This window comes from Actinophytocola sp. (genome assembly GCF_049647105.1).
In the GTDB taxonomy this organism is placed as follows: Bacteria; Actinomycetota; Actinomycetes; order Mycobacteriales; family Pseudonocardiaceae; genus Actinophytocola.
Window position 1 is genome coordinate 1 of the sequence record NZ_JBARWZ010000145.1, and the last position, 57,172, is coordinate 57,172.

A 57,172-nucleotide genomic window follows, 5' to 3' on the forward strand; every position below is an offset into this window, starting at 1 on the left:
CGGGTAAGCAGCCGGGTTCGGCGTCGTTCTCACGGACCCTCGTTGATGATCCTGATGAACGGTTGGAGATCCATCCGGATCACTGCGGGTCCTGTGACGCCTCCCTGCGCGGGGCCGAAGAACACAGCCGTCAGCGGCGTCAGATCGTTGATATCCAGCCGGCGCCGCCACCGAAAGTCACCGAGTATCAACGGATCTCGAAGATGTGTCCGTGTTGCGGGACGGTCACCGTGCCGGGCTGGGACGACAAGGCGGTTCCTGTCGAGCACGCGGATATCGTGGCTGCGCACGGTTCGCCGGTGCGGATCGGTCCGGAAACCCTGGCCCGGGCCGCGTTGTTGACGTGCGCGCACTACCTCCCGATCGGTCGGGCCCGGGAGTTGTTGGAGAAGCTGTGCGCGATCGACGTCTCCACCGGGTTCCTCGCCGGGATCCGTGGCCGCGCCGCGCGCAGGCTGGAGAAGAACTTCCTCGCCCACATGCAAACCCTGCTCGCCGGTGCACCGGTGCTGCACGCCGATGAGACCACCGGACGCGCCGCCGGATCGCTGGCATATGTGCACGTCGCGTGCACCGAGTACCTGACCCTGATGCACGTCGGTGGACGCACCAAAGACGATATCGACGCCGGTGGTGTCCTGCCCGCGTTCTCCGGGGTCCTGGTGCGGGACGGCTATGCCGGCTACGAACATCTGACCCAGGCACTGCACGCCTGGTGCGCAGCCCACCTCCTGCGCGATCTACGCGCGTTGTCCGACGCCGACCCCGACGGGCAACTATGGGCGACAGCGATGGCCAACACCCTGCTCGAGGCCCATCACGCGGCACAACAGGCCCGCGAACACGGCGCGACCACGCTGGACACGGCCGTCCTGACCGCGATCCGCAACCACTACCGCGGCGCCCTGGCCCGAGGCCGAGACGACAACCGTGGGAAGCGTGGAACGCTCGCGACCGACGCGAGAACGTTGATCCGCCGCTTCCACCGCTTCGAGGACATGATCCTGCGCTTCGCGGTTGATCTCACCGTGCCGTTCACCAACAACGTCGCGGAACGAGCGGTCCGACCAGTCAAGATCCAACAACGCACCTCCGGCGGCGCCTGGCGCACCCTCGCCGGCCTTATCGACTTCGCGATCGTGCAGTCCTACCTGGACACCGCCACCAAATGGGGCCTGGACAAACTCGACGCCCTCCACCAACTCTTCACCACCGGCGCATGGCTACCACCAGCACTCACCCCAGCTGAATAGGTACCATCTGGACTCTGGGTACGATGGCCAACCCAGCCGAGACGTCCTCGCCGCTCACGAGATGGTCGGCGAGATCGCCAAGAAAGGCATTCCCAGCCCCATTCAGATCGGGAAACGCTGGGTGGTAGAGCGGACGAACTCATGGACGAACAACTACGGCAAACTCCGACGCTGCACCGACCGCGACGGCGCCATCGTCGACTTCTACCTCCACCTCGCCGCAGCCTTCGTCACCGTCCGCTGCCTCATCCAAGCCGCCCGCCACACCCACCGCTGGGACACCCGCCCCACCGTCCGCCGCCTCAAGTAACCCCTATTGCCGGAGCCTCTTACGCCCGGATTTGTCATCGGTCCTTTTTGTACGCGACGCTGCCAGCGGAGATACCCGGTAATTCATTCCGTCGAGTCTTGTGATCATGGTCGCGTACCACGTTGGAGTGGCATGTACCGGGTTTGTCACCCGCGTTGGAAGGGTGAGTGGAAAGCGGTCACCCTGCGTTCGCGGTTCTTACCGAACCGGGACATTGCCGCGACTTCACCGGGAGGTCCGGCCCGCGACGGAACTGTGGTGATCGTTGGTGCGTCGAACACGTCCGTGCTTACCGGCGTCGAGACTGGAAGGGGCACTCTCTGGTGGACACCGAGCAGCAGAAGCGGCCATCGCGGATGTGGGAGGTGAGCGTGTGGGGGTCCATCGGACTGGCGGCGCTCGCCGTGGTGACCTTCCTCGTGGTCAGGGAGTACAACGAGGACGGAGCCGTCGAGGCGGTGGAGGACTATCTCTCCCTGATCACCGCGGGCGACGCCTCCGGGGCGAATGCCGTTGTCGCCCCCGGCGCGGGCGGTCCCTCCCTGTTGACGGACGAGGCGCTGAGTTCGGCGACCGCGCCCCTTCAGGTGGACCAGGTAACCCTCGGCTCGGATGAGGACCAGTCGGGCGACAAGATGTCGGTCGTCACGGTCCATTACACCGTTGGTGACGAGAGCGGCACGGCCGACCTGGACGTGTGGCGCGACGATTCGTTCCTTTTCGACAGCTGGCACATCGTGGAACCTCTGGCGGTCGGCGTCGTGCTCGGGCCGGACGTGTCCGAGTCCGGCCTCGTCCGGGTGGGCGGAACCACGCTGTCCGACAGCGGCGCGTATGTGACTTTCCCGGGTGTGTACGAACTGGACGTTGTCGATCACCCATATCTCACACTTTCGGCACAGGAGCTCACGGTCGTCCATACGTCGAATCCGGCGGCATTGATCGAAAGCCCGATCGAGCTCGTGCCAACGGAAGCCCTGCTGTCCGAAACCCGGAAACAGGTCGACGCGCAGGTGAGCGCCTGCGCCGCCGCCGCACCCACGATGCCGGCCGACTGCCCTGAGGAGAGATGGGAAGGCCCCGATGACGCCGGCCCCCTGGTCGTCCTCGAACCCACGTCCGTCGCCTTCGACGACGGCGCGGCGGTCACGACCCGGCGTGCGAAGGACGGCGGCGTGACATCGAGGATCTCCTTCTCCGGCAGTGGCACGTACTCGTATGCGGACGGGCGTCCTGGTGCCCGGCCGTTCACGGTGAGCGGCACAGCCGAGTTCACCCGCGAGACCGTGACAGTCACCTACGACGGCGTCGCCGCGTCGCGCTGAGTGTGATGCCCGGAAATACACGTTCGGGTCATTGGGGCGTCCCGAAAGCGTAGTTCCGGACATAATGCGGGCCGTGCCGGACGCGGAATCGGCGCGCGGCTCGTACGGTACGGCCCCATGGTGCCCATCAACTCCGAGAAGCCGCCGACCGGCAGGACGACCCGGCTGCGCTTCGTCGTACTCGCGGTCGCGGTCGTCGCCACCGCGGTCAAGCTGCTCATCGCCGCGCGGACCTTCGGCACCAACGACGTGCGTTCGTGGCTGTCCTTCAGCGAGGGTGTGCGCACGTGGGGCCCGGTCGACATGTACGGGCACGCCTTCAGTTCGCTGTACAACCACCCGCCGCTGTCCGGCCGGATGCTGGTGGCGATCAACTGGATGGTCGACCACGACCTCGGCACGTTCACCTTCCTGATCAAGGTGCCCGCGGTGCTCGCCGACCTGGTCATGGCGCTGCTGGTGTTCGAGCTGGTGCGGCTGCGGTGCTCCGCCGGCCAGGCGGCGGCCGCCGGTGTGCTGGTGGTGTGCAGTCCGGCGCTGGCCGTCGTGTCCGGGTTCCACGGCAACACCGACCCCCTGTTCGTGATGCTGGCTGTGCTCAGCGTGTACCTGCTGGTCGTGCCGAGGTGGGCGGCCGCGGCGGGGGTCGCGTTCGCGCTGTCCCTGAGCGTGAAGCTGACGCCGGTCGTCCTGGCACCGCTGCTGCTGGTGCTGGCCCTGCGGCTCGGATGGCGCCGCCTGCTGACCTTCGCGGGCGGCGGCGCGGTCGTGTTCGGGCTGCTCTGGCTGCCGGTGGTGCTGCGTCGCTGGCCCGAGTTCAGCCGCGACGTGCTCGGTTACCAGGGCATCTGGCCGCGGGAGTGGGGGCTGAGCCAGCTCGCGAAGTGGGTGCACGCGTCGACGGGGGTCACCGAGTGGTTCGCCGGACCGGGCCGGTTCGTCGTGCTGCTCATCGCCGGCCTGCTGCCCGCGGTCATCGCGTGGCGGCGCCCCGCCACCTTCGCGCCTGCGGCGGCGGGGCTGGCGATGGCGATGTTCCTGCTGCTCAGCCCGGCATTCGGCATGCAGTACCTGGTGTGGCCGCTGGCCGCGGCGTACTTCGTCAGCTTCTGGGCCGCCACCGCCTACAACGCCGCGGTCAGCGTGTGGGTCCTTTCCGCCTACAGCTACTGGAACGACGACGTGCCGCCGTGGGACTGGTTCGAGGGCAAGGGACGAGTGTTCCGGCCGGAGGACACGGTCCTGATGGTGATCTCCTGGGTCGCGCTCGCCGCCGTCGTCGCGGTCGGCCTGTCGATGTTGCGCGGGCACGACGAGTTCCTGCCCTCGGGCGCCCCTCGCGCCCCGGCAGAGCCCGGGAAGGAGGACAATTCCGAGCACGCAGGTCCCTCGTTGTCCAGGAAATAATGTACTCGAACGTGTATTCATCATTGTTTGGTGAAGCGCGGCCTATTTTCGTTGGCTAGTCTCCCCGGCGTGGTTGATACACCTCGCATCGGAATCATGGTCGTGGCATACAACGCCGCGTCCACCCTGTCGGCGACTCTCGACCGGATACCGGAGGATTTCCGGCACAAGATCGCCGAGGTGATGGTTCTCGATGACGCCAGCGACGACGACACGTTCTCGTTCGGACAGAGCTGGGCCGAACGCGCGGACACGCCGAGGACGATGGTCGTCCGGCACACGAAGAACCTCGGCTACGGCGGCAACCAGAAAGCCGGTTACGCCATGGCGATGGAGCGCGGCTGGGACATCGCGGTCCTGCTGCACGCGGACGGGCAGTACGCGCCGGAGCTCCTCCCGCAGATGGTGGCCCCGCTGGTCGCGGGCGAGGCCGACGCCGTGTTCGGCTCACGGATGATGAACAAGCAGGACGCGCTGCGGGGCGGCATGCCGTTCTACAAGTGGGTCGGAAACCAGTTGCTCACCCGGTTCGAAAATCGGATGCTCGGCACCCGGCTGACCGAGTTCCATTCCGGCTATCGCGCGTACCGCCTCGACGCGCTGCGGGAAATCCCGCTGCGGTACGACTCCGACGATTTCGACTTCGACACGCAGATCATCATCCAACTCGTCAACGCCGAAAAGAAGATCGTCGAGATTCCGATCCCGACCTACTACGGCGACGAGATCTGCTACGTCGACGGCGTCCGCTACGCCAAGGACATCGTCAAGGACGTGGTGGAGTCCCGCCTGGCGCGAATGGGCTTCGGCACGTCGGACTGGATGCCGACGCCGGAGGAGTACGGGTTCAAGGAGGGCGACGGCTCCTCGCACTCGGTGATTCTCGAGATGCTGAGGAACCGGCCGTCCGCGAAGGTGCTGGACCTCGGCTGCTCCGGTGGCCTGCTGTCCGAACGGATCCGTGCCGAGGGCCACTACGTGACCGGGGTCGACTACCTGGAGATCCCCGGCGTGCGTGCGCGCACCGACGACTTCTTCCAGGCCGACCTGGCCAACGGGATCCCGATCGGCGTCGGCACCGGCTACGACGCGGTCATCGCGGGCGACGTCATCGAACACCTGCCCCGGCCGAAGGAGACGCTGGCGGAGATCCTGCGGGTACTCCGGCCGGGGGGCGAGCTCCTGCTGTCCGTGCCGAACTTCGGGCACTGGTATCCGCGTGCCAGGGTCGTGCTCGGCCTGTTCGGGTACGACCGGCGCGGCATCCTCGACCAGACGCACCTGCGGTTCTTCTCGAGGGCGTCGCTGCTCCGGCTCGTGCGCCGCTGCGGCTTCGACGTCGTGGAGCAGACCTGCACCGGCCTGCCGCTCGGCGTCGTGTCGGAGTCAGAGAGCAGGAAGGTGCGCGCGCTGCGCGGGATCGACGCGTGGCTGGTCCGGCGCAGGCCGACGCTGTTCGGCTACCAGTTCATCCTACGGCTGACGCCGCACGCGGAGGACGTCCTTGTCGTCGAAGGAAACTGAGGTCGGTCCGCTGATCGCGGTCACGACAGGGCCATCGTCCACACCGGACGAGGCCAGCACCCCGACCAGGAGGTGGACGGTGACCCCGGCCAGCATGATGTTCCTGCTCTTCGCGGTGTTCTCCGCGGCGGCGGGACAGGTGCTTCTCAAACACGGCATGACGCTGGCGACGGGGAGCGCCAAGGCGACCGGCTCGTCGCTCGTCGTCAAGGCCATCACGTCGCCGTGGGTACTGCTCGGGCTGGTGGTGTTCGCGATCTCCGCGGCCGCGTGGCTGACCACGCTCAGCCGGGTGCCGCTGAGCATCGCCTACCCGTTCAACGCACTTGGCTACCTCGCCATCCTGACCACCAGCGCCGTCCTGCTCGACGAACGCACGAACCTCTGGACCTGGGTAGGCACCTCGTTCGTCGCGAGCGGCCTGTTGATCGTCGTGCTGACGAACCCCAGCCAGGCCTCGTGACCCTTTTTCCGGGGTGGCCGGTCCGGAGAAGTTCCCGGCACGGTTCGTCGCTCAGTCGCCGCGCATGTCCTGCGCGCGCCGCAGCGATGTGGCGGCCCGGCCGACTTCGAACAGCTGCGCCGCCCGCACGATTTTCTGGAGCGCGTCAGCCGGCGGCTGACGGGTCGAGTCCTCTTCGGCCAGGGCGGCGGCGAGTTCACTCACCCCGGCCAGCCGTCGCATGTCGCCGAGTTCGTAGTCCTCTGTGCGCGGTTCCGTGTGGACGACGAGCCCGCACACGACCCGCCCTCCTCCGGCCGCGGCTCCGTGCCACCGCGGGATCATGCCTGGTCAGTATGACGACGTTCCCCACGGACAGGGCGGCTGACCTCGGTTGATTCCGGTCGGCCGTTGTGGACGCTGGAACGCGGGAATAAGCGCCACCACCTGGCTTTCGGTCGCATATCCGCGGCTTCCGCGTAGCTCCTTGTCCTCGTGGTTTGATTCACATGCCTTCACCTGTTCCGTATTTCCGGTACAGTCGTGTATACAGTGCGCACATGCACGTATCGTGCGCTTTGGCTCACTGAAGGTAGGACAATGGCTCAACAAGTGCTGGTGCAATTGGTAGACGACCTGGACGGCGCAGCGTCCGAGGACGTGTCAACTGTTCTGTTCGGTTTGGACGGTGTCGAGTACGAGATCGACCTCAGTGCGCCGAACGCGGACAGCCTTCGCAAGGCGCTCGCAGAGCACATCGATGCGGCACGCCGGATCGGAGGCCGTCGACGGGTGGGCACCCCATCGGCTCGCAAGAGCGCGAGTTCGGGTGAAGCGGGAGCCGTCCGGGAGTGGGCGATCAAGAACGGGTACGAACTGTCTGGTCGCGGCCGTATTCCGAATCACGTCACAGCGGCTTATCACGAGGCCAAGGCGGCCGGTCCGGTCAAGGCGCCCGCGAAACGACGCACCGCCAAGAAGAGGTGACGTCGTTCCCTTGGGCCGCCTCTGACCGGGCGCGAGAACCGGGCGACAGCGCCTACCACCGGGTGAGGAAGCCCCGGCGTTCATGTGCCGTGCTCTTTTTCTGACCGATTCCCGCCCACACCACGGCGTGGTTCGGCTGGGCGAACGCGACGTGGTCGGCGGCGCTCCTCGCCTCGTCGCGATACCAGTCGGGAATCCACCCGACGCCAGGGCCCACCGGTCTGAAGTCGCCAAGGAGTGTGCGTACCGCGGCATGCGAGCGGCAATAGACGTGATTTCCGCTCGCGTGGTCGCACAACCGTTTCAGTTCAGTCAGCTTGGACTGCAGCTCCGGCGGCACGTCCTCGTTCGTGACGTGGGAGACGCCGAGGTAGGAACCGGGTGAGAGCAGTTCACGGTAGCGGGCTGTGAGCGGGTAGGCCGGATCCGCGCTGCCGTGGCCGCCGGGCTGCATCGTGTGCAGTACGCCGAACATCAGCAGGGCGACGGGTTCGTCCAGATCGAGGACGCCCGTCTGCCGCACCAGGTGCCACAGCTGGTCGGGGTATCGCAGGTCGGCGTTCACGGCCGCGTGCCGGTCGGGGTCGCCTTCTTCGTCGAGCACGATTTCCGCGTGTGCCACGGCGACCGCTTCGTTGTCCACGTACACGACCCGGGTCTCACGACAGACCTCGTCCGCCACCTGGTGCGTGTTTCCCTTGCTGAGCACCCCGGAACCGATGTCGACGAACTGCCGAACCCCCTCGCGGACGAGGTGGCGCACCACTCGGTTGACGAAGGACCTGTGTGCCCGGGCGATATCGCCGAACTCCCGGAAGTGGTCGAGTATCTGGTCCCCGAACGCGCGGTCGACCGCCCAGTTCGCCGAGCCGCCCAGGAGATAGTCATAGACCCGAGCGACACTGGGATGGCACAGGTCCACCAACGGCGTCGCGGTCAATTGCGTATCCGGCACGGCTGCGACCCTTCCCCAGGTGCCCGGCGGAGGACCGTTTCAGAGTACCCGCTCGGGGGTCGTTCTGTATATGACCAATTCATGTCAGTCATTCGCACGATCGTTCCCATGGGCCAGCTTGGACAGGAAGATCTCTGTGTCCGCCCGGCCGAGGGCCGCGTCGTGGAGTTCGGTCCAATGTGCACGGAAAGGCGTGATTTCCTTTTCTTTTCTGATCGTGCGGGCGCCGCCCGGATCCTCGACGTAGGTGTAGTCGGTCACATCGCCTTCCGGGAACTGAAGAATGACGAAATCCGTGTCCACGTAGCGGATCGGCGCGCCGAACGTGAGAATTCGCAGTTCGAGCCGGTTCGGATGCTCCGCGATGAGCCCGAGCAGGTGTTGTGCGACGTCGACCACGAGATCGGGTGAACCGTTCGGCATCCTCCGTAGCGACGACTCGCTCAGCACGGCGCGGTAGTACGGGCCGTCGTCGCCTCGGAAGATCTGGGTGCGTGCCCGCAGCGCGCTGAGGACGTCGGTGACCTCGGTCTGCGTGCTCGCGTCGCACAGCGCCAGCCGGTACTGCTCCGACTGAAGCGGCACGGGAATCCGCTCGCTGTGCCAGCAACGGATCTCGCGGGCTTCCAGCTCGTCGTTGCCCAGGTCCCCGTACGCCATCCACGTCGGCGGGAACCTGGGCCGCTTCGGCCGGATGTCCCGGTACCGCGCCGCGAGCAGGCGCAACTCGCTCGCCGTGTCGTCAGGGATCCCGTAGATCACGATCAGCTTGTCGAGATCGGCGTCGTCGATGTCGACGAGCGATCGCTCGATTTTGTTGATCTTGGCCTGCCGGCACCCGAGTTCCTTGGCGACGTCCTCCTGTATGTACTTCGCGCTGTTACGGGCCTGGCGCAGGAGGCGCCCCAGCCGTCGCCGGAGGATGGTCGGATCTTCGCTCACCCTTGTCCGCCGTTCACTCTCAAGAGTTCACCCCGAAGGCTGACAGTAACGACCGTACGTGGTGAGAGCACAACGATCAGGGCGCGACACTCCCCGGCGCGGGTGAGTCGCGGCGGATCAGCTCGGGAGCCGGCAGAAGTCCATGAACGCCCTCCACTGCGGCTCGGCGAGCGGGGGGAGCTCGGTCGCGCTCTTGGAGTCCCGGATGACCGTGTCGGCGTGCGCACGGCTGATGTCGACGCAGTTCCCCACCGGCGAGCACAGGCTCGACCTGCGCCAGGTTCGGGTCTGCTTCCTGCCCTGACCGTCGGCCGCCATGGCGGTCCCTCCCAACGACTCGGTGCTTCTGAGATTAATCCTGACGCGTGATTAATCTCAGGGCAAGCCCTCCGCAGGAGATCCGACGTGACAACTTCGGTGGGTTCTGGACAAATTGTTGACACGTCTTGGACACGTTCCGGGGCGCTGCGACGACTGGGGCACCGTGGGCGTCCTGCCCGCAGTGCGGCAGACCGATTAATCCGACTTCTCTCCGGGATTAATCGAGGGCGATCTTCGAGATTATTCCGAGAAAGCTCGGGAGCGGATTAATCGCAATTTCCGCCGACGCCGAAGAAACTTGCCGGACGGAATTACCTTGCGGCAGGATGGTGGTGATTGGAAACAACCCTCCCCTTGGAATCGGATTAATCCATGCGCGACGCTGACCAGAAACCCGACCCGGACCCGACCCCGGCCGCCGGGGGATGGTTATGGGTCGATCCAGAACGCCTCGAGAAGTTCGCGGACGGTGTCGAGGAGCTGATCCCCCGCCTGGAGGCGCTCCGCACCAGCCAGTCGGACGCGGCATGGTTCCGCGGCCCGAGCACCGATCCGGCCACCATGAACGCGAGCGCGCGGCTCGCGGAGGACGGGTACGACGTCGACGGCACGCCGGTGCGCGCCATCGCGAAGGTCATCAACGACCTGCGCCAGCAGGTCATCGCCGCGCGCCTCGCCGCACGTGACCACCGCGCGAACGAGCAGGCAGCTGTCGAGGCCGCGCACGCCGTTGCCGAGGCCATGGACGAACCAGGAGGGCAGGGCCCATGAGCGATGGCGAGCCGGTCCGGTGGGAGGCCAGGTCCCACGAGCAGATCTATGACGAGGTGCACCGGCCGGAGGAGCGGCGGAGGTCCCATTCGCTCGCCGAGTCCGCGTCGATGTACCGGGACTTCTCCGCCGATCTCCAGGAGATCCGCAGCCGGTACAGCTCGCTCGCTCGCAAGCTCATCGGTGAGAGCGCGGGTGACGGCGCCGAGGCGGCCAGCATCGCGGCGGGCATCGTGTTCCGCGGGCTGACCGACGCGCACGAGTTGACGAACCTCGCGGGGGCCAAGCGGAACAGGCTGAGCGAGCTGAACGAGTACCTGCGCAGGCAGATGCCCGAGCCGGTCGGCGCGCCCGAGAACAACGGGTTCACCGCGCACGGCCGCGCCTGGATGGACCCGCCGGACTTCGAGGCCGAGGACAACGTGCGGCACGGCAGGGGAGAGCGGGCACGCGACCTCATGCGCACCTACGAGCGGTCGATCACGGCGTTCGCGGGCGACGGGAAGACCGCACCGCCGACGTTCTCCGGCCCGCCCACCGCGGTGGACCGGCACCTCGACGGGCCGACCGTCCCGCTCTCGACGGCCAGGTACGGATCCAGGGTCTCGTCGTCCGGAGGGGTCGACGGGCAGCCCCCTCGGCCCCCGGACGGTGCCCGGCACTGGACCGCCGCGCAGCCGCAGGCGGGGCCCCCCGCGCAGGCCGGCTACCGGGACTTCGGCCCGTCGGGGCACCTCGACGCGGAGAACCCCGAGAGCCGGGCGGCGGGCGGCGCGATGGGCAGCCCGCCACCGCCCAGGGACCACGAGACGGAGCTGTCGTCGTCGCGGCGGGAGGACAACGACCTGTTCCCCAGCGGTGGCAAGGCGTCGCCACCCGTCATCGGACTGTGAACGGGAGGAGTGGCGGATGAGGTTCAACGGCCGGGAGGTCAGCGTGGCCGCCTTCGACGTGCTCTGGCAGGCGGCGGTGGGCGGCATCGGCAAGCCGTCGGTGTTGCAGTGTGGCTCACCGGGAGCCACCGACGCCGAACGGGCACGAGTGGAAGCCCGCGCCGCGGTCGAGTTGCGGGCCGCCGGGTACGCGGGGCCGCGCGGGCCGGGGGAGGACGTGCTGGCGGGACTGGCCCTGCTCGCGCAGCCGCCGCTCGCCGTGGACGTGCGGCTGTTCGAACGGGCGTCGGCCGTGCCGGGTGCGCTCCCCGCGCCCACCAAGCGCGGCACGCGTCTTGCCGTCGGTGGTTCGACCGGCGTGGCCGCCGTGCTCGGTCCCTCGGGTTTCAGGGCGTGGTCGTTCCCCAAGTCGTCACTGGTGAACGAGGTCATCGCGCTGTTCGGTCACCACGAGCCGCCCAATCGGATCCCGGGCGGCGTCGCCATCGACGTCGACCAGCTGTACGCGCCGGCCCGCAAGGGGAACGTGGAGGCCCTCCTCCGCCAGCTGGAGAAGCCGTTCCTCCGGCGCGCGCACGTCTGTGCGCTGGTCCGCGACCGGATCGTCGGCCGGACCGACGTCCTCGCCGACCTCACCCTGAACGACATCGACACCGGGCGGTACCTCGTGTTCACCGACCGGAACCAGATCGTCATCACGCCCGGCAACCGGGTCACGCTCGAACGCAAGCTCAAGGACGTGATCGGCTCCCGTCGTCAGTACTGAGGCGTCGTCCGGTCCGAGTTCGGAGGATTTCCATGGCGATCGTCACGATGTTCGTCGGCCTGCTCATGACAGTCGCGACGGTGCTCGGCACGTTCCGCTACGTCCGGCGCGATGACAGGCACCGCAACCAGGACATGGTCGTGTTGCTCGTCGCCATGACCGCGATCAGCGCCGTGCTGACGGTCATCGGCACGCAGCTGACGGTGGAACCGGCACAGAACATGAAGACCGTGCTCGCCACCGGCGCTATCGGGTCCGCGTTCGTCACGGCGATCTTCGGGATGTGGCTCAACCACCGCAGGTACCGCATCGAGCACGCTCGCCAGCAGCTGGAGGGCGAGAAGGCCGCGCTGGAGCAGAGCAGGCACCGGCTCGACCAGGAGAAGGTCGAGCTGGAGATCGCCAAGGACCGTCGCGAGCACGACAAGGCGGTCAGCGACATCCTGGTCAAGGCGGCCGAGCTGTTCGGCAGCGACGAGCCGCTGACCCGCGCGGCCACGATGCACGCGCTGGCCACCCTTGCGGCGCAGCGCCCGGACCGGATGCAGGAGATCGTCGACCTGCTCTGCCTGTACCTGCGGTGCCCACCCGGCGGCGACGACCAGGCCACCAGAGAGGCGCAGAAGGTCCTCACCAGGGTGGTCGCCCGTGCACGGGCGGCGAGCGGTGCCGCGCCGGAACTGGAAATCGACCTCGTCGGCGCCCACCTGCGCGACCTCGAGCTCAACGGCTTCGCGGTCCGCACGCTGAACCTGTCATCCGCCCGGCTGCACGGCACGACCTCGCTGATGCACCTGGGGGCCGGCACGGGTTCCCGCTGTGCGGTGAACCTGGACGGCGCGACGTCCGACGGCGACGTGCGGCTCCACGGCGTGCGCCTCGGCCGGTTCACCGCGGCGCGCGCGGTGTTCGGCGGCGACCTGTCGATGACGGGGGCGAGGGTCGAGCACGACATCGACCTCTCGGACACCCTGGTGACCGGCGACGCGAGCCTCAACAGCGCCGAGTTCGGCTCCCTGACCTGTGGCGCAACGCAGGTGTCCGGCGAGTTCAGTCTCCGCCGCACCAGGATCAACGGCCCAGCGCGTTTCGTGCAGGCGAGGTTCCAGCGCGCCGACCTGGACACGGTCACGTGCCGGCACCGCGTCGTGTTCGACGCGGCGCACTTCGCCGAGCCGCCCCGGCTGCACCACGCCGACCTGCCTGACGTGTCGTTGTGGCGCACCACCACCTGTGTGCCCGCCGACACGCCGACGGCAATGCCGGCAGGCTGGCAGCTGTCCCCTGGGCCTGACCGGCTGCACTATCTGGTGCGCACCTCCGGCGCCTGACGACACGACCGGATACCGGTGGCCGATTTCCGTCACGTTCCGCGCCCCAACGCGATTCACCCGTACGACCAGTTCGGTGAGAGGAACCGACATGCGCCGACCCGCTCTGCTCGTCGCGATCGTCGTGGCGCTGGTGGCGTGCGCGCCGGAGCCAGCACCACCGGCACCCGACGACCACGGACTCGCGAGCTACCTCGACGACCTGGTGGAGCTGCGTCAGTTCCGCGGCGTGGTCGAGGTCCGGCGTGGCGACGAGGTGTTGCTCAGCAAGGGTTTCGGCCAGGCGGACGTGGCGCGTGACGTGCCAAACGAGCCGGACACCCGGTTCCGGATCGCGTCGGTCACCAAGATGTTCACCGCGCTGGCCGTGCTGATGCTCCAGGAGGAGGGCAAACTCGCGGTCGGTGACCGGCTGTGCGCGCACCTGGCGAGCTGCCCGGCGGCGTGGCAGGCCATCACGATCGAACAGCTGCTCACCCACATCTCCGGCCTGTGGGACTACAACGAGCTGACCGAGGAGGATGGCGCGCGCTACCTCGCCGAGTTCGGCCAGCGCCCCACTCCGGCGCAACTGCTCCAGACCTTCGTCGACCGGCCGCTGCACTTCCCGCCGGGCACCAGGTGGCAGTACAACAACTGCGGCTACGACCTGCTCGGCATGCTCGTCGAACGGCACTCCGGCCAGACCTACGGCGAGTTCCTGCACGACCGGATCCTCGAACCGCTCGGCATGGCGGACTCGGCGTACGACCCGGCGCAACCCGGCTCAGAGCATGACGCCACCGGCTACCAGGACTGGACCACGCCCGCCGAGACGCTTTCCGACGCCGTGAACTTCGCGAATGGGGGCGTGTACTCGACCGGACCCGACCTCGCGCGCTGGAGCCGGTTCCTGCTCACCGGCAAGCCCGCGATCGTCGAACAGGACACCTTCGCCGAGCTGCTGCGCCCACGCGTCGACGCGGCCGTCGGGGTGCGCTACGGGTACGGCGTCGAAACCCGCGGCACCGGCGAGGGCACCACCATCGGGCACGGGGGCATCCTGCCCGGGTTCCGCTCGCAGGTGCTGGTCCAGCCGGCGTCAGGGCTGTCGGTCGTCGTGCTGAGCAACCTCGCGACCGTCGTCCCGAAGACGGTCGCCGACAACCTCGTCGCCCTCGCCAAAACCTGACACGCGCAACTCGACCCGGCCACACCCGCGGTGAACGGCACGAAGTGCGGCGGTTCTTGTCGGTGGCAAGGGCTACTCGGCGATCGTCGCTGTCGTCGTGGTGTTCTCGGGTGGCGGCCCGGTCTTTCGGCGTCGAGCCGCGCCGCGCAGTTGCTGGCGTGCGGCGTCGAGGGCGAGGAAGGTCAGCAGGGACACGCCGAACACGGGGAAGAACACGCCGAGTCCGATGGCCACCAGGCCGGTGACGCCGATCGCCGTGGCGCTCGGGCGTTGTGTGCCTGCCGGGGTGGTCGTGCCAGGGCGGGTCGGTCGGCGGTGCCACCACATCCGGTAGCCCCACAGGGTGATGGCGATGATCCCGACCGCCAGCACGATCAGCAGTAGCTGGTTGGCGATGCCGAACAGGATGCCCATGTGCAGGGAGATGCCCGCAGTGGCGGCCTGTGCCATGAGTGGCCAGTCGGCGAAGCGGACCGTGTCGAGTACCTCGCCGGTGGTCGGGTCGATGGCCATCGCGTCCTGCTTCAGCGGCAACGACCGCTTGACCTGTCCCACCCGCCAGGCCTGGCCGTCCTCTGTGGCCGGTGTGATCGACACGGGGTCGGTGAGTCCGGCCGCGCGTGCGGCGGCGAGCACCCGGTCGGCCGTCGCGCCGACCTCGGCCGGGTCGGTGATCGCGGTCGTTCCTGATCCGGTCGGCAGTTCCCGGTCGATCTGTGGTGTCGACCAGTTCAGTTCGGCACGGAACGTGGACACGTTGGCACCGGCGAAGTTCGACCACGTCAGCCCGGTCGCGGACAGCACGAGCATGCCAACCGCGAGCCAGAGTCCGGTCGAGCCGTGCCACGACCGGGTGCGGGCGCGGCCGGTCGCGGAGCGGTCCGGGAGCAGGGTCCGCCGGACCCTGGCGTGGCGCCGCCGCCGCGCGACCCAGATGGCGATGCCGGAGAGCGCGAGCACCCACAGCCAGCTCGCGGCCAGTTCCGAGTAGACCCGGCCGAAGTCCCCGAGGTGCAGGGTGCGGTGCAGCGCGTCGATCCACGCGCGCGTCGGGAGCCATTCGCCGAAGGTGTCGAGGACCGCGCGAACCTCGCCGGTGTAGGGATCGACGAAGGCGGTGCGGGCGTAGTCCTCGGCCACGCCGGGCGCGGCGAAGGTGACCCGGGTCGTCGAGTCCGACGCGATCGGCGGGCGGATCTCGGTGATCGTGCCGCCGGGGACCGCGGCCGTGGCGGCGGCCACCTGGTCACTCAGGTCGAGTTGCGTCGTCCCGACGGGGACGTGAAGTGCGTCCCGGTAGAGAATCTGGTCCAGCTGCGGGGTGATCGTGTACAGCAGGCCGGTCACCGCGGCCACCAGGATGAACGGGCCCACGAAGACACCGACGTAGAAGTGCAGGCGCAGGAAGAGGGGTCGCAGGTCCGACCACCATGAGCCGAGGGCGCGCACGGGCCGGGCGGGCTCATCGGGTTCGGCCCGCTCGATCGGCGGGTGCACTTGCTCAGACACGGGACCGTCCTCTCGGGTGGGACCGGGGTGCGTCGGCGGGGATGAACTCGAGTGCTCAGAGCATCGCGACGAGCATCCCGGCCATGCCGAGGCTCATCAGGCAGTGACACAGCGCTTCGAGGCGAGCGGAGACGCGGGCCGACGTAACGAGGTCGGTGCGGGTCGCCACGGTGCCGCCGGGTGCATCCGGCTCGGCGGCAGGCCCGCTCGCTCGCACGGCACCGGCCGCCCACGAGCAGCCGGTGATCGCGAACAGGACGGCGAACGCGATGGTCACCGCGACCACCCAGCCAGGGGCAGGCGGCACGGGAACGTCGACGCCGGGGACCGAGGCGGTGTCGCTGGGCGCGCCGTGGTGGCCCCCGTGCCCGGAGCCGCCAGCACCGGTGTGGCCCATCAGCACCGTCATGGTGGCGACCATCCAGGTCATGGCCGCGCCCATCGCCACGAGATGACCGGTCATGAGATGGCCGTGCGAGGCGGATCCGGCCGTGAAGCGGTAGGCGAACCAGAGCGTGAACGCGCAGAAGACGACGATCTGCAGGCGGCCGCTCGCCGTCTCCGGACCGCCGGTCCACGCCACGGCCATCCCGATCATCGCGAGGCTCATCACCAGGTGGAACAGTTCCGCGGGCCGGTCACCCGCCGCGTCGGCGTCGGCCAGCAGCCGGGAGAGGCGCGCAAGGGAGTACACCCCGGTCATGGTGAACACCAGCGTGAATACCGCGATCAGCGTGGTCGAGGCGAACACGGCGTCTCCTCACGTCCAGGGGCGACACCGGAGAAGTCGTTCACGACCAGGCATCAGTTCCCGAGACGGAGGAATTGCCGGAATATTCGGTGAACCGCACCGGCCAATGTGGACTCGTCAGCCCGCAGCGCGCAGCTGGTCGAACCAATCCGGTTCGTCGAGCAGGGCGCGCAGACGGGTGATGTGTTCGTGGCCGAACGTGTCGAGCGCGGCGACGGAGCTGTGGTCCGCGTGGGCTCCGTTGAGCAGCAGCAGACGGCCCACCTGGGTGTCGCAGCCCTTGGCGACGACATCGAGGCATGACGGGCAGTGGAAGGAGAATCTCATCCAGCCGGGGGAGTGCTGGTCCAACCGCACGTCGTCCGCCGATACGTCCACCCCGCCACAATCTGGGCACTGGACCCGCAGTTGGCGCATCGTTTCTCTCCCGGTGGTGTTCGCAGTTCCACTCCAGTGGTCGGGTTCTGCCGCGCGTTGGTTCCACGGGGGGCGTGATTTTTTCATGCGCAGCGGCCGATCAGACCCGTGATGGTCGCCGAACGGCCTAGTTTCCGGATTCCTCTTTCGATCTTCTGAAGGCCGGTCAGGCCGCGCGGTGGCGGCCGGCCGGACGCAGGTGAGGTCGGCCTGCCGGGCCTGCCGCGTCGTGGTCGACCGGCTCCAGGATGTCGTCTGCGCCGGCGTGACCGGGCGCGCCGGGTACCCGGGCGAGTTCGGGCGCTGGCGGGCGGTGGCGTCGGTTGACGATGATCATGAGAACCAGGCCGGCGACGAGCAGGCCGTGCCCGAGGACCCGGGACACGGGTGCCGCGCCGGTGGCGAGGTCGTGCGTCGAGTAGGCGAACAGCACGACCACGAACCCGGCGAGCACCGGCACCAGACCGGTCGTCGCTCTGGGCCGGAAGGCGGCCCAGAGCAAGCCGATGCCCAAGGCGAGGTTCCAGGCGGTGCTCTCGTTGAAGAGGTGGCCCGCGACGGTGGGCCCACCGCCGTGCTCGCTGTGCAATGTCGTTCTGCCCATGCCGACGAGCTGGCTCAGCCCCAGCGTGACCTGCGCGACCGCGACGCAGACGAGTGCGCCCCGGACACCCCACCCCTGCGCGGGCTGGATCACGGGTGCGTCGGCGAGGATCGCCTGGCTGAGGTCCGGCACCGGTGCGGCGCGCCGGACCCGCAACAGCCGGTTCTGCTCCTCGGCACGGCTCTGCCACGTACGGCAGGCCCCGCATTCCGCCAGGTGCGCATCGACGAGTTCGGCGGGTGAGGCCCCGGCTTCGCCGTCGAGCCTGGCCGACAGGGACTCACGACAGGTAACACAGTCCACAGTCTCATTGTCGTACCGTGCGGGACTGTAGTTCCCGGTGACTGTTCCATTACGCTCGGCGTTGTGGAGAATCCGCGAGATGCCGGCGACACACTGACGGAGCTGGCGATCGCCGCGGGCAAGGGTGACCGGTCCGCTCTCGAGCGGTTCGTCCGCATGTCACAGCGGGATGTGTGGCGGCTGGTCGCCCACTTGGCCGGTGTCGGGCTGGCCGACGACCTCACGCAGGAGACCTACCTACGCGCGCTGCCGAGCCTGCGGTCGTTCGCGGGCAGGTCGTCCGCGAGGACGTGGTTGATGTCCATCACGCGACGGGTCGTGGTGGACCACATCAGGATGGTCTCCGCGCGCCCCAGGACGACGGGTGCGGTGGACTGGACGCAGGCCGCCGACCGCAGGCAGGCCGACGCCCACGACAGCGCCGCGGGGTTCGAGGACATCGTCGAGGTCAACGTCCTGCTCGGCGGGCTCATGCCCGAGCGAAAAGAAGCGCTGGTACTGACCCAGGTGCTCGGGATGACCTACGACGAGGCGGCCGACGTCTGCGGGGTGCCGATCGGCACCATCCGTTCACGCGTGGCAAGGGGCAGGCAGGACCTGCTCGAGGCCGACGAGTCCAGGCAGCACGGCGCCGGCTGACCGTGCGCGGCACGTGCACGCAGAGATCACCCTCGAAGGACGAGGTGTGGTGATGGTGCGGTGACCTAGCGTTCGGTTAATCGGCCGAGCAGAGGTGACCGCACATGACACAGTTGAAGCCACGGCAGGCGCAGGAGCATCGGCTGCGTACCGCGCGCCGACGTGGGGTCGAGGCGGTCATCTGGGGCATCCCGGCAGTCAACTACGCGCTGATGTTCCAGGCGGCGGCACAGGAGCTGCACGCAGGCGTGAATCAGATCGTGTACTGGTCGGGACTGTTGGACTGGCGCAACCAGACGCTGACACCGAACCCGAACGCGGTCTACCTCATGCCGTTCCTGAACACGGCGAACGGGCCGGTCGTGCTGGAGATCCCTCCCGCCGGCGGCGGCACGATCATCGGGACCGTGATGGATGGCTGGCAGGTGCCCCTTGAGGATGTCGGGGAGGCCGGCGTGGACAAGGGAGCCGGCGGCAAGTACCTGGTGCTGCCGCCCGGCTATGAGGGGCAGGTACCGGACGGGTACATACCGCTGCCATCGCAGACCAACGCGGGATATGCGCTGCTGCGATCCAGCGTGGCCAGCGGCGCCGACAGTGACGTCGCGGCGGCGGTCGAGTACGGCAAACAGATCAAGCTGTACCCACTCGCGCAGGCCGACAACCCACCACCGACGACGTTCCTCGACGCCGCAGGCGTCAGCTTCGACGCGACGATCAACTATGACCTGAGTTTCTTCGAGACACTCGACGTGTTCATCCAGGCCGAACCGTGGCTGGAGCGCGACAAAGTCATGATCGACATGCTGAGGTCCATCGGCATCGAGAAGGGCAAGCCATTCGCGCCAGATGACGCTCTGAAGCAGGTTCTAAACGAGGCCATCGACGAGGCGCACGCGTGGCTCGACGCGCAGTACGAGCGATTCTTCACCGCCCCCTTCTTCGACGACGCCCACTGGGCGCTGCCCGCCTCGACCGAACTGGTGAAGGCAGCGAGTCTCGGCTACGAGGAACCAGACTCCTACCCCATCGACAGCAGAGCAGGCGCGTACTACTGGGCGTTCTCCGGCATCAAACACATGGGTGTGGGCCAGTTCTATCTGATGAGCACCCGTGACAGCCATGGTGACCCACTAGACGGCGCACGAAACTACCGGCTGCACGTGCCTCCGAACCCGCCGGTCAAGCTGTACTGGTCAGCCACCGGCTACGACCGTCACACCCATGCCCTGATCCGCGACGTGGCGTGGGCCAGCCGGGCGTCCACCACCCCAGGTCTTCACACCAACCCCGACGGCTCCGTCGACCTCCACATCGGACCAGAACCCGCCGGCGACGACGCGAACTGGCTCCCCACCAGCGCCGACCGGCCATTCGAGGTCCTGGTTCGCTTCTTCGGACCAGAACCGGCGCTGTTCGACAAGACCTGGCACCTACCCGACATCGAACGCATCGACTAGCGCCGCGAGACGGCACTGTTGGCGAATGCTGGACAGGTTCAACGCCACCGGCGCGGACGACGACATTGAACGCCGCCGAATCCTGGAAGAGCTGCTCGCCAAGTTCGGCCCCGGCGCCGTGGTTCTTCCCCGCTTCCAGTGCAGCTACGGCTCGCTGATCACCATCGGCACCAACAGCTTCGTCAACAACGACGCCATCTTCATGGACGACGCCCCAATCACGATCGGCGACGACGTCCGAATCGGCCCACGGACGCAGTTACTCACCGCCCTACACCCCGTGGAGGACCACGATCGGCGTCGCGCAGGCTGAGAACGCCCCGCCGCGATCACGATCGGCGACAACACCTGGCTCGGCGGCGGCGTGATCGTCTGCCCAGGCGTGACCATCGGCAGGAACACAGTGATCGGCGCAGGCAGCGTGGTCATCCGAGACATCCCGGACCACGTGTTCGCCGCAGGCAATCCAGCAAGGACTATCCGGCAGATCTGACTTCCATCCCAGCCGCGGCTGCCGATCCCAGCATCGCACTCGGGGTGTGCCCGTTCAGGAGTACTCGTCGACGTCGATGGCGGCGTTGACGTCGACGAGGAAGGCCATCACGGTGGGTTCGAGTACCCAGCCGAGCAGTTGATGCTGGCCCGCGAGCTTGTGGAACCGCTCTTGCGGGGAGCTGAGCTGTTCGATTTCGCCGTCCGGGTCGTCGAGGTAGCGGACTACGCCGAGTTTGGCGCCGCCGTGGCCGGGGTCCGCACGAGAGAGGTCGCGGGCCAGCTCGACGACTCGCTCGCGGTAGGGAAGCAGTCGGGCGATCACCGCCGCGATCTGCTCGTCGACCCGGAGGCCAGGTGCTCGACAGGCCAGTTGCCACGAGTGGGCGACCGGCATGGGCGGGTTGATGCGTCGGGCTCCGGCAACGCCGACCTCGTCGGGTGCGAGCCCAAGCTTGTCGGTCATCTGCTGCGCCGTGGTCGTACGACTGGTCAACACGAAGTAGACGTACTGCCGGATGCGCATCGGCAGACGTTATCCCGGCCTGGGCATGTCCAGCGCGCCGCGTCTTCACCCTCACCTGCCGATGATCGTGAAATGCTGTGTGGATGGCACTGATGCGGCCAGGTGCCGACGCGTGGATGTTCGATCTGATCTCTGATGATGACGTCCTCCGCGGGCAGGCCCTCACGCGACACCGGTCGTTGGTGGCAAGCGACCCGGCCGCGTCGTCACACTGGTCCGACGGTGACAAGACGATCTTCGCGTACAACGAGGCCTTCATCTACGTGCGTCCAGGGATCGACTTTCACCCGGGGTACTGGCCGTTCGTGATGCTGTACCTGTGGTGGGAGATGCGATATCCGGATGAGTGGCGTTCGCGAGAGTCGAACAAGGGGTCGCCATGGACGCGCAAACAGGTCCTGCTTCGGCAACTGGGTCAGTACGGGATGCCCGAGGAGGTGGGGCTGGAGGCCGCCGAGCTGATCCTCGCCGCGATCCAGCGCCCGTACCGGTGCAAGGACTGGATGTACGCGCTCCTGGTTCGACACGTCGCCGACGAGAACTTTCGCGACAGGACCACAGCCCTTACCGACGTACCCGACCCTCTCGTCCGCCTCCGGGCTCGATACATCCTCGACCACGTCGACCGCCCCGACGCCACCACCACGCGGAGGACATGGCGCCGCTGGCTGGAGCACGCGGCACAACACGATCGCGACGCTGTCGTCGAAACGGCCACTTCAGGTGACTCGTCCTCGCACATGCCGACGAGCGGTCGTTCGTCTCGATCTGATTCGGGTGGCCGGATAGGTTCTTCGTAGCCGAGTGGGGGAGGGCAGCGTGGGTGTGTGGGCGATGTTGCTGGTTGTCCCGTCTGGTCTGCCGGCCCCGTCGGAGTCGGCTCGGCGGACCTGGGCGGTGATCGATGGTTGGGACAGTTGGTTGCTTCCCATCACCAGCCGTTGATGACGGCGTATCGATCCGCCGGGGGCGAAGTGGCCTCCTCGCCCCACGGCGTGTGAGGTGCGCCGAACCAGATGCTGGTGTCGGTCGCGACCACCGCACCGGGCGGTGGTTCACTCCCGGCGAGCCACCGAAAGCGACCACTCTCACCATCACCATCGCTGAACCACACCTTGGCCTGCTCGGTGCCTTGACACCGGTCGCGGCCATCATCCAGCACGCTGTGGCGAGTGCCGGACTTTCGGACGGCGGCGCGTCATTCGTTCGCACCAAACGACGTTCACACTGGCTCACCCTGCTGAACGAGACCCAACTCTCCGCCGAGGGCGGATCCGACCATCTAGTCCACACAGGACTCTTCGACAACGTGCGCACTCTCGAGTCCGCCACCGGAAAGATCACCTGGTTGCAGGCAACCGATCACCCAAGCCAGTTCGACTCAGCCCACGCGACACCGACGAGACCACCTCGCCAACCACCACATCTGGCGTGGACGATTCCAACCTGCGCACGTGAAAGTCACTAGTCTGTGTGAATGGGTGGAGTCTTCGTCAATTATCGGATCAAGGACGAGCCGTTGGGCGCGGCCTCGATCTATCGTGAGCTGACCGGACGTTTCGGCGTCGACCAGGTGTTTCGCGACACTGATTCGCTCCGCCCGGGTGATCACTATCCTGACGAGATTCGCCGCGCGTTGCGGGAGTCGGACATCGTGTTGGCGCTCGTCGGACCGGACTGGTTGACGTTGCGCGATTCCGACGGCACCCGCCTGATCGACCGGGAGCGCGACTGGGTGCGCACGGAGATCGAGGACGCGTTCGAGCACGATATTCCGGTCCTGCCCGTGCTTCTGCTCGACACGCCCCAACCAGACAAGAAGGACCTGCCCGCGAGCATCGGTCGACTCGCCGTCATCCAGAGCATGCGGATCGGATTCAGTGACTTCGACGAGAGTCTGGAGAAGCTGGCGCGCGAATTGACCCATCGCGTCCCGCATCTCGCTGTTCCGCAGTTGTTCGACACGGCGGCGACCCAGCCGGTCACCTGGCTGCCGAGCGGGTTGCTGCGTCCCGAGTACCGGCTGGTGCCGAGCGATGGCCGCGCCGTCGAGAGAGGTCGGTTGCGTGCCTGGGCCGAGAGTCCGGGATCCCTGTCAGCCCAGTTGCTGCTGTCGGCCCCGGGAGATGGCAAGACCAGGATGGCGCGAGATCTCGTCGAGGACATGAGAGCCGCCGGCTGGGTCGCCGGCCTGGTGCGGGACACGGTCCCACCGGCCGCGACGGCCGGCATGGCCAGGATCCGCAAGCCGCTGCTGCTGGTGGTCGACGACGCCGAACGCCGTGTCGACCAGGTCAAGGCCCTCAGCAGGGCACTGTTGGACCAGTCCGCGGCCCGGTCGATGCCGGTCCGGCTGCTGCTGACGAGTACCCACGCCGACTGGCTGCCCCTGCTGTGCACTGACGACGACAAGCCCGTGGCCGACCTGTACCGCCGGTGCGCCGAGCAACGGCTGGCGCCACTCCCGGCCCAGCTCCGCCCGGCCGAGTTCGTCCGCGCCGGCCAGGCCTTCGCGAGCGCGTTGCGGTTCCCGTCGTTCGCCGAGGAGGCGCCAGAGACGGTCGAGGGTTCGTCCTACGTGGAGATCCACGCCGCCGCGCTGGCCGTGTTGCTCGGCGGGGACGGGCGGGCCGCGGCGCTCGCCGAGCTGTACCGGCACGACCAGCGGTTCTGGTCGAGCGGTGGCCACGGCCTCGACCCGGCCAGGTTGTCGGTCGCGGTGGCGGCCGCCACGATCTTCGGCGCCGCGACCGAGCGTTCGGCGCGGGAACTGCTCGCCGCGCTGCCCGGGTTCACGGATCTGGACGAGGACGCGCTGGGTCGGTACGTCTCCTGGCTCAGCGAGACCTATCCCGGAGATGGCGCGCTCAACCCGATCTACCCGCGTCTGCTGGCGGGCGAACACGTGCTCGCCGTCCTCGACGAGCACCCCGACCTCGTCACCGCCGTCGCCGGTGTGCTGGGTGACCGCCAGGTCGAGCAGGCGCTCGTCACACTGACCCTGGCGTCGTCCCCGCGACACGACCTGACCGAGGTCCTCGCCGAGTTCCTGAAGCAGGACGCCGGGCGGTTCCTGCCGACGGCGGTGCGCCTCGTCGGTCAACTGGCGAACCCCCAGCCGCTCGTCGCCGCGATGAAGCTCGTGCTCGGCACGGACGTGCCGCCACACACACTGGTCGGCATGTTCGAGGGCCTGGGATCGGCGGGCCCGGGCGCGATGCCGCTCATGCACCAACTCAGCCAGGCGATGGTCGACAAGATCGCCCCGCCGTCCGAGCAGGACCCGGCCATGGCCAAGGTGACCGAGCCACTGCAGAACATGGTCCAGAACCTGATGGACGGCCTACTCGGGCCACTCACCGGCCAGGCGAACCCGAACGGGACACCCGGCCCGTTCAACCAGGACACTGTCGACATGCTCCGCACCCTGATGCAGTTGCGACGTAAGTATCCCGACTGACCGGGCGTCTCGACGCGTGTGGCGGCTCAGTGTCAGTGAGTGATCTCGATTCCGGACACGCACCAGGTGTCGCTGTTGTTGTCCATGTCCACGGTGAGAACGGCTTCGGGCTCCCCGCCTACCAACACCACGACCGTGGCCTGTGCGGTGTCGCCCGACTCCTGGATGTCATCGAGGGTCGCGGCGGCGTCCAGGCCCTTGAGCCGGGCGAGGTCCGACTTCATCCGCGATGCGTCGCCGCTGGAACACGCGTGCTCGTCGATGAGATCCGCGTCCTGGGTCTCGATCACCTCGACGGCCAGGTCGGCGAGGATTTCCGGTGAGGACGCGCCGCCGGGGTCGTCACCGTCGCCGGAGTCACCGCCGTTGGGTCCGGGGATCCCGTTGGGCGGACCGGACTCCTCGGACGTGTCGCTCCCGTCCGCCGTCGACGAGTCATCGTCACCGGTCAGAACGAGCACGAGAACGAGAGCCACGACGGCGACCATCACGATCCCGACGACGCCGACGATGAGCCCCGTGTTGTTCTTCCTTGGCGGCGGGTACTGGCCGAAGCCGCCAGGCACGGGTGGTGGATAGCCGTAGCCACCACCTGGAGGTGGTGGGGGCCCGTATCCCCCCTGCTGCTGTGGGTATGTCACTGATCGGCTCCTTCGGTGGCGGTCAGGCCACGACCTGCTCGCTGTGGGAGTCCGCGGCGACGATCCGGATGTGCTGCGGGGCGTACTTCCGGGCTTTCTGGACCATCTTCGCCATGTCGAACTTCGCTGCCTGCACGGCGACGTGGAACGGGGCAGGTATCGCGGGGTGCCGCGGTGGCACGTTGACACCGGCCGGCGGCACGGCACCTGGCCGTAGTCGCACACCGAGCAACGTGTGCCGGCCGTCGGGGGAGTGCGCAACGACGAACTGCGTGACGTCGTGCCACGGCAGCTGCACCTGACCGATCCGGACACCGGCCACGTCGAACTGGAACGCCGTCCGCTGGCCCTCGAACCAGGCGATGATGAACGGGATCACCGCCACGATGATCACACCGCCCTTCATGTCCAGCGCCCAGCCGGCGAGCGCGGCCACCGCGACGACGCCTGCGACCAGACCCCACAGGGTGGCCTGGGCCTTGGCGGAGAACGGGTGGGTGACGCGATAGCGCTCCCACCGAGCGCGGCGGCGCGTGGTGGGAGCAGCGCCCGGCTGCTGCATCGTCATGGGTGCCCTTTCATCGGAACTGCCAAGGTGACCCCAGAAACCTCCCAACCCGCGATGGGCCATGGCCAGGCCAGTCACCGGCCATATCTGGCCGGATGGCGAGTGAAGGGACTCCGGCCCCGCGAAGCGCGCTCGCCTCGCTACTCGCCGTCCAGGATCTGTCGCCCGAGGACATCAGGGCGATCAACATCCGGCGCTTCCGAGAACAGCAGCCAAGGGCGCCTCCCGAGGTTCTGCCGCCGCGCTCGCCACCTCAGCCCTCCGGCAAACCGGGGCGCCTACGAGCGCTGAGGTAACCAGCTCTGCTGCGAACACACAGAGGTTGCGTCTTGAGCGCATGAACCTGCACCGCGAAGCGGTCCCCCGGCCAGGTTCGGACAGCATCCGCACGAACTTGTACCCGTCGTGAGCTGCTAGTTTCCACCACGGTGGAGATCCCACGCCGCCGCAGAGGTCACAACGGGTAACGATATCGTGACCGCGTCCGACGACTCTCTCGGATTCGGGGTGCTGGGCGGATCGAGGTCGAGAAGGAACGGCTGTCAGTAGGTCATGGGACAGCGACATGCACTGATACAGGTCGGCCAGACCGTCTCTCGCAGTCCGCTCGAGGCAAGCAGCCGGTCCCGTGGCCTCCTGTACCTGGCGAGCGCTGTCTACGTGGCGGCGGCCCACCGGCTCGACCAGGTGGCCGTGCCGGAGAACGGGCAGCTCGCGGTCAACCCGGGGGCGCCCCTTCGGGCCTCCGGTGGCGCGGAATGTTGCTTATATGCAACACTGAAGCATGCATGCATGCGCGTTGCAGGCGTGCATGCAGCTGAAGATGGAGGTGAGCGCCATGACGACTGTTCCGCGGACGTACTGGGATGACCTGGCTGAGGATCTCAAGGACCCGGAGTTCCTGCGCTCTTACATCACCGAGAGCCTGCGGGTGGCCACCATCGACCGGCTCGTCCATGACCTCGATGAGGCAAGAACCGGCTTGGGGCTGTCCAAGGCTGAGCTGGCTCGCGCGATCAGCGCAGACCCGGGGGTGATTCGGCGCCTGCTCACGCTGGGGCAGCGCAACCCCACGATCGGCACTGTTGCCGAGGTCGCTGCCGCTCTGGGCCTGAAGATCGCCCTGGTGCCCATGACCGATGAGGAACGTGAGCAGGTGGCAGAGCCTCTCCGCTCAGGCACCGCGAAGGACCCTGGGGAGCTGGCGCGAAGGTTCGCCAGTTCCCGGGCCTCGTAGTCAGCTCACTGGAGCGATCGGGGGTTGCGCTTTCGGTGCTCGACGCCGAGGGCGCGTACCGCCTCGTAGTCCGCCGACGACAGTTCCGTGCGGTACGGCTTGTCTCGGCCGTCGATCACGACCAGCAGCGGCTTGTCCAGTCCCTGGGCTTCGTAGTCGAGGAGGCCGAACAGCCGGTAGTGGTGTCGCCTGGGACCGTCCTTGCGGACCTCGAACCATCCGGTCATGTCCCCGTGCATGGCCTCCCATGCTCCGCCGCCGGCGAACCGCTTGGGCGGAGCAGCGGCAACGGCGTTGAGGACCGCGACGAACTTGGCTCGTACGCCAGGTGGGCAGGCATCACGAAGGAAGATGCGGCCGGGCACGGTCTCGTCGGGGTCATCGTCGATATGACGCCGGAAGTAGACGATGTCGTGAGCGTCATCAGAGGACGGTCCAGTGCGGATTTGAGGTGGTGGACCTTTCCGAGCTGGCACCGTACCAACGTATAAAGGCGCGGGGGGGCGAAGCAGGCCGACACGCGCGCGACTTGGCGATATGTAGACGCAGACGACGTGATCCGGAAGTATCGATCCAAGGCCACGGACCGCTGGTGGCGGCGCTGCCGTAGCGAGGCGTGCCGCGATGGAAGTTGGACCACGTCGCCAACGTGACAGGCACAGCGCGCCGCTATCGGCGGCGCGCCTTGATCCCATAGAGCGAAATTCTGCAGGAACCGCCGCGAATGCAGGAGTGACGTGAACGGGCCCCCGATCTCGTCAATCGGTTCCACGGCGTCGGCGGCGTCCCGCGCGTCGGCCAGAGCCGTGCGTGTTGGTTCCGGCTGCTGTTCCCGTGCCAGATCGAGTGTGTGCGCGCTCGTAAGGAAGGTGCGTGCCGTCGGACGCGTACGTTGCTGCCCTTGCGTAGTCGGCCTGCCAGAACGCGGCCGTGTGCTGAGTCGCGCGGATCCAGGCGCGCAGCGTAGCTCGAAGAGGTGGAGCAGCGCATCCTGGCCGCACCCAACCCCGGCGAAGACATACTGCCGACAAACTGATGAGCAGACTCGTAGCCAGATCGGCAGGGAGGCGCAGCCGCCATGCCTGCGGCGCCCTGCCGTCCCGGTTCGCACAGCGATGTGGGCCAGCCTCATTGGCTCTGAGGGGCGACACTCGTGGGAGATTGCGGGCAACTCAGCGGTCTTTCCTGTCGCCCGACCGCACAAGGATGCCTGCCCGCGACTCCCCAGGGCAGGCGCTGCAGGCTGGAACCACGTCGCGTTCAGATGCCTTTGGCGAACAGGCCGTAGAGCCCGCCCAGGATCGTTCGTTGCCCGTGAAGCTCAGGCCGCCAGGATCCTGGGTCCATGAAGGCCACACGAGCTGGCTCGACGTTCCTGCGGAGAAGGTCATCATCGAAGCTCGCGTCGAATCAGCCGACGAGGACGAGACCAGGATGCGCCAGGCCGAGGAAGGAGACGCGGTCATGGCGGCCCTCCGCGAACTTGGTTACGCACCCCCGCGCCCCGAAGACTGGGTAGAGGGCGAATTCAGCGACGGAGACGATTCCACGACAAGCCGTATCGACAACGTCGATACGGCCGACGATGCCGATCATGAGGGCTGACCGAACGGCATCCGATGTGGCTTGGTCACCGCGCTGCCATCATCAGGCGATGGAGTACTTCACCCTCGACAGCGCGCAATCTGATGCTGATCCGATGAAGGTTGAGGTCGCGCTCCGTCGAGCCTGGAACGCCTGCGCCAGTGTGGCCTGCACCAAGTGCGGCGTTCCCGCCGGGCAGTACTGCCGGAACCAGACGAGAGGCACCTGGCGGGTCACCCGGTTCCACCGGCCTCGCCAGGACGCTGCCGGCGTTCTGACAGCAGGTCGTCGCGGCGCGGCGACACTGGGCTTCTCATGAATCAGGAGACAACCGTGAAACCGCTGAGCACCGACCAGTACACCCGGCTGAACCACAACTGTCCGATGACCGTCGACATGTATCCGGCAGACGATCTCGTCGAGGTCGTCCTCGGCGAGCACCGAACCGGCGGCGACACGCTGCGGCCCGTCATCGACCACCCGGACACGGTTCGCCAGCTCTCGGCGGCCCTGCTCGACGCGGGCACCGAACTCGTCGAGCACCTGCGCACGAAGGCGAACGCCGACGCTGTGATGTAGTTGTCAGTCTTCCTTGCCCGGCGACCACTCTTCGGCGAAGGTCTCCATCTGGGTCAGCACGAGCTTTATCGCCGCAAGCTCGGCGTCCGGCGGGTAGCCGTGCTTGGCAAGCAGGCGTTTAATCGTGGTGCGGAGTTTCGCGCGCACGTCGTCGCGGGAAACCCAGTCGGTGGTGATGTCCCGCCGAAGGGACCGGACGAGGTCACGCGCGATGTCGGCCAGCACGCCGACACCCATCTCGTGGACGGCGGACTCGTTCTGCGCGACCGCGTCGTAGAAGGCGAGCTCGTCGGGCGTCAGGTTCGGACTGAACTGCTCACCGCGCCGGCCGTCGGCGGAGACCTCCTTGGCCATCGCGACCATTTCGGCGATCACCTGTGCAGCGGTGAGGTTCTGGTTGGTGTACTTCCGCATCAGCTCGATGAGCCGGTCGGAGAAACTCTGCTGCCGGACGATGTTGTGCTTGGTGACCTTGCGCATTTCCTGCTCGGTCAGCCGCCGCAGGGCCTCGATAGCCAGGTGTGGGTTGCGTGCCGCCTGCATCCGCGCGATGAACGCGTCGTCGAGATGCGCCAGGTTCGGCCGGGGCATCCCCGCGGCTTCGTACAGGTCGGTTACCCCACCGGCCTCGATCGCGCCCGCCGTGAGCTGGCGCAGGTACAGCGCGACATCGGCGGGGATCGGCCTACCGCTGGCGGCGCGGTCCTCGGCGTCGAACTTCGCCATCCACACCCGCACCGCCTCGAAGAAGGCGATGCCGTCGCGGTACGGATTCATCTCGCCGGTGGACGAGCAGAGCGCGTAGAACCGCGCCAGCTTGGCCGACGCCTGCCGGAACCGTTCCGCCGCCGACAGTTCCTCGCCCTCGACGTGGTTGTCGGGGTTGTCGGGACTGCGCAGGTAGTCCACGGCCCCCAGCACGGTGTTGATGAACGCCTTCGGATGCCCGGAGGCCAACCCCGCGCGCCAGTCGTACCGGGCGAGAATGACGGTGGAGATGGTGTTGTACAGCTCGCGCACCTGGGCCATGGCGTCGTCCAGGTCCCGGCCGAGTGGTTTGGTCTCCTGGTCGGTGGCGCTGTATTCGGCGAGCGCGGCGTAGAGGTTCTCAGTGAGTGGCGCGTAGCCGACGAGCAGCCCGTCCTTCTTGTCCCGGAAGGTGCGGTTGACTCTGGCGAGCGCCTGCATCAGTGCCGCGCCACGCATGGGTTTGTCCACGTAGAGGGTGTGCAGGGGTGGCGCGTCGAACCCAGTCAGCCACATGGACTGCACGATCACCAGTTCCAGCGGATCGGCGATGTTCCGCATCCGCTCCTGGATGGCCTTGTTCGCCGACGGCCTGCGGATGTGCTTCTTGATCACCGCGTTCTTCTCGGTGGCGTCACCGGTGTAGACGACCTTGATGGTGTCTTCGGTCAGCCGGTCGTGGCCGATCTTGATGATCTCGTCGTACAGGCGGGCGCAGATCTCCCGCGTCGCGCAGACGATCATGCCCTTGCCGTTGCCGCCGATGAACTTGCGCATCTGGGTGGAGCGTTCGTCCCAGTGCGCGACGATGTCCGCGGCGAGCTTCTCGAGCCGTGCGGGGGCGCCGTAGAGCTCGTTCATCGCGGCCACGGCCTGCTGGATGCGGGTCTTCTCCGCGTCGTCGAGACCGGCGGTTGCTTCGTCGGCCCGTTCGTCGATGATCTCCGGATCGACGTCCTTCGGCAGGTCGACCTGGATGAGCCGGCTCTGGTAGAACACCGGCACGGTCGCGCCGTCAACGACCGCGCGGGTGAGATCGTAGATGTCGATGTAGTCGCCGAAGACCCTGCGGGTGTCCTTCACCCCGGAGATCGGGGTGCCGGTGAACGCGATCATCGTGGCGTTGGGCAGCGCGTCGCGCAGGTGCCGGGCGTAGCCGTCGAGGTCGTCGTAGTGGCTGCGGTGCGCCTCGTCGACGATGACAATGATGTTGTGCCGGTCCGACAGCAGCGGATGACTGCGGCCGGACTCCTTCTCTTCCTTGGAACGGCCGAACTTCTGCAACGTCGTGAACAGGACGCCGCCGATGGCGCGGTTGGCGAGCTCCGCGCGCAGTTGCTCACGCGAGTTCATCTGGACGGGTCTGCTCGGCAGCAGCCCACTGGTGTCGAACGTCTTGAACAGCTGGTCATCCAGGTCGGATCGGTCGGTGATGACCACGATGGTGGGGTTGCCTAGTGCTGGGTGCTTGAGCACCTGGTTGGCGTAGAGCTCCATCTCGATGGACTTACCCGACCCCTGCGTGTGCCAGACAACCCCGGCCAGACCATGCCCCCGGACAGCCTCGACTGTTTTACTGACAGCCTGGTCGACGGCGAAGTACTGGTGTGGCCGCGCGATCCGCTTTACCACACCGTGCTCGTCCTCGGCGAACGCGACGTAGTTGTTGAGCAGGTCGAGCATGCGCCACTGGTTGAACAGGCCGTACAGGAGCAGGTTCAGCGCCAACTCGGAGTCGTTGGTCGGCGGCTGTTTGACCGGCTGGCCCTCGTCGTCGACGTTCCACGGTAGGTACTGTTCGAACGGGCTGAATGCGGTGCCGTAGCGCGCGGTGATCCCGTCGGACACCACGCAGGCCATGTTGTAGCGGAACGCCAGCGGCAGCTCGTCCACGTAGGTCATGATCTGCGCGTGCGCGCCGGACAGGTCCGCGTGGGCGTCGCTGGCCTTCTTTAGCTCCAACAACGCTATGGGCAGTCCGTTGACGTAGAGGACCACGTCGAAGCGCCGCTTGTGCTCGCCGTCAACGACCGTGACCTGGTTGGCCACCAGCCAGTCGTTGTCGGCGGGATCGGCACCGATGATCCGGATGGTGGGATTCTGCTCTGCACCGAACGAGTCGGTGTAGACAACCTTGCGGATCCCCTTGGCCAGGTACTCGTGCACCTGCCGGTTCTCCGCCTTCGCGTCCCGCGAGGCAGCGGTGACGAGAATCGCGACCGCCTCGTCGACAGCGGACGCGGACAGCTCCGGGTTCAGGTGCGCGACCGCCTGCGTGAGCCGGCTCCGCAGCACGAGCTCCGGCCAGGATTCCCGTTCTCCCGATCCCGGCGCGATCTTCTTGCCTTCAACCAATTGCCAGCCAAGCTCGCCAAATGCTTCGAGGGCAAGCTCTTCCCATTCAGCCTCAGAGTAGTCGCCACTCATACGGCGTCCTCCACAAGTCTCTCTGCGTCCGTGACGCGCAGTTCGCCGGACAGGAGCCTGGGCAGCAGCGCGTCACGCATTTCCGCGAGCGTCAGGTTCTCGGTTTCTGCTGCAAGAGCACGCTGCCAAAGCGGACCCAGTTTCCGATCGAGATTTCCGATAGTGCTGAAATCAGGTGCCGATATCAGTTCGTCAAGGTGGCGTCTCTGAATATGCCCCATTGTTGTCGCCTTGTCGGCAGCGATACCCCTAAAAACATCGAGCTTCTGGTTTACTAGTTCATATATCAGCCAGGTGGGGAGATTGCTATTTGGGATAACCTTGAAAATATGCTGATTGATTATCGCTTCAGGTCTGAACCAGCGAGCCACTGTTAGTGATCCCGACCACGCAAATAGTACATCGCCAGCCTGGGCAAGATGCACATCGTCGACATTGAGTTCATTCCATATCGTGGATGCGCTGGGGCCAGAATTCAATTCGGCGATACGAACAACCATTCTGCCTGTGCCAGTCGCCCCTTTTGTAAAGGCGCGACCATTGACAAACCGCGCGATAGAAGAAAGCGGGACCTTTATCGGCGCACTCCGCAGCATTTCATCTTCTAGGGAGACTCTTCGAAGTTCATCGCAAATGGCAACAATGCGTTCATTTGTAGAAATTTTGTCGTCAAGCGCACTCAGTGTTTGAACAACTCTATCCTGCTCGGCCTTTGACGGAATGCAGACGTGAAACGCCTTCGCTTCAGGGTAGTAAACGGTCTGATGTGTTGTTCCGTGCGCGAACTGTCGAACGCTTTCTTGTTCGCACATAAATATATAATGCAGATACTTTGATGAAAGTCCCGGTTCGCACACCCAATTGATAAAATCTTGACTAGTAGCCATGGGAACTCCCATCGTTACTACGTAGCCAACGGATGCGGTCCTGGAAAGGCAAACGGTTGACTCGGGCAGCAATCTAGCGGAGGAGTTTGCTAGTCCAGATTCGGTAATGTGTTGATTTGTCGAAAATATTATTTTTCCATGGTTAGCTGTCGCGTCGCGAATCCCGATCCAAGGTATGTCTCCGCCCCAATAATCGGCAATTCGACGACTTGGGGTGTGACCACTCTCAAGGCGTGCAAGATCTGTCAATCTCACCCATGAGAACCCAATTGGAGGTTTGATCCCTGGGTTACCGACGCTCAGAGCGTAACGCCCTCTAATGACTCCTGTTGTTGCGGAGCGTCCACCGGTCATCGTTTCCAGCCTAGCCATTAATACGCTCCAGTTGCTCGCGAACGACAGCGTCCAGGCGGGCTGCTTCATCGAAATTGGCGTAGAGCTCCTTCGTTAGGCGCTCTATTTTCGCGACGGTTGGTTCCGCACCACTGTTGTCAATCTCGGCTACGCCAACGTATCGTCCCGGGGACAACACGTGGTTGTGAGTCCGAATTTCTTCGATCGTTGCTGAATGGCAGAAGCCGGGGATATCTTCATACTTCAAACCGGCGGCACGAGCGGATTTAGTGCCCCGCCAGGCGTGATAGGTGCCTGCGATCTTGGCCAGCTCCTCCGCGGTGAACTCGCGTTCGGTGCGGTTGACCAATACACCCATGTCGCGAGCATTGATGAACAGGGTCTCGCCGCGCCGCTCTACGAGCCGCTTTGCGCCCTGTGGTCCCTTGTTCGCGCTGAAGAACCACAGACACGCAGGGATCTGGGTCGTGCGGAACAGCTGCGGGGGCAACGCGATCAAACACGACACGAGATCGGCCTCAACCATAGCCGCTCGGATCTCACCTTCGCCGGATTGCTGCGAAGACATGGAGCCGTTGGCTAGCACCACACCTCCGTTGCCGGTCTCGCGCAGCTTGGAAACAATGTGTTGCAGCCAGGCGAAGTTCGCGTTCCCGGCTGGCGGCACTCCGTAACGCCAGCGGGCGTCGTCAGTGCGACGAGCCCAGTCGGACATGTTGAACGGCGGATTCGCGAGAATGAAGTCAGCCTTGATGTCCGGGTGCTTGTCCTCGCGGAACGTGTCGGCCCAGCGGGGACCGAGGTTGCCGCCGATGCCGTGAATAGCGAGGTTCATCTTCGCCAGCCGCCAGGTGCGTTCGTTGGCTTCCTGGCCGTACACGGACAGGTCCTCGCGCCGGCCCCGGTGTGCGACGACGAACTTCTCGGCCTGAACGAACATGCCGCCGGAACCGCAACACGGGTCATAGACGCGACCGGAGTACGGCTCCAGAACCTCGACGAGCAGCCTCACCACCGAGCTCGGCGTGTAGAACTCGCCTCCGCGCTTGCCCTCCGCGCGCGCGAACTTCTCCAGGAAGTACTCGTAGACCTCACCCAGTACGTCACGGGCGGGCCGGTCGCCGTGGCCGGTGAAGCGGGCGTCGCTGATCAGGGCGAGCAGTTCGCCGAGGCGGATCTGGTCGACGTTGTCGCGGTTGAAGATCTTCGGCAGGACACCGGTCAGTGGCTCGTTGGACTTCATGATCTCGTCCATGGCGTCGTCGATCTTCTCGCCGGGATTGTCGCCGACGTCGCGCACGAGGTTGTCCCACCGCGCGGACTCAGGCACCCAGAACACGCCGTGTCCGGTGTACTCGTCCTGGTCGCCGAGGAAACCGTCGACGCGCGATTCCGGAATGCCCTGTTCGACGAGTTCGGCCCGGATCTGCTCGCGGCGTTCGGTAAACGCGTCCGACACGTACTTGAGGAACACCAGCCCGAGGACGAAGTCCTTGTACTGCGCGGCGTCCATCGAGCCACGAAGTTTGTCGGCCGACTTCCACAGGATGTCGTGCAGCTCTCGCATCGTCTGCGGTTGTTCGGGCTTCTTCTTCCGGGGTGGCATTGCTCTCCTGTTCATCGTGGGAAGGTCAACGTAGCGTTCGTGATGCCGGTGGTGACGATCCGCCACGTCTCGTCGAGTAGTTCCAGTTCGGATCGTGCTTCCCGGCGTCGGGTAGCGATCCGTTTCAGCAGTGCGTCCAGCTGCTGGGCAGTCGGCTCGGTCAGCACGGGGAGCTCCCAGTCGACGAGCTTGCGCGGCGGACGTACGGCGCCGGCGGTGCGTGCCTGGATGGCCGTCTCCAGGAGCGCAGTGAGCACATGGGGTGGAAACCGGGACTGCCCGTCCGGGGTGGCACGCAGGCGGCGGACGGGGAACTGGATCACCGAGAACCCACGCTCGTCTAGGTGGACAGCCGGTTCGGGCGACAGGGTCACCAGGACGTCCCCCGGTTCGGTCAACGTCGTACGCGGATACTCGGTCGTAAGAACGGCACGGTCGATCAGCGGGGACTTGCCGGGTGCACGCAGGTCTGATGCGCCGAGGACACGGTGGTGCCCGTCCGGCGAGAGGTGCTCGACCGCGATCCGGCTGCCCTGCCCCAGCCGCAGCAGGCCATGGCGCGCCAGGGCGCCGATCGTTTCCCGCTGGCTGTAGGTCTGCTCGCCGATGACCAGGCCGCTCGCGAGCGGCGGGGGTGTCTGTCTCGGCCGGGCGAGGGCAGCTTCGAGTTCGGTGAGCCGTGCGATTGTCCGGGGCGTCACGACGGTGCGCTCACGAAGGCTTGGCAGTGGCTTCGGGCTGAGTGAACGCGGGTGTTCGACGAGGTCGCGCACCGCGACCTGGACGAAGTGCCGCCGGGAGTGCGCGGTCGGCTGGTACTCGTCCCGGTGCCAGGTGACCACGTCGGTGACGCACTCCCGCACCACCTCGTCGGACAGCTTCCGATCCGACACGTCGCCGAGCAGGACCCGACCTTGCGTGCGGGGGTTGGGGTTCGCCGTCAGCACCCACACAGCCGTGTCGTAGCCGGGCCTCGCCGGCACCATCCCGCCGGGAAGCCGCAGGATCGCCTCGACCATGCCGCTGGTCAGGAGTTTCGCGCGTAGCCGTTCTTCGGCGGAGTAAGGCGCAAGGCGCGCTGCCAACGCCTGCGCCGGGCCCAGCACGATGGCGGTCCGTCCCGAAGCCAGCCAGAGGGACAGGTCGTCGACCGTGTTGAGGGTGTCGCTGACCGACCGGGTCTCACCGGGCAGATAGGGCAGTGCCGCGACGATAACATCCGGGGCGGGGACGTCGTCGAGCGTGGCCTGCACGATGGCGTCCTCGGCCGGGAAGCCGTGCACGCGCAGACGCCGCCGGAGCAGTCGGGCGGTGGGTTCGTCCTGCTCGGCGGCGACGAACATGGGCGTGTGCGCTTCGCTTAGGAGCGATGCGGTCGCGAGGAGCAGGTCACCGCGGCCTGCCCAGGGGGCCGCGATGCGCACCGAGCCGGCCCTTTCGGAGTGTCGCGATGCGCCGGACAGTTCCGCCATCAGGCGTAGAAGTTCGGGCCGCAACCGGACAACCGGTGGACCGGCGATGCGGTCTGTGACGGTGAGCAGGCGCTCGAAGGCCGGCCGGGCCCCCCACGCGGCCTCGATGAGGTCGTCCACCGCATGCGCGAGCGCGACAGCACCGGCAGGGTCCGCCGCGATTTCCGAGCAAAGGAGGTGATCTTCGATGTCGACGGCGTCTGCCCGCGTGATCAGCTCGGCAGGCGTGGCATCCCGCAACGGCTCGCCGTCAAGGTGCTGCAGGCAGAGCAGCGCGCTCGCGGTGTCGAGCAGACGATGGGTGCCGGCCTGCTGTGCCACCGCGGCAAGGGCGTAGACCCGCAGGTCGGGCTCGATCTCCGCGCGCCCCGCGCGACCGGTCTCGACCAACCACGAGCACACGTCATGACCGTTGAACAGCGGGCGTGCTTCGGACATGGTCACCGGTGCGGGGAAGTCCGGGTGACGACGTCGCCAGGTCGTCACCACCGGGCGTCGCACGCCGGCCAGCTCCGCGATCTCGGGCAGGGACATCAGGAGCGGGTCTGGCGCGGGTACCGCGGTTGTCTCCACTGTTCGCTCCTGCGTGTCGTCGACTCCGAACGACGGTCACCCTAAAAGGTGACGCGGAACTTGTAACGTGCATGGCTGATAACCGCCCTTATCAACAGGAAGTCCGAGTTATCACCCATGTCGGCCTACTGTCGCCGCGACGACCTTGACGCGAGAGGAGACCAATCATGAACGACAAACCCCTGGCCGACCTGGTGCTCGACCAGGCCGACGCGGATTCCCGCTCTCTCCGGGGGAGGCCAAGGAGCTGATCCTTGCCGCACTTCTCGGTGAGGAGCCACTGCGCTCGGCTCTTGTGACCCCGTCGGGTGGGGCCGTCAGGCCGGCGAGTGAAGGTCCGGAGCACGCTCCGGAGTCGATCGAGGCGTATCTGAGCGGCATCACGGTCGCCGGTTTCCGCGGCGTCGGCGTCGAGTGACGTTGCCGCTGCACCCCGGACCGGGACTCACCATCGTGACCGGGCGCAACGGATCGGGAAAGTCCAGCTTCGCCGAAGGGCTGGAGCTGGCGCTCACCGGCGACAGGTACCGCTGGCGGAACAAGCCCGTTCTCTGGACGAATGGCTGGCGCAACCTGCACCAGTCCACGCCCTACTCGATCAGGATCGGACTCGCTGTCGACAAGGTCGGTGCGACGACCGTCGGCGTGGACTGGGCCGAGGAGGCTTCGCTGGCGCAGCGGTCGACCTGGCTTCAGCGGACCGGCGAGCGGCGGGAACGCGGATTGGCCGGTCTGGGCTGGGACTTGGCGATCGAGCTTTACCGGCCGATCCTGTCCTACGAGGAATGAGTGGGCTCCTCCAGGCGGGCCCCAGCCAGCTGTACGACGCCCTTGCCCGGATTCTCGGCCTGGAGCAGATCACCGACGCGACCCGAAGGCTTGGTATCACCCTGAAGGAGGCCGAGGAACCTGGTCGCGCGGCCAAAGAACGCGGCCAGCAGCTGAAGTCAGCGCTGACGGGTGTCGAGGATGACCGGGCACGGGCCACGCTTGCCGAGTTGGCCAAGCGCAAGCCGGACCTCGGCGTGTTCACCTCGTTGGCGACCGGGACCACGCGGGACCACGGGCCGCTTACTTGTCCATGTCGTCCGGGTCGATGACATCGCCCGAAGCGCTGCTGGTTAGTGCCTTCGGGTAGTCCTCGGTCTGGAGCAGGCCGTGCACGATGTCGATCTGGAAGCAGGCCAAGGCGGTGGCCTCGGTCTCGAGGTCCAGGTACTCCCCGAAGGTTTGGGACACGAAGTCGTAGTACGGCCGCCGCAGGACGCCTTGCCGTCGGCGCTGACGGGCGGCTTCGACCATGTCGGTCACAACGTTGGGCGGTGCGCCGTATAGCTCCAGTGCCGCTTTGACGCGCAGCGGTTGAGCGCTGCCGCCGGTCTCCATGCGGGAGACGATGGCCGCGCCGCACAGCAGTTCCTCGGCGGCGCGTTCCACGGAGTAGCCGGCCCGTTCGCGCCAGCGGCGCAAGGTGCGGCCAGGCGCCTGCTTTGAACTGGGCTAACCGTGCCGCTCAATGTCTGCGTACCTCCTGATCGCGGGGCACCAGTCTGCCGCGTGTGGTTGTCCGCGTCCGTGTTAGTCGCCCAGTTGGGCGACGTGCAGAATGGAAGGCTTTCATTTGGAGCTCGTAGAGGCCGCTCTGGGGCACGGTCCCGTCAACCGGTAGCCGCTCCCCGAATTTCGGGACGTATTCGGGACGAACGGTCGACGACGACCGGAAACACACAGGTACAACCGGACACATGCGGAAGGCCCCTGACAGTGTCAGCGCTGGTCTGGGGCCTTCTTTGCCTGGTCAGACGTGGTGCCCCCGGTGCGATTCGAACGCACACTGGACGGGTTTTGAATCCGTTGCCTCTGCCGGTTGGGCTACGGGGGCTTACGCGTGGGGAGACTCTACGGGATCGGCCTTCTCGCGGTCCTCAGGGTTCTCACCTGCCGGGGGGACGGGACGCGGCGTGGATGATCTCGGTGATCAGAGGGGTGCGGCGGGGGACGAACACCGTCTCGACAGCGGGCGTGCACGTAGGGTCACCAAAGACGGGCGTGGTTCTCGCAGGTGTGGTGCTTGTCATGCAATTGGCGGGGGTCTTGTTGCCACGGCGTTAACGTTGTGCTGATCACGGCCCGTATGCAGGCCTGGGAGGCAGTCCGCCGGTACGCTGAAGGCCCAGACCGATCGATTCAGGAGGACCCCGGTGACCGATCAGGCTGCCGAGGCCCAGTCCGTCCCGGCCGTGCAACGTAGCGTGCTCGTCGCGGAGGATGAGGCGCTCATTCGGCTCGACCTTGTGGAAATGCTCAAGGAAGAGGGCTACCACGTCGCTGGGGAGGCCTCGGACGGCGAACAGGCCGTCGCGTTGGCCAAGGAGCTGCGGCCCGACCTTGTGATCCTCGACGTCAAGATGCCACGGATGGACGGCATCGAGGCCGCGGCGCAGATCGCGGGGGAGCGGATCGCGCCTGTCGTGATCCTCACCGCGTTCTCGCAGCGGGACCTCGTCGAGCGGGCTCGTGAGGCGGGGGCGATGGCGTACCTGGTGAAGCCCTTCGCCAAGCACGACCTGGTGCCCGCCATCGAACTGGCCGTCAGCCGGTTCTCCGAGCTCCAGGCCCTCGAGACCGAGGTCGCGACACTCACGGACCGGATGGAGACGCGCAAGCTCATCGAGCGCGCCAAGGGCCTCCTCATGACCAAGCAGGGCCTCTCCGAACCGGAAGCCTTCCGCTGGATCCAGCGGACGGCCATGGATCGCCGCGCGACCATGAAAGCCGTCGCCGAGGCGGTGGTGGAGAACATCACCTGACGGTGAAGTTCAGCACCGCCGACACCGGTCGATCGTCGCCTGCCATGGCGTACTCGCGGACCTCCAGCACGTGTGCGTCGCGCGCCAGACCACCGACGGCGATCGACATCACGTGCCGGCCACCCAGCCCGGGGCCGTCGGCGCGGGTCGGCACGCCGGCGATCAGGTCGCCGTCCAGCCACACCTGAAAGCCCTGCACGCCACCGATCGTGCCGGTCTCCCACTGGCTGGTCGACGCGTCCAGGTTCACCTTCAGCACGACCTGACCCGTCGGCGGCAGCACCGCCGACGTGAGCGGCTCGCCCGCCGAGTTGCACAGCACCGCGTCGACAGACGGCAGCACGTCCGCGCCCTGCGGCCTGCCGGGTTCGATTGGCTGCTCCGGCGGCGTCCACCCCGCCACCGGCGTGATCTGCAGGTATGTCTCCACCAGCCGTACCTGCTGCGTCGCGCCGGGTGCGCGCAGTACGAACGGCGTGATCGAGGTCGCGCCCGCCGCGCCGAGCAGCGCGGGCGGCACGTCGGCGGCCACGGTGAGTGCCGCGCCGTCCTCGGCGGGCGGCACCGCCACGACCGGCCGCGCGGGCACCCGCAGCGCACCGAACTGCATGACGACCCCGTGCGGGTCCGTGCCCTCGGCGAGCAGCAGCGTCGCCACCAGCCGCGCGGAACTCGCCTGCTCCAGCGGGGTCCGCGCGATGCCAAGCTGCGGCGACTGCTCGGTCAGGTTCAGCACCCGCTGCGTGCCCGCGTTCACCGGCACCTCCACCGCGGCCGGTACCGCGGTGGCCGGTCCGGTGAACCCGGCGGCCGCCAGGTGCACCCGCGACCGCCGCCGCTCCGGTCCCCGGAACCCCAGCAGCACCGACGACGACTGCCACGACGGCACCACACCGGTCACCGACACCAGCAGCCCGTCCTGGTACACCCGCAGCCCGGTCGTCGTGAGCACCACTTCGAACAGGTGCGTCACGTTCGGCCCGCGCAGCGGCGCCGGGAACACCTCCAGCTCCGGCGACGCCACGGCGGGCACGTCGGGGGCGGCGCTCACGTGCACACCGCCGTCGTCGACGCCGACCCGGATCGTGCCGCCCGGCAGCGCGTTGTCCCTCGGCGGGAACCGGTTCGCCCGCTGCCGGTCCGCGCCGACACGGTCCACCGGCCCCGGAGCGAGTGTGATCGTCAGCTCCCCGCCGGTGCCCGCGGTGTCCGTCCACACCGCCACCCGGCCCAGCTCACCGGACGGGGTCGGCGCGGTGAGCTTCATTGGCTGCTTCGCCCGCAGCATCGCCAGGTCCGCGCCGCAGCCCAGCTGGATCGGCAGTCCCCGGCCCCGCTCGGCGACCACGTCGACGCAGCCGCGGTACCCGGACAGGTGCCACCGGTCGCCGAACTCCGCCGGGTCGGTGAACTCGTCGTACAGGCCGGTCAGCGGCGACTTCCGTGACTCGTCGGTCTCGCTGGGGGTCCCGGTGGTCCGCGCGGGCTCGGACCGCTGCCCGAACGCGTCGACCGTGCGCACCTCCACGACGTGCCGGCGGTCGTTCGTGAGCCCCTCGAGCCGCACGTCGGGGGTGGCGACGAGCCGGGTGCCGAAGTCGCGGTCGGTGCCGTTGCCGTTCTCCGGCCGCCAGCGGACCTCGTACCCCTCGGCACCGTCGGGCACGTTGCCGCCTGGCAGCGCGTCCGCCCACGACACCCGCAGCGCGTCCCGCTCCGGCTCGGCGACCACCCGCGCGGGAGGGGCGGGTGGCCGGCCCTGCGCGGGTAGCACCACGTTGTCCGCCGCGAACCGCTCCACCTTCACCGGCTCGCGCGGGCCATCACTGTCCGTGTCGCTACCGAGGGGGTCGCCCGTACTGCGCAGAGTGACCACGGCTCCGGCGATGAGCGCGATGGCGCCGAGCCAGACGAGCACCCGCCTCCTGGTTGGCACAAGAGCAGATTAGAAGCGGGCAGGTGGTCGCCAGGTAGTCCGTTGCGAAGTTGAGATCGTGTTACGGCACGTTGACCGGATGATCCTGGTTCGTCCGGTGAGCGGACACGGACGGTTGGTTTCGTTGCAGTCTGGTCACGAGCGGCCATGTGGCGTGACTAGGACTGCGCTCGGTTACTAGGTTCCGGCCAGCCCTCTGACATGGACGAGGGCAGGGTTCGGCATGCTATGCGGCAACACGCCGAACGGAAATGCGTAGAAGGGACACGTCACGTGCGAAACCACACGGTGAAAGCCGCGGCTGTCGTGGCAGCGGGCTTGCTGCTGCTGTCGGCTTGCGGCACGAACAAGGAGGAAGGCGACTCTGCTGGCGGTGGGAGCGACCAGTCCTGCGACGTCAGCAAGGGCGTGCTTACCCTCGGCGTGATCGCCCCCCTGAGCGGTGAGCTTTCAGCGCTGGGCAAGGGCATCGAGAACTCGGCGCAGCTCGCGGTCGACCAGGCCAACGAGAAGTGCACCGTCAAGGGCTACAAGCTGGCGCTCCAGGCGGAGGACGACCAGAAGACGCCGCAGCTCGGCGCGCAAGCCGCGACGAAGCTGTCGTCCACCCCGAACGTCATCGGCGTGGTGTCCACGCTGAACTCCTCGGTGTCGCAGAGCGTCCAGCCCATCCTGGACCAGGCAGGCATCCTGCAGATCTCGCCTGCGAACACCGCGGACTCGCTGACCAAGGGCGAGGACCCGAACAACCCGAAGCGGCCGTACCCCACGTACTTCCGCACGTGCACGGTCGACTCGCTGCAGGGCCCGTTCGCGGCGAACTACCTGATCAAGAAGTCCGGCAAGAAGAAGATCGCGATCATCACCGACGGTCTGACCTACGGTGAGGGCCTCGCGAGTTCGTTCGCCGGGCAGGCGGAGAAGAACAACGCCGAGATCGTCACTCGCCAGAAGATCGGTGAGAAGGACACGGACTTCTCCAGCGTCATCGCGGCGGTCAAGCCGTTCGCGCCGGACGCGATCTACTACGGCGGCCAGTACCCGCAGGCGGGCCCGCTGTCGAAGCAGTTCGCAGGTGCGGGCCTGAGCATTCCGGTCATGGGCGGCGACGGCATCTACGACGACCAGTTCATGGCGCTCGGCGGCAAGGATGGTGACCTGGCCACCTCGGTCGGCGCGCCGACCGAGGAGCTCGAGAGCGCCAAGGCGTTCGTCGAGGCCTACGACAAGGCCGGCTTCAAGGAGGGCTTCTCCGCTTACGGTGCGTTCTCCTACGACGCCGCCAACGTGATCATCGCCTCGGTCGCGAAGACGATCGGCGACGGTGAGTGGGCCGACACCATGCGTCCGGACGTGGTCAAGGCCGCGCAGGACCACAGCAGTGAAGGTGCGACCGGCGAGCTGGCGTTCGACGAGAACGGCGACAGCACCAACACGGTTCTGACCATCTACGAGGTCACCGGCGGCAAGTGGAAGTCCGTCGAGACCGGGAAGTTCGAGGGCTGACGAGGACCCTCGAAGACCTTCCGACCATGAGTGACGCGACGGCGGGGGTGGGCCGAGCCCACCCCCGCCGCCTGTGGAGGCAGATGTGACGACCCTTTTACAGCAGATAGCCAACGGGCTGGTGCTGGGCGCGACGATCGGTCTGATCGCGCTGGGCTACACGATGGTGTACGGCATCATCCAGCTGATCAACTTCGCGCACGGCGAGGTGTTCATGGTCGGCGCGTTCGGTGGTCTCGCCGTGTACCGGTGGGTGCTGCCAGAGAGCGTGCGCGGCGACTGGTACATCTCGTTGCCCGCGATGCTGCTCGGCGGTGTCGTGGTGGCCGTGGTGATCGCGGTGCTCATGGAGCGCTTCGCGTACCGGCCATTACGCAACGCACCAAGACTCGCGCCACTGATCACCGCGCTCGGTGTGTCGGTGGCGCTGCAGGAAGCCATTCGGTTGTGGTTCCCTGACGCGGACGCGGCGCAGCCGTTCCCCAGGGTGTTCATCGAGGCCCAGATCAAGATCGGGGACGTGGAGATCTCCGCGTCCGGTCTGCTGCTGATCGCCGTCTCGGTCGTGCTGTCGGTGCTCCTGCAGACCTACATCAGCCGGTCCAGGATGGGCCGCGCGATGCGGGCCACGTCCCAGGACCGGGACACCGCGCGCCTGATGGGGGTCAACCCGGACCGGGTCATCGTGCTCACGTTCGTGCTCGGTGCCGCACTCGCCGGCATCGCGGGCGTCCTCTACGGCTCCTTCATCACCAACGTGGACAACTCCATCGGCTTCCAGAACGGCATCTTCGCGTTCACAGCGGCGGTGCTCGGCGGCATCGGCAGCCTGCGCGGCGCCGTGATCGGCGCGTTCATCATCGGCCTGATCAAGACTCTCGGCGGCCAGTACCTGCCGGGCGGCACTCAGTACGACTACGTGTGGATCTTCGTGGTCCTCATCCTCGTGCTGGTGTTCCGGCCGCAGGGTCTGTTCGGCGAGGCGGAAAGGGTGCGCGCATGAGCCGCGACTCGGGAATGATCCCGGCCGCACTGGTGCGGCCGTTCACCGCGGCCGGCGGGCTCCTGCTGCTCGTCGCGGCGATGCTGCCGTGGGCGACGTTCCTGCTCAACGATGGGGCGTACCCGGACAAGTCGACGCTGCAGTTCTTCGACGCGCCGTTCGAGCTGACCGGGTTCCGCTGGCACATGCTGCTGTTCGGCATCGCGGCGCTGGTCGTCACGTTCGCCCCCGTGCCGGGCAAGGCGAGGGTGCTGCGCGCGCTCGGCTGGGGCGGGCTGGTGATCTCCGTGATCGGCGCGATCTTCATCGTGTCGGAGGGCGGCGGCATCGGCGCGATCACGGCGGCCGACGGCAACACGGCGTTCGGCACCATCGTCGGCATCATCGCCAGTGTCCTGCTGATCATCGGCGGCACGGCCACCGGCATCACCGACATCCCGGAGTGGTCGACGAAGATCTTCGGGCTGACCGGCTTCGGCGGCAGGCTGGCCGCGTACGCGGTGCTCGTGGTCGCGTTCGCCGGCGTGCTGTACCTGGTGTCGCTGACGTTGACCGCGGGTGGCATCGGCGGCGCGGCGTTCCCGTACGCGGGCCCGATCTTCCTGGCCTTCCTCGGGTTCGCGGGCGGGCTGCTCGGTGCGCTGCACGGCATGGGGCTGACTCGCCTGGTGTCCCGGCTGTCCGAACAGCACCGCGCGTTCAGCATCCTGGTGTTGCTGGTGTGCGCGTTCGCGCTGCCGTTCACCGAGGCTGGCAACGCGTACTGGATGCGCGTCGCGGCCACCATCGGTGTGTACGCGGTCACCGCGATCGGGCTGAACATCGTGGTCGGCCTGGCAGGCCTGCTCGACCTCGGCTATGTGGCGTTCCTCGGGATCGGCGCGTTCGTGGCGGCGAACCTGTCCGGCGCGGCGGCCTCCGGCCTCGGCTGGAACCTGCCCTTCCCGGTGGCGGCGCTGATCGCCGCGTGCGTGGCAGGCATCTTCGGTGCCATCGTCGGCTCGCCGACATTGCGCGTACGAGGCGACTACCTTGCCATCGTCACGCTGGCGTTCGGTGAGATCTTCTACCGGTCCGCACTGAACGACGTCGGTGGCCTCACCAACGGGTCGAACTCGATCCCCGGCATCCCACCGGTGGAGCTGTTCGGCACCCCGTTCAACAAGGCTGTCGAGTTCTTCGGCGTGGCGCTGCCGGCAGGCGTTCTGTACTACTTCATGATCGTGCTCGTGGTCGCCGGCATCATGGCGGTGTTCGCCAACCTCAAGAACAGCCGCATCGGCCGTGCCTGGATCGCGATCCGGGAGGACGAGGACGCCGCCCGTGCGATGGGCATCCGGACCGGCAAGGCCAAGATCCTCGCGTTCCTGGTCGGCGCCACGGTGGCGGGGCTCGCGGGCGCGATCTTCGCGCACAACCTGGGCACCGCGTCCGCAGAGAGCTTCCGGTTCCTGGAGTCGGTGACGCTGCTCGCGGCGGTCATCCTCGGTGGCATGGGCACCATCCCCGGTGCCGTGCTCGGCGCGTCGCTGCTGTTCGTGCTGCCGGAGAAGCTGCGTGAGTTCGACGACTACCGGTTGCTGGTCTTCGGGCTGGCGCTGGTGTTCATCATGCGGTTCCGGCCGCAGGGCCTGGTGCCCGACCGGCACCGGAGGGCCGAGCTCGCCGGTGAGACGGCGGAGGGCAAGTCCATCGAGACCGAAGAGGAACAGGCGGTGCTCGAGCAGGAACGAGAACAGGTCGGTCCCTCGACGCCCAAGGAGGACCGGTCATGAGTGCGGCACAGCATCGCGCCACGGAGACGGTGCTCGCGGCAAGCGGCGTCACGATGGTCTTCGGTGGCCTGACGGCGCTGAACGACGTGTCCATCTCCCTGGAGGAGGGCCGCATCGTCGGGCTGATCGGCCCGAACGGTGCTGGCAAGACCACGCTGTTCAACTGCCTGACCGGGCTGTACACCCCGTCGCGGGGCCAGGTCCTTTTGCACGGCAAGCAGTTGCCGTCGGACCCGGCGAAGGTCACCTCGGCGGGGATCGCGCGGACGTTCCAGAACATCCGCCTGTTCCCCAACATGACCGTGCTGGAGAACGTCCTCGTCGGACGGCACATCCGGATGAAGCAGGGCCCGATCGCGTCGGTGTTCCACGGGCCCGGCTTCAAGCGCGGCGAGCAGGCGGCCCGCGAGAAGGCCAGGGAGCTGCTGGAGTTCGTCGGGCTGCGCGGCGCCGAGAGCGAGGCGGCGCGCAACCTGCCCTACGGTGACCAGCGGCGGCTCGAGATCGCCCGCGCGCTGGCCACCGAGCCGGACGTGCTGCTCCTCGACGAGCCGACCGCGGGCATGAACCCGCAGGAGACCGAGGCCGCACGGCAGCTGATCTTCCGGATCAGGGACATCGGGGTGTCGGTCGTGGTGATCGAGCACGACACGAAGTTCATCTTCTCCCTGTGCGACACGGTGTCCGTGCTCGTGCAGGGCGAGGTGCTGGTGGAGGGCTCACCGGAGACGGTGCGTGACGACCCGCGCGTGATCGAGGCGTACCTCGGCAAGCCGCGCGAGGAGGTCGAGGCGGAAGTCGCCGAGGCCGCCGCTCAGCAGCACAGGGAGGACTCGTGACCGCGCTTCTGGAAGTTGACGAGCTGAGCGTCGCCTACGGCGCCATCGAGGCCGTCCGCAACGTCTCGTTCGTCGTCGAGGAGGGGCAGATCGTCTGCCTCATCGGCGCGAACGGGGCAGGCAAGACCACCACGCTGCGGACGATCTCGGGGTTGCTGCGCCCGAGGGCGGGCGACATCCGGTTCGAGGGCAAGTCGATCATCAGGGAGCCCGCCCACACCATTCTCGGCTACGGCGTCGCGCACTCGCCGGAGGGCAGGCGGGTGTTCGCGCGGATGAGCGTGGAGGAGAACCTCCTGCTCGGGGCGTACAGCCGCAAGGACGAGGCAGGCGTGCGCACCGACATGAACCGGGTGTACGAGCTGTTTCCCGTGCTCGGGGAGCGCAAGCAGCAGAAGGCGGGCCTGTTCTCCGGCGGTGAGCAGCAGATGCTGGCGATCGGCCGGGCGATGATGTCCAAGCCGCGCCTGCTGATGCTGGACGAGCCGTCGATGGGCCTGTCGCCGATCATGACGCAGCTCATCTTCGACACGATCAAGGAACTGCAGCAGCAGGGCACCACGATTCTGCTGGTCGAGCAGAACGCGCTGGCGGCGCTGGCGCTGTCGGACCGGGGTTACGTCGTCGACCTCGGCCAGACCACGCTCGAGGGGCCAGGCAAGGACCTGCTCGCCGACGAGCGGGTGCGGGCCGCGTACCTGGGTCAGTAGTTCTGTGAGACCGACGGCGCCCCGGGGTCACCCGGGGCGCCGTTCTCATGCGCCGGGTGCCGTGTCGCGGAGTACGCAGGTCAGGCGGGCGGTGCAGGTTCGCTTGCCGTCCTCGTCGGTGATCACGATCTCGAACGTGGACGTCGACCGGCCCGTGTGCACCGGGGTCGCGACTCCGGTGACGAGGCCCTGCCTGGCCGCGCGGTGGTGGGTGCAGGACAGCTCGAGGCCAAGCGCCACCCGGCCCTCCGGCGCGTTGAGCGCGGCCGCGACCGAGCCGATGGTCTCCGCGAGCGTCGCGTTCGCGCCGCCGTGCAGCAGCCCGTACGGCTGGAGGTTGCCTGCCACGGGCATGGTGGCGACGACCCGCTTGGGGTCCCACTCGGAGATCTCGATGCCCATCTTCGTCGGCAGGAACTGGTCGGCCAGGTCGTACCGGATGCCCGGCAGGTTCTCCGGGAAGGTGTTCACACGCACTCCTCGCTGGTCGACGGTGTCCGATGCTCGCTCCGCAAGCTCTGCACAGTGTCCGATGCTCGCTCCGCAAGCTCTGCTCGGCGACCCTGCCGGGAATTGTCGGTGCCTCACCCTAGACTCGCCGTGTGCCTGAGACGCCCGCCACAGACCCTGTCAAGACCCACGAGCGCCGGTTGCTGCTCATCGACGGTCACTCGATGGCCTACCGGGCGTTCTACGCGTTGCCGAAGGAGAACTTCTCCACCGGCACGGGCCAGCACACCAACGCGGTGTACGGCTTCACCTCCATGCTCATCAACCTGCTGCGTGACGAGAAGCCGACGCACGTCGCGGTCTGTTTCGACGTGTCCCGCAAGACGTTCCGCAGCGAGCAGTACGCCGAGTACAAGGCCAACCGGTCGTCCACGCCGGACGAGTTCAAGGGCCAGGTCAGCCTCATCGAGGAGGTCCTGCGCGCGCTCGTCATCCCGTTCCTGTCGAAGGAGAACTACGAGGCGGACGACCTGATCGCGACCCTCACCACGCGTGCCACCGCCGAGGGTTTCGCGGTGTCGATCTGTACGGGTGACCGCGACGCGTTCCAGCTGGTCAACGACCACGTGACCGTGCTCTATCCCTCGCGTGGCGTGTCCGAGATGGCGCGGATGACGCCCGAGGCGGTGACGGCCAAGACCGGGGTGCGCCCCGAGCAGTACGCGGACTTCGCGGCGCTGCGTGGCGACCCGTCGGACAACCTGCCGAAGATCCCCGGTGTCGGGGAGAAGACCGTCGCGAAGTGGATCAACCAGTTCGGTTCGCTGAACGACCTGGTCGACCGGGTCGACGAGGTCAAGGGCAAGGCGGGGGACGCGCTGCGCGAGAACCTGTCGAACGTGCTGATGAACCGCCAGCTCACCGAGCTGGTCAAGGACGTGGCGCTGGGCATGGAGCCGGACGAGCTGGCCGCCAAGCCGTGGGACCGCGACGCCGTGCACCGGCTGTTCGACGAGCTGGAGTTCCGTGTACTGCGTGACCGGCTGTTCGGCGAGCTGACCACGGCGGAGCCGGAGGCCGAGTTCGGGTTCGAGGTGACCGGCGGCGCGTACGAGACGGGCAAGCTCGGCGCGTGGCTGTCGAAGAACGGCCCGTCTGGCGCGCGAGTGGGACTCTCGTTCCAGCTCGGCTCGACCGGTGTCGCGGGCGAGTCGGTCGAGCTGCGCTCGGTGGCCGTCTCGAAGTCCGACGGCACCGGTGTGTACGTCGACGTCACCTCTTTGGGTGAAGAGGACGAGCAGGCGCTGGTGACGTGGCTGGCGGACGACGCCGTCGCGAAGGTGACCTACGACGTGAAGCCGTCGCTGCACGCGATCCGCCACCGGGGGTGGACGCTCGGTGGGCTCGCGATGGACACACAGCTCGCCGCCTACCTGGTGCGGCCGGGGCAGCGGTCGTTCGCGCTGGACGACCTGGTGCTGCGGTACCTGAAGCGGGAGCTGCGGGTCGAGCAGCAGCAGGAGGAGCGGCAGCTGTCGCTGCTGGACGGCATCGAGGGCGACGACGCGAAGATCGCCGAGGGCGAGATCGTGCGCGCGCGTGCCATCGCCGAGCTGGCCGACGCGCTGGCCACGGCGCTGGACAACACCGGTCAGTCGAGCCTGCTGGCGGAGATCGAGCTGCCGCTGCTGCGGGTGCTGGCCGAGCTGGAGGCGGTCGGCATCGCGGTCGACACCGCGCAGCTGGCGTCGCTGGAGTCGCACTTCGCGGCGCGGGTGAAACACGCGGAGCAGGAGGCGTTCTCGGTCATCGGCAAGGAGATCAACCTCGGGTCGCCGAAGCAGCTGCAGGTGGTGCTGTTCGACGAGCTGGAGATGCCGAAGACCAAGCGTACGAAGACCGGCTACACCACCGACGCCGACGCGCTGACCGGTCTGTTCGAGCAGACCGAGCACCCGTTCCTCGCGCACCTGCTCGAACACCGCGACGCCACCCGGCTCAAGATCACGGTCGAGGGCCTGATCAAGTCGGTGTCTGACGACGCCCGCATCCACACCACCTACAGCCAGACGATCGCGGCGACCGGCCGCCTTTCGTCGACGGAACCGAACCTGCAGAACGTGCCCATTCGCACCGACGAGGGCCGCACGATCCGCGACACGTTCATCGTCGGCGATGGCTTCGACGAGCTGATGACCGCGGACTACAGCCAGATCGAGATGCGGATCATGGCCCACCTGTCCGGCGACGAGGCGCTGATCGAGGCGTTCAACTCGGGCTTCGACTTCCACGCCGCCACCGCGGCCCGCGTCTTCGCGGTGGAACCGGCCGAGGTCACCGGCGCCCAGCGCGCCAAGATCAAGGCGATGAACTACGGCCTGGCCTACGGTTTGTCGGCGTACGGCCTGTCCCAGCAGCTGCGGATCTCCACGGAAGAGGCCCGCGGCCTGATGGAGGAGTACTTCGCCAGGTTCGGCGGCGTCCGCGACTACCTGCAGGAGATCGTGGCGAAGGCCCGCAAGGACGGCTACACGTCCACGATCTTCGGCCGCCGCCGGTACCTGCCCGACCTGACCTCCGACAACCGCCAGCGCCGCGAGATGGCGGAACGCATGGCGCTGAACGCCCCGATCCAGGGCAGCGCGGCCGACATCATCAAGGTCGCGATGCTGAACGTGCACCGAGAGCTACGCGACGCCGGGCTGCGGACCAGGATGCTGCTGCAGGTCCACGACGAGCTGGTGCTCGAGGTCCGCACCCCGGAGCGCGCCACGGCAGAGGACCTGGTGCGAAAGGGCATGGGGTCGGCCTACAAGCTGGACGTGCCGTTGGACGTCTCGGTCGGGTTCGGCCGGTCGTGGAACTCGGCGGCGCACTGAACTACCGTCACCCGGGTGGGTACTTCCCAGGTCGTGCATCCCTGACGTTCGCCGGTAATGTGAGGGTCTGTTGCCGAACAGCGGAGGTCGGATGACCGCGCGTCGAGCCCTTGTCCTCGGTGGTACCGGCATGTTGTCCGGCGTTTCGGACGCGCTGCTCGACGACGGTTGGGACGTCGTACTCCCCAGCAGGCGAAGACCGGTCGCACCGATCACCAACGGGCGGGCCGCGCGTTGGGTAAAAGCTGACTGGACCGAACCGGCGACCCTCGCCTCGGCCGCCGCCGAAGCCCTCGACGGGCCCGCCGACCTGCTGGTCGCCTGGGTGCACCGCGGGGTCAGGGTCTCCGTCCTCCGTGCCGTCGCGCCCCTCCTGGCTGACGGCGCCCCCGTCGTCGAGGTGCACGGCAGCGCGTCCGCCCACCCATTGGGCGGCTGTCCGGACGCGGTGCTGCCGGGCCATCCGACACAGCAGGTCGTCCTCGGGTACGTCCGGCATGCCGGCCGCACCCGGTGGCTCACCCACCACGAAGTGTCCGCCGGCGTGCTGGACGCGGTTCACCGCGCGCTCGACGGCAAACCCCCGCACGTGCACCAGGTCGGCGAGTTCCGGCCCGTGCACAGCTGACTTGCGCCGACCCCTGGTACAGCTGCGCGAACCACGTCTCCTCGGCCATCGCGCCCCCATTTTCCCGTGTTCACCCATCAAGAGGCACGACTACGGAAACGGGTTCCCCGCGAACTCAGCGCAGTGCCGATGCGGGGCGCAGCTCCCAGCTGGTCCACAGCGGCCGGTAGCCCTGCCGGGCCCAGAACACCGAGGCCAGCGGGTTGGGCGGGTTGTAGTAGAGGAACGTGCCGGTCGCGCCCCGGCGGTGCAGTTCGTGGTGGGCGACGGCCATCAGCTCCCTGCCGACCCCCGACCCCCGGGCCTCGTCGGCCACCGACACGCAGTTCACGTAGCCCCAGCGTCCCGGCCGCAGCCGGATGGCGGTCAGCGAGTCCGTCACCACGTCGATGAGCCTGCAGTGCGCGAGCCCCACCGCGATCCCGTCGCGCTCCGCGAGCCACATCGGGTCACGCTGCTCGAAGTGGCGCAGTACCGTCGCCCGCTTCACCCGCTCCGCGTCCGGCCGCAGCACCGCGGCGCCGACCAGCGACGAGTACGCCAGCTCGGCCAGTTCGAGCGCGAGCACCGTCTCGGCGTCGGCCGCGGTCGCGAGGCGGACCGTCACACCGGCCTGTGGTGTCGGCCGTGCCGGGATGTCCGCCCGGAACGGCCGCACCGCGAGGCTCGTCAGCGGCGCGAAACCGTGCGCGAGCAGCGGTTGCGCCGCCTCGGCGTCGCGGCTCGGCCACGTCAGCAGGCACGCGGAGTCCGCGCCGGTGGTCCTGCGGCCCAGCAGCCGCGCCCATTCCCGCAGTAGCGCCTCCATGCCGGGGCCGCCGGTCGCGCCGACCAGCGGATGCATCTCCCACAGCTCCAGCGCCGACCACAGCGTGGTCGCCGAGCCCGGTTCGAACACGCTGCTGGAGAGCACGCCGGCCACCCGGTCACCGCCCGGCAGCGCGGCGGTCAGCACGTGCCCGTCAGGTGGGGGAGCGGCAGGCGGCAGCAGCGGGTCCACCTGCTCGAACCTGGTGGTCTGTGCGCCGAGCAGGGAGCCGGCAACCCTCACGCGGCGCGCCGGGTCAGGAAGATGGCCGTGCCGGGGAACAGCTCACCGCGTAACGGGCTCCACTGGCCCCACACCTCGGTGAGCTCGTCCGGCCACTCCGGCTCGACCAGGTCGACCAGCGTCAGCCCGGCCGAGTTCAGTGCGCGCACGAAGTCGCCGAGCGTGCGGTGGTGCTCCACGTAGGTGGCGTGGCCGTCCGCGTCGACCTCGACGTACGGGGTGCGGTCGAAGTACGAGCCGGTCACGTGCAGGCCGTTGGGGCCGGGGTCGTCCGGGAAAATCCACCGGATCGGGTGAGTGACCGCGAAGACCCACGAGCCGCCCGGCCGCAGCACGCGGGCGACCTCGCGGAACGTGCCGGGCAGGTCCGCGACGAACGGCACCGCGCCGAACGCGGAGCACGCGATGTCGAACGACCCGGTCGCGAACGGCAGGCACTCGGCGTTGGCGCGGACCAGCGGCACGTCGAGGCCGGTGGCCTCGTTGGCGGCGGCCGCGTACGCCAGCATGCCCGCGGACAGGTCGAACGCGGTGACCCGCGCACCATGGGCGGCGAGCCAGCGCGCGCATGGCGCGGAACCACAGCCGACCTCGAGGATGTCTTTACCCGCGATGTCGCCGAGCAGGCGGGCGTCCTCCTCGCGCAGGGCCTCGGGACACCACACGAAGTCCGCGACGCCGAGGAAGTCCCCGTGCTCGACGTGGTAGTCGTCGGCGTCGGCGTCCCACCAGGCACTGTTCGCGGCCACGGACTCGGAGGAACCGGCCCAGCGGCGCTCGCTGCCCACCGTCCCCAGCAGGCGTTCCGCGGCCCGTTGCGGTGCCGGTTCCACGCTGTCGCCTTCTTGCGGCATGCTGGCGCCCGCTTCCAGCGTCGACATCCAGTCCCCCTCAGTACGCCCCTCGCGACGTGATCCCCGAGACCAGGTTTGCCCGGTCAGCGCGCGGCCGCGTAAGATACATCCGCGCAGTGGTTTCGTGCTGCCGTCTGTTCATCACGGGATCAGATTCGGTCGCGCGGCCTTGTCGGTGGTTGTCTCGTTGGTTCGGGGTTCGTCGCCGACGGCACTATGCCGCTGTCGCACGACAACTGCAAATCCCATCCGCCAACTCTCAACCAAGCCGTACCGGAGCCTCCTAGCTAATGTCCACCGACACCACCATCGTCCCGGCTGACACCGCGCCGCGCCAGCAGGTCGCCATCAATGACGTCGGGACGGGTGAGGACTTCCTCGCCGCCATCGACAAGACCATCAAGTACTTCAACGATGGTGACATCGTCGAGGGCACCATCGTTAAGGTCGATCGGGACGAGGTCCTGCTCGACATCGGCTACAAGACCGAAGGGGTCATCCCCTCTCGTGAGTTGTCGATCAAGCATGACGTAGACCCCAACGAGGTCGTCAAGGTCGGTGACGAGGTCGAGGCCCTCGTCCTCCAGAAGGAGGACAAGGAAGGCCGGCTGATCCTGTCCAAGAAGCGCGCGCAGTACGAGCGCGCCTGGGGCACGATCGAGGCGCTCAAGGAGAGCGACGAGCCGGTCAAGGGCACGGTCATCGAGGTCGTCAAGGGTGGTCTCATCCTGGACATCGGCCTCCGGGGCTTCCTCCCCGCGTCCCTGGTCGAGATGCGCCGCGTGCGCGACCTGCAGCCCTACGTCGGCCGCGAGCTCGAAGCCAAGATCATCGAGCTGGACAAGAACCGCAACAACGTGGTCCTGTCCCGCCGTGCCTGGCTCGAGCAGACCCAGTCCGAGGTGCGCAGCGAGTTCCTCAACCAGCTGCAGCGCGGCCAGGTCCGCAAGGGTGTCGTCTCCTCGATCGTCAACTTCGGTGCGTTCGTGGACCTCGGCGGCGTCGACGGTCTGGTGCACGTCTCGGAGCTGTCCTGGAAGCACATCGACCACCCGTCCGAGGTCGTCGAGGTCGGCCAGGAGGTCACGGTCGAGGTGCTGGACGTCGACATGGAGCGCGAGCGCGTGTCCCTGTCGCTGAAGGCCACCCAGGAAGACCCGTGGCGTCAGTTCGCCCGCACCCACGCGATCGGCCAGATCGTGCCGGGCAAGGTCACCAAGCTCGTGCCGTTCGGTGCGTTCGTCCGCGTGGACGAGGGCATCGAGGGCCTGGTCCACATCTCCGAGCTGGCCGAGCGCCACGTGGAGATCCCGGAGCAGGTCGTGCAGGTCGGCAACGACGTCATGGTCAAGGTCATCGACATCGACCTGGAGCGTCGCCGGATCTCGCTGTCCCTGAAGCAGGCGAACGAGGGCTTCACCACGGACACCGAGTTCGACCCGACCCAGTACGGCATGGCGGCCGAGTACGACAACGAGGGGAACTACATCTACCCCGAGGGCTTCGACCCGGACACGCAGGAGTGGCAGGAAGGCTACGACAAGCAGCGTGAGGAGTGGGAGCGGCAGTACGCCGAGGCCCACACGCGCTACGAGCAGCACATGACCCAGGTCAAGAAGGCTGCCGAGGCGGAAGCCGCTGCCGAGGCCGAGGGTGGCACCGAGGAAGGCGGCACCGAGCGCGAGTACTCGAGCGCGGGCGCCGACAAGCCGAAGAGCACCGGCGGCACGCTGGCCAGCGACGAGCAGCTGGCCGCACTGCGCGAGAAGCTGTCCGGCGGCGTCTGATCCTTGATCTGATCGCCTAGCCAGCTCTGAAAGGCCCCACCGGTCCGTGACCGGTGGGGCCTTTCGCATGTTGTCCACAGCCCACGCCCGCGCTCGCCGAAACCGTCGGTGCACACCGGTAGCGTGGTTCGAGGGGGCCGGAGGCCAAGCGCGCCCCTGGGGAGTGCCGCCTGTTTCGTTATCTCCCCGGCCGCGCCGTTCGCTTACCGTTGAGCGATGCGCGTGGGGCTCGCCGTACTGGGAGCGGTGCTCGTGGTCAGCGGGTGTGCCGGCGCCGCGCCGCCCAGCAACAGTCCCGCCGTGCCGGTCTTCAGCAGCGCCCCCGCCGTCGCGGGCGTCGAACGGACCGTCCCCGACAACTGCGGCGACGTCGCGACCCTGGACGAGTTGACCCGCTACCTCAACAACCTGGTCACCGGCACCGTCCAGCCGATCGTCGGGGTGGCACAGAGCAACATCGGCCGCACGGCCCGCATCGACTGCTACTACGGCGTGCAGGCCGGGCAGCCGATGGCGAAGGCGAAGGTCTGGATCGGGCTCGCGAGCTACGTCAACGAGGAGTCCGCCCGCAAACGGCTCACCGTCACCGTCGCCGACGAGCAGAGCGCGGGCGCGACCGTCAGCGACGTCCAGGTCGGCGCGGACCGCGGGGTGCTCGTCAGGAACGCCAACTGGATGCTCGTCGCCAACCGGGGCCGGGTCACCGTCGTCGTGCAGGTCATCCCCGTGCTGGTGCGGGAGGACCACGCCGGTGCGCTACTCGGTCAGGTGGCGGACCGGGCGCTCACGAACAGGTGAGGCGTCTGCGGGACCCCGTCGGATGGCTGCCAGAATTCCCGGCATGCTGCGCGTAGGCCTCACAGGTGGGATCGGTTCCGGCAAGTCCACGGTGGCTCGGCGGCTCGCCGAACACGGCGCGGTGGTGATCGACGCCGACCGGATCGCCCGCGAGGTCGTGGCGCCGGGCACCGACGGGCTCGCCGAGGTGCGCGAGGCGTTCGGTGACGAGGTCATCAGCGACGGCGCGCTCGACCGGGCCGCGCTCGCGCAGCGGGTGTTCACCGACGAGTCCGCCCGCGCCACCCTCAACGGCATCGTCCACCCCCGGATCGGCGCGCGGACCGCCGAGCTGATGGCCGCCGCGCAGCAGGACGCGGTCGTCGTCCACGACGTGCCGCTGCTCGTGGAGAACCACCTCGGCCCCGCCTACCACCTGGTACTGGTGGTCGACGCGCCGGAGGAGGAGCGGGTGCACCGCGTCGTCCGCGACCGCGGCATGAGCGAACAGGACGCCCGCGCCCGCATCAGGGCACAGGCCACCGAGGAGGCCCGGCGCGCGGCCGCCGACGTGTGGCTGGACAACGGCGGCAGCCCCGACGAGGTGCTCGCGGTCGTCGACGCGCTGTGGGCCGACCGCCTGGTCCGCTACGAGGCCAACATCCGCCTCCACCGCCGCGCCGAGTACGGCACCCCGCGCCTGGCGGCCCCCGACCCGGCCTGGCCCGCGCAGGCGACGCGGCTGCGGGAGCGCATCGCGATGGCGGCGGGGGATCTCGCCCGCCGCGTCGACCACATCGGGTCCACGTCGGTACCCGGGCTGCCCGCCAAGGACGTCATCGACCTGCAGGTCACGGTCGCCTCGCTCGCCGACGCCGACGCGATGGCCGACGGGCTCGCGGCGGCCGGGTTCCCGAAGCTCCCGTGGATCGA

The 57,172-nt window shown here is 67.6% G+C and carries 53 protein-coding genes, 1 tRNA gene and 2 pseudogenes (1 of these 56 cut by a window edge); 34 read left to right on the forward strand and 22 right to left on the reverse strand.

The features are described from left to right. The 6 genes and pseudogenes from tnpC to WBA97_RS17470 all read left to right on the forward strand — a co-directional run. On the forward strand, positions 1–1,253 hold a 1,253-nt coding region (tnpC, locus tag WBA97_RS17445), incomplete at its 5' end, for an IS66 family transposase (protein WP_424231890.1). Between the two features lies 1 nt (position 1,254). Then, positions 1,255–1,563, forward strand: a pseudogene (locus WBA97_RS17450) (IS5/IS1182 family transposase); the annotation flags it as partial. A gap of 407 nt (positions 1,564–1,970) precedes the next feature. Continuing rightward, a complete protein-coding gene (locus tag WBA97_RS17455) occupies positions 1,971–2,888 on the forward strand; it encodes a hypothetical protein (RefSeq protein WP_424231891.1) in 918 nt (305 codons plus the stop codon). Positions 2,889–3,005: 117 nt separating this feature from the next. Next, positions 3,006–4,295 (forward strand): glycosyltransferase 87 family protein, encoded by a 1,290-nt coding sequence (locus WBA97_RS17460; RefSeq protein ID WP_424231892.1) that lies wholly within the window; start codon positions 3,006–3,008, stop codon positions 4,293–4,295. A 69-nt stretch (positions 4,296–4,364) separates the two neighbouring features. After that, positions 4,365–5,819, forward strand: coding sequence for a glycosyltransferase (locus WBA97_RS17465; RefSeq protein ID WP_424231893.1), 1,455 nt, complete (start codon positions 4,365–4,367; stop codon positions 5,817–5,819). Then, positions 5,800–6,282 carry a hypothetical protein gene (locus WBA97_RS17470; protein ID WP_424231894.1) on the forward strand — a complete coding sequence of 161 codons (483 nt, stop codon included), beginning with the start codon at positions 5,800–5,802 and terminating at the stop codon, positions 6,280–6,282. The genes WBA97_RS17465 and WBA97_RS17470 overlap by 20 nt, the downstream gene beginning before the upstream one ends. Before the next feature lie 51 nt (positions 6,283–6,333). Here WBA97_RS17470 and WBA97_RS17475 read toward each other — a convergent pair whose 3' ends face one another. Continuing rightward, on the reverse strand, positions 6,334–6,606 hold the full coding sequence (locus tag WBA97_RS17475) for a hypothetical protein (RefSeq protein ID WP_424231895.1): 273 nt from the start codon (positions 6,604–6,606) through the stop codon (positions 6,334–6,336). Between the two features lie 255 nt (positions 6,607–6,861). Between WBA97_RS17475 and WBA97_RS17480 the strand changes: the two genes are divergently transcribed. Continuing rightward, positions 6,862–7,248 (forward strand): histone-like nucleoid-structuring protein Lsr2, encoded by a 387-nt coding sequence (locus tag WBA97_RS17480; RefSeq protein ID WP_424231896.1) that lies wholly within the window; start codon positions 6,862–6,864, stop codon positions 7,246–7,248. A gap of 52 nt (positions 7,249–7,300) precedes the next feature. On the opposite strand, the gene WBA97_RS17485 is transcribed toward WBA97_RS17480, so the two are convergent. The 3 genes from WBA97_RS17485 to WBA97_RS17495 form a co-directional block, all read right to left on the reverse strand. After that, complete coding sequence (locus tag WBA97_RS17485) at positions 7,301–8,203, reverse strand: SAM-dependent methyltransferase (RefSeq protein ID WP_424231897.1); 903 nt, start codon at positions 8,201–8,203, stop codon at positions 7,301–7,303. 84 nt (positions 8,204–8,287) lie between these two features. Beyond that, positions 8,288–9,145, reverse strand: a complete 858-nt coding sequence (locus WBA97_RS17490; RefSeq protein WP_424231898.1) for a helix-turn-helix domain-containing protein — start codon at positions 9,143–9,145, stop codon at positions 8,288–8,290. 117 nt (positions 9,146–9,262) lie between these two features. Continuing rightward, a complete protein-coding gene (locus WBA97_RS17495) occupies positions 9,263–9,463 on the reverse strand; it encodes a DUF397 domain-containing protein (protein ID WP_424231899.1) in 201 nt (66 codons plus the stop codon). A gap of 375 nt (positions 9,464–9,838) precedes the next feature. Between WBA97_RS17495 and WBA97_RS17500 the strand changes: the two genes are divergently transcribed. The 5 genes from WBA97_RS17500 to WBA97_RS17520 all read left to right on the forward strand — a co-directional run bounded on the left by WBA97_RS17500 (position 9,839) and on the right by WBA97_RS17520 (position 14,398). Beyond that, positions 9,839–10,237, forward strand: a complete 399-nt coding sequence (locus WBA97_RS17500; protein ID WP_424231900.1) for a hypothetical protein — start codon at positions 9,839–9,841, stop codon at positions 10,235–10,237. After that, entirely contained in the window at positions 10,234–11,130 is an 897-nt protein-coding gene (locus WBA97_RS17505; protein ID WP_424231901.1) for a hypothetical protein, read from the forward strand. Before WBA97_RS17500 ends, WBA97_RS17505 begins: the two co-directional genes overlap by 4 nt. 16 nt (positions 11,131–11,146) lie before the next feature. Next, positions 11,147–11,896 carry an ESX secretion-associated protein EspG gene (locus WBA97_RS17510; RefSeq protein ID WP_424231902.1) on the forward strand — a complete coding sequence of 250 codons (750 nt, stop codon included), beginning with the start codon at positions 11,147–11,149 and terminating at the stop codon, positions 11,894–11,896. A 32-nt stretch (positions 11,897–11,928) separates the two neighbouring features. After that, positions 11,929–13,227 carry a pentapeptide repeat-containing protein gene (locus tag WBA97_RS17515; protein WP_424231903.1) on the forward strand — a complete coding sequence of 433 codons (1,299 nt, stop codon included), beginning with the start codon at positions 11,929–11,931 and terminating at the stop codon, positions 13,225–13,227. Between the two features lie 91 nt (positions 13,228–13,318). Then, a complete protein-coding gene (locus tag WBA97_RS17520) occupies positions 13,319–14,398 on the forward strand; it encodes a serine hydrolase domain-containing protein (protein ID WP_424231904.1) in 1,080 nt (359 codons plus the stop codon). 72 nt (positions 14,399–14,470) lie between these two features. Here the strand turns inward: WBA97_RS17520 and WBA97_RS17525 are convergent, their stop codons facing one another. The 4 genes from WBA97_RS17525 to WBA97_RS17540 form a co-directional block, all read right to left on the reverse strand. Continuing rightward, positions 14,471–15,907: a PepSY-associated TM helix domain-containing protein gene (locus WBA97_RS17525; protein WP_424231905.1), complete on the reverse strand. Its 1,437-nt coding sequence runs from the start codon at positions 15,905–15,907 to the stop codon at positions 14,471–14,473. Positions 15,908–15,962: 55 nt separating this feature from the next. After that, the gene (locus tag WBA97_RS17530; protein WP_424231906.1) at positions 15,963–16,658 is read right to left on the reverse strand and encodes a DUF5134 domain-containing protein; all 696 of its coding nucleotides are present in this window, start codon (positions 16,656–16,658) and stop codon (positions 15,963–15,965) included. A 117-nt stretch (positions 16,659–16,775) separates the two neighbouring features. After that, positions 16,776–17,036 (reverse strand): hypothetical protein, encoded by a 261-nt coding sequence (locus tag WBA97_RS17535; protein WP_424231907.1) that lies wholly within the window; start codon positions 17,034–17,036, stop codon positions 16,776–16,778. 205 nt (positions 17,037–17,241) lie between these two features. Further along, positions 17,242–17,982 (reverse strand): zf-HC2 domain-containing protein, encoded by a 741-nt coding sequence (locus WBA97_RS17540; protein ID WP_424231908.1) that lies wholly within the window; start codon positions 17,980–17,982, stop codon positions 17,242–17,244. Positions 17,983–18,045: 63 nt separating this feature from the next. Here WBA97_RS17540 and WBA97_RS17545 point away from each other — a divergent pair, with 63 nt between their 5' ends. The 3 genes and pseudogenes from WBA97_RS17545 to WBA97_RS17555 all read left to right on the forward strand — a co-directional run. Then, positions 18,046–18,621, forward strand: a complete 576-nt coding sequence (locus WBA97_RS17545) for a sigma-70 family RNA polymerase sigma factor (protein WP_424231909.1) — start codon at positions 18,046–18,048, stop codon at positions 18,619–18,621. 212 nt (positions 18,622–18,833) lie between these two features. Further along, complete coding sequence (locus WBA97_RS17550) at positions 18,834–20,081, forward strand: DUF1214 domain-containing protein (protein ID WP_424231948.1); 1,248 nt, start codon at positions 18,834–18,836, stop codon at positions 20,079–20,081. Beyond that, positions 20,056–20,574: pseudogene (locus tag WBA97_RS17555) on the forward strand (sugar O-acetyltransferase); the annotation flags it as partial. The gene WBA97_RS17550 and the pseudogene WBA97_RS17555, both read left to right, overlap by 26 nt. A 54-nt stretch (positions 20,575–20,628) precedes the next feature. On the opposite strand, the gene WBA97_RS17560 reads toward WBA97_RS17555, so the two are convergent. Then, entirely contained in the window at positions 20,629–21,099 is a 471-nt protein-coding gene (locus WBA97_RS17560; RefSeq protein ID WP_424231910.1) for a DUF4279 domain-containing protein, read from the reverse strand. 116 nt (positions 21,100–21,215) lie between these two features. Here WBA97_RS17560 and WBA97_RS17565 point away from each other — a divergent pair, with 116 nt between their 5' ends. After that, positions 21,216–21,899 (forward strand): hypothetical protein, encoded by a 684-nt coding sequence (locus WBA97_RS17565; protein WP_424231911.1) that lies wholly within the window; start codon positions 21,216–21,218, stop codon positions 21,897–21,899. A 677-nt stretch (positions 21,900–22,576) separates the two neighbouring features. After that, positions 22,577–24,559, forward strand: coding sequence for a toll/interleukin-1 receptor domain-containing protein (locus WBA97_RS17570; RefSeq protein WP_424231912.1), 1,983 nt, complete (start codon positions 22,577–22,579; stop codon positions 24,557–24,559). Between the two features lie 32 nt (positions 24,560–24,591). Here the strand turns inward: WBA97_RS17570 and WBA97_RS17575 are convergent, their stop codons facing one another. Then, positions 24,592–25,200 carry a hypothetical protein gene (locus WBA97_RS17575; RefSeq protein ID WP_424231913.1) on the reverse strand — a complete coding sequence of 203 codons (609 nt, stop codon included), beginning with the start codon at positions 25,198–25,200 and terminating at the stop codon, positions 24,592–24,594. 22 nt (positions 25,201–25,222) lie between these two features. After that, entirely contained in the window at positions 25,223–25,768 is a 546-nt protein-coding gene (locus tag WBA97_RS17580) for a hypothetical protein (protein ID WP_424231914.1), read from the reverse strand. Between the two features lie 811 nt (positions 25,769–26,579). On the opposite strand from WBA97_RS17580, the gene WBA97_RS17585 reads away from it, so the two are divergent. Next, positions 26,580–27,005 carry a helix-turn-helix domain-containing protein gene (locus WBA97_RS17585; protein ID WP_424231915.1) on the forward strand — a complete coding sequence of 142 codons (426 nt, stop codon included), beginning with the start codon at positions 26,580–26,582 and terminating at the stop codon, positions 27,003–27,005. A gap of 5 nt (positions 27,006–27,010) precedes the next feature. Here the strand turns inward: WBA97_RS17585 and WBA97_RS17590 are convergent, their stop codons facing one another. Beyond that, positions 27,011–27,481: a hypothetical protein gene (locus WBA97_RS17590; protein ID WP_424231916.1), complete on the reverse strand. Its 471-nt coding sequence runs from the start codon at positions 27,479–27,481 to the stop codon at positions 27,011–27,013. Between the two features lie 730 nt (positions 27,482–28,211). On the opposite strand from WBA97_RS17590, the gene WBA97_RS17595 reads away from it, so the two are divergent. The 3 genes from WBA97_RS17595 to WBA97_RS17605 are packed head-to-tail and all read left to right on the forward strand — an operon-like array spanning position 28,212 to position 29,168. After that, positions 28,212–28,610, forward strand: coding sequence for a hypothetical protein (locus WBA97_RS17595; RefSeq protein ID WP_424231917.1), 399 nt, complete (start codon positions 28,212–28,214; stop codon positions 28,608–28,610). A 49-nt stretch (positions 28,611–28,659) separates the two neighbouring features. After that, a complete protein-coding gene (locus WBA97_RS17600; protein ID WP_424231918.1) occupies positions 28,660–28,908 on the forward strand; it encodes a zinc finger domain-containing protein in 249 nt (82 codons plus the stop codon). Positions 28,909–28,922: 14 nt separating this feature from the next. Further along, the gene (locus WBA97_RS17605; RefSeq protein WP_424231919.1) at positions 28,923–29,168 is read left to right on the forward strand and encodes a hypothetical protein; all 246 of its coding nucleotides are present in this window, start codon (positions 28,923–28,925) and stop codon (positions 29,166–29,168) included. Positions 29,169–29,171: 3 nt separating this feature from the next. Here the strand turns inward: WBA97_RS17605 and WBA97_RS17610 are convergent, their stop codons facing one another. The 4 genes from WBA97_RS17610 to WBA97_RS17625 are packed head-to-tail and all read right to left on the reverse strand — an operon-like array spanning position 29,172 to position 37,234. After that, the gene (locus WBA97_RS17610) at positions 29,172–32,342 is read right to left on the reverse strand and encodes a type I restriction endonuclease subunit R (protein ID WP_424231920.1); all 3,171 of its coding nucleotides are present in this window, start codon (positions 32,340–32,342) and stop codon (positions 29,172–29,174) included. After that, positions 32,339–33,652: a restriction endonuclease subunit S gene (locus WBA97_RS17615; protein ID WP_424231921.1), complete on the reverse strand. Its 1,314-nt coding sequence runs from the start codon at positions 33,650–33,652 to the stop codon at positions 32,339–32,341. Before WBA97_RS17615 ends, WBA97_RS17610 begins: the two co-directional genes overlap by 4 nt. Continuing rightward, positions 33,594–35,189, reverse strand: coding sequence for a type I restriction-modification system subunit M (locus tag WBA97_RS17620; RefSeq protein WP_424231922.1), 1,596 nt, complete (start codon positions 35,187–35,189; stop codon positions 33,594–33,596). The genes WBA97_RS17615 and WBA97_RS17620 overlap by 59 nt, the downstream gene beginning before the upstream one ends. A gap of 11 nt (positions 35,190–35,200) precedes the next feature. Next, positions 35,201–37,234, reverse strand: coding sequence for a hypothetical protein (locus tag WBA97_RS17625; protein ID WP_424231923.1), 2,034 nt, complete (start codon positions 37,232–37,234; stop codon positions 35,201–35,203). Between the two features lie 414 nt (positions 37,235–37,648). Here WBA97_RS17625 and WBA97_RS17630 point away from each other — a divergent pair, with 414 nt between their 5' ends. Continuing rightward, the gene (locus WBA97_RS17630) at positions 37,649–38,023 is read left to right on the forward strand and encodes an ATP-binding protein (protein WP_424231924.1); all 375 of its coding nucleotides are present in this window, start codon (positions 37,649–37,651) and stop codon (positions 38,021–38,023) included. Beyond that, positions 38,020–38,334, forward strand: coding sequence for a hypothetical protein (locus WBA97_RS17635; protein WP_424231925.1), 315 nt, complete (start codon positions 38,020–38,022; stop codon positions 38,332–38,334). Before WBA97_RS17630 ends, WBA97_RS17635 begins: the two co-directional genes overlap by 4 nt. Here the strand turns inward: WBA97_RS17635 and WBA97_RS17640 are convergent. Continuing rightward, positions 38,306–38,704: a Scr1 family TA system antitoxin-like transcriptional regulator gene (locus WBA97_RS17640; protein WP_424231926.1), complete on the reverse strand. Its 399-nt coding sequence runs from the start codon at positions 38,702–38,704 to the stop codon at positions 38,306–38,308. The genes WBA97_RS17635 and WBA97_RS17640 overlap by 29 nt on opposite strands. A gap of 335 nt (positions 38,705–39,039) precedes the next feature. Beyond that, positions 39,040–39,116: transfer RNA gene (locus WBA97_RS17645), tRNA-Leu, on the reverse strand. 319 nt (positions 39,117–39,435) lie between these two features. Here WBA97_RS17645 and WBA97_RS17650 point away from each other — a divergent pair. Further along, positions 39,436–40,044, forward strand: a complete 609-nt coding sequence (locus tag WBA97_RS17650) for an ANTAR domain-containing response regulator (RefSeq protein ID WP_424231927.1) — start codon at positions 39,436–39,438, stop codon at positions 40,042–40,044. Here WBA97_RS17650 and WBA97_RS17655 read toward each other — a convergent pair. Continuing rightward, entirely contained in the window at positions 40,037–41,962 is a 1,926-nt protein-coding gene (locus tag WBA97_RS17655; protein ID WP_424231928.1) for a hypothetical protein, read from the reverse strand. The genes WBA97_RS17650 and WBA97_RS17655 overlap by 8 nt on opposite strands. A gap of 291 nt (positions 41,963–42,253) precedes the next feature. On the opposite strand from WBA97_RS17655, the gene WBA97_RS17660 reads away from it, so the two are divergent. The 5 genes from WBA97_RS17660 (at position 42,254) to WBA97_RS17680 (ending at position 47,813) form a co-directional block, all read left to right on the forward strand. Beyond that, positions 42,254–43,486, forward strand: a complete 1,233-nt coding sequence (locus tag WBA97_RS17660; protein WP_424231929.1) for a branched-chain amino acid ABC transporter substrate-binding protein — start codon at positions 42,254–42,256, stop codon at positions 43,484–43,486. An 85-nt stretch (positions 43,487–43,571) separates the two neighbouring features. Beyond that, positions 43,572–44,489 (forward strand): branched-chain amino acid ABC transporter permease, encoded by a 918-nt coding sequence (locus WBA97_RS17665; protein WP_424231930.1) that lies wholly within the window; start codon positions 43,572–43,574, stop codon positions 44,487–44,489. Continuing rightward, on the forward strand, positions 44,486–46,264 hold the full coding sequence (locus WBA97_RS17670; protein ID WP_424231931.1) for a branched-chain amino acid ABC transporter permease: 1,779 nt from the start codon (positions 44,486–44,488) through the stop codon (positions 46,262–46,264). The genes WBA97_RS17665 and WBA97_RS17670 overlap by 4 nt, the downstream gene beginning before the upstream one ends. Continuing rightward, positions 46,261–47,103: an ABC transporter ATP-binding protein gene (locus WBA97_RS17675; protein WP_424231932.1), complete on the forward strand. Its 843-nt coding sequence runs from the start codon at positions 46,261–46,263 to the stop codon at positions 47,101–47,103. Before WBA97_RS17670 ends, WBA97_RS17675 begins: the two co-directional genes overlap by 4 nt. Then, the gene (locus WBA97_RS17680; protein ID WP_424231933.1) at positions 47,100–47,813 is read left to right on the forward strand and encodes an ABC transporter ATP-binding protein; all 714 of its coding nucleotides are present in this window, start codon (positions 47,100–47,102) and stop codon (positions 47,811–47,813) included. Before WBA97_RS17675 ends, WBA97_RS17680 begins: the two co-directional genes overlap by 4 nt. Before the next feature lie 45 nt (positions 47,814–47,858). On the opposite strand, the gene WBA97_RS17685 is transcribed toward WBA97_RS17680, so the two are convergent. Further along, complete coding sequence (locus tag WBA97_RS17685; RefSeq protein WP_424231934.1) at positions 47,859–48,284, reverse strand: PaaI family thioesterase; 426 nt, start codon at positions 48,282–48,284, stop codon at positions 47,859–47,861. Between the two features lie 203 nt (positions 48,285–48,487). On the opposite strand from WBA97_RS17685, the gene polA reads away from it, so the two are divergent. Next, entirely contained in the window at positions 48,488–51,142 is a 2,655-nt protein-coding gene (gene polA, locus WBA97_RS17690) for a DNA polymerase I (RefSeq protein WP_424231949.1), read from the forward strand. A 91-nt stretch (positions 51,143–51,233) separates the two neighbouring features. Next, positions 51,234–51,770, forward strand: coding sequence for a hypothetical protein (locus tag WBA97_RS17695; protein ID WP_424231935.1), 537 nt, complete (start codon positions 51,234–51,236; stop codon positions 51,768–51,770). Between the two features lie 115 nt (positions 51,771–51,885). On the opposite strand, the gene WBA97_RS17700 is transcribed toward WBA97_RS17695, so the two are convergent. Both WBA97_RS17700 and WBA97_RS17705 read right to left on the reverse strand, forming a co-directional pair. Next, positions 51,886–52,821, reverse strand: a complete 936-nt coding sequence (locus tag WBA97_RS17700) for an N-acetyltransferase family protein (protein WP_424231936.1) — start codon at positions 52,819–52,821, stop codon at positions 51,886–51,888. Next, positions 52,818–53,675: a class I SAM-dependent methyltransferase gene (locus WBA97_RS17705; RefSeq protein WP_424231950.1), complete on the reverse strand. Its 858-nt coding sequence runs from the start codon at positions 53,673–53,675 to the stop codon at positions 52,818–52,820. The genes WBA97_RS17700 and WBA97_RS17705 overlap by 4 nt, the downstream gene beginning before the upstream one ends. Positions 53,676–53,965: 290 nt before the next feature. Between WBA97_RS17705 and rpsA the strand changes: the two genes are divergently transcribed. The 3 genes from rpsA to coaE all read left to right on the forward strand — a co-directional run. Further along, the gene (gene rpsA, locus WBA97_RS17710; RefSeq protein WP_424231937.1) at positions 53,966–55,462 is read left to right on the forward strand and encodes a 30S ribosomal protein S1; all 1,497 of its coding nucleotides are present in this window, start codon (positions 53,966–53,968) and stop codon (positions 55,460–55,462) included. Between the two features lie 216 nt (positions 55,463–55,678). Further along, on the forward strand, positions 55,679–56,260 hold the full coding sequence (locus tag WBA97_RS17715; protein WP_424231938.1) for a hypothetical protein: 582 nt from the start codon (positions 55,679–55,681) through the stop codon (positions 56,258–56,260). 43 nt (positions 56,261–56,303) lie between these two features. Further along, positions 56,304–57,172 carry the 5' portion of a dephospho-CoA kinase gene (gene coaE, locus WBA97_RS17720; RefSeq protein WP_424231939.1) on the forward strand. The gene runs 328 nt beyond the window's last position, so the window shows 869 of its 1,197 coding nt (coding positions 1–869); the start codon lies at positions 56,304–56,306; the stop codon falls past the right edge of the window.

Excerpts from the sequence above, each read along its gene's own strand:
- WBA97_RS17510 (WP_424231902.1), top strand. The coding sequence starts at position 11,147 with ATGAGGTTCAACGGCCGGGAGGTCAGCGTGGCCGCCTTCGACGTGCTC.
- WBA97_RS17715 (WP_424231938.1), top strand. The coding sequence starts at position 55,679 with ATGCGCGTGGGGCTCGCCGTACTGGGAGCGGTGCTCGTGGTCAGCGGG.
- WBA97_RS17480 (WP_424231896.1), top strand. The coding sequence starts at position 6,862 with ATGGCTCAACAAGTGCTGGTGCAATTGGTAGACGACCTGGACGGCGCA.
- WBA97_RS17495 (WP_424231899.1), bottom strand. The coding sequence starts at position 9,463 with ATGGCGGCCGACGGTCAGGGCAGGAAGCAGACCCGAACCTGGCGCAGG.
- WBA97_RS17505 (WP_424231901.1), top strand. The coding sequence starts at position 10,234 with ATGAGCGATGGCGAGCCGGTCCGGTGGGAGGCCAGGTCCCACGAGCAG.
- WBA97_RS17500 (WP_424231900.1), top strand. The coding sequence starts at position 9,839 with ATGCGCGACGCTGACCAGAAACCCGACCCGGACCCGACCCCGGCCGCC.
- WBA97_RS17460 (WP_424231892.1), top strand. The coding sequence starts at position 3,006 with ATGGTGCCCATCAACTCCGAGAAGCCGCCGACCGGCAGGACGACCCGG.
- WBA97_RS17585 (WP_424231915.1), top strand. The coding sequence starts at position 26,580 with ATGCAGCTGAAGATGGAGGTGAGCGCCATGACGACTGTTCCGCGGACG.
- WBA97_RS17600 (WP_424231918.1), top strand. The coding sequence starts at position 28,660 with ATGGAGTACTTCACCCTCGACAGCGCGCAATCTGATGCTGATCCGATG.
- WBA97_RS17550 (WP_424231948.1), top strand. The coding sequence starts at position 18,834 with ATGTTCCAGGCGGCGGCACAGGAGCTGCACGCAGGCGTGAATCAGATC.
- WBA97_RS17615 (WP_424231921.1), bottom strand. The coding sequence starts at position 33,652 with ATGAAGCAGCCCGCCTGGACGCTGTCGTTCGCGAGCAACTGGAGCGTA.
- WBA97_RS17475 (WP_424231895.1), bottom strand. The coding sequence starts at position 6,606 with ATGATCCCGCGGTGGCACGGAGCCGCGGCCGGAGGAGGGCGGGTCGTG.
- rpsA (WP_424231937.1), top strand. The coding sequence starts at position 53,966 with ATGTCCACCGACACCACCATCGTCCCGGCTGACACCGCGCCGCGCCAG.
- WBA97_RS17620 (WP_424231922.1), bottom strand. The coding sequence starts at position 35,189 with ATGCCACCCCGGAAGAAGAAGCCCGAACAACCGCAGACGATGCGAGAG.
- WBA97_RS17635 (WP_424231925.1), top strand. The coding sequence starts at position 38,020 with ATGAGTGGGCTCCTCCAGGCGGGCCCCAGCCAGCTGTACGACGCCCTT.
- WBA97_RS17520 (WP_424231904.1), top strand. The coding sequence starts at position 13,319 with ATGCGCCGACCCGCTCTGCTCGTCGCGATCGTCGTGGCGCTGGTGGCG.
- WBA97_RS17675 (WP_424231932.1), top strand. The coding sequence starts at position 46,261 with ATGAGTGCGGCACAGCATCGCGCCACGGAGACGGTGCTCGCGGCAAGC.
- WBA97_RS17695 (WP_424231935.1), top strand. The coding sequence starts at position 51,234 with ATGACCGCGCGTCGAGCCCTTGTCCTCGGTGGTACCGGCATGTTGTCC.
- WBA97_RS17515 (WP_424231903.1), top strand. The coding sequence starts at position 11,929 with ATGGCGATCGTCACGATGTTCGTCGGCCTGCTCATGACAGTCGCGACG.
- WBA97_RS17595 (WP_424231917.1), top strand. The coding sequence starts at position 28,212 with ATGCCTGCCCGCGACTCCCCAGGGCAGGCGCTGCAGGCTGGAACCACG.
- WBA97_RS17580 (WP_424231914.1), bottom strand. The coding sequence starts at position 25,768 with ATGACGATGCAGCAGCCGGGCGCTGCTCCCACCACGCGCCGCCGCGCT.
- WBA97_RS17670 (WP_424231931.1), top strand. The coding sequence starts at position 44,486 with ATGAGCCGCGACTCGGGAATGATCCCGGCCGCACTGGTGCGGCCGTTC.
- WBA97_RS17565 (WP_424231911.1), top strand. The coding sequence starts at position 21,216 with ATGTTCGATCTGATCTCTGATGATGACGTCCTCCGCGGGCAGGCCCTC.
- WBA97_RS17560 (WP_424231910.1), bottom strand. The coding sequence starts at position 21,099 with ATGCGCATCCGGCAGTACGTCTACTTCGTGTTGACCAGTCGTACGACC.
- WBA97_RS17570 (WP_424231912.1), top strand. The coding sequence starts at position 22,577 with ATGGGTGGAGTCTTCGTCAATTATCGGATCAAGGACGAGCCGTTGGGC.
- WBA97_RS17610 (WP_424231920.1), bottom strand. The coding sequence starts at position 32,342 with ATGAGTGGCGACTACTCTGAGGCTGAATGGGAAGAGCTTGCCCTCGAA.
- polA (WP_424231949.1), top strand. The coding sequence starts at position 48,488 with ATGGCCTACCGGGCGTTCTACGCGTTGCCGAAGGAGAACTTCTCCACC.
- WBA97_RS17705 (WP_424231950.1), bottom strand. The coding sequence starts at position 53,675 with ATGCCGCAAGAAGGCGACAGCGTGGAACCGGCACCGCAACGGGCCGCG.